The following is a 56859-nucleotide window of genomic DNA, read 5'->3' on the forward strand; positions in this document are numbered from 1 at the left end:
TCGGTGACGATCCGGGTCTGGATTGCGCTCATTTCGCTGGGTTTGATCACGATGGTGCAGCCGGCGGCGATAGCCATCGCCATCTTGCCGCAGATGAAGGAGGCATTGCTGTTCCAGGGCGTGATGGCGGCGACGACGCCCAAGGGCATCATGCGCACGTCCGCACGGCCGATGGTCTGGTTGAAATCATAAGCCTCAAGCGTTTCCGCCGCCTCCAGAAAGGCAGTGGCCGCCATGTTCACCATCCAACCGGCGCGGCTCTTCGGCGCGCCGTATTCCTCGACGATGGCGTCGAGCTGATCGTCGAACCGGGCGGCGACCGCATCATGGAAACGCCGCAACAGGGCGATCCGCTCCTCCTTGCTGGTCTGCGACCACGCCGGCAGCGCGCGTTTCGCAGCAGCAATTGCGGCGCGGGCATCCTCGACGTCGCCCAGGCGCACCGCGCCGATCGCTTGTTCGGTAGTCGGGTTGAAAAGCTGGAACCGCTCAGTCCCGTGCGGCGTGACGAAGGCGCCATCGATGTAGATTTCGTTGATATCGCGCATAGTCGTTCTCCTGTTGAAACCAGGATGTAGCGCCTTCCGATTGCGTGTATAAGACCGTGAAAGAGACGCAAACTGTCCCGGAAACCAGCGCAATGAATCGCAGCGGCCTGATTGAACTGGAAGCCGTGGTGGCGGTGGCCCGACGCGGTGGATTTCGCGCCGCCGCCCGCGACCTTGGCATGTCCTCCTCAGCCCTCAGTCACGCGGTCGCGGGTCTCGAGGCGCGGCTTGGCGTACGCCTGTTCGATCGCACCACCCGCAGCGTTTCGCTGTCGGCGGCGGGCGAGCAGTTCATCGCGGAGGTCGCTCCGGCCCTTTCGCAAATCCACGCCGCCATCGAGAATGTCGATCAGCACCGCGAGCGCCCTTCCGGCACGCTGCGGCTGAACACCTCGCTCGGCGCAGCGCGGATGATCCTGTCGCCGCTGATCCTCGAATATCTCCGGCGCTATCCGGAGATGAAGGTCGAGCTGGTGACCGACAATCGGCTGATCGATCTTGTGGAGGAAGGATTTGATGCCGGCTTCCGCCTTCAGGAGAGCCTACCGGCGGACATGATCGCCGTGCCGTTCAGCCGGACGATCCGTTCCATCGTCGTCGGGTCGCCCGCCTATTTTGCGGGCCGCGAACAGCCGCGCGTGCCCGCCGACCTGCTGCGCCATGTCTGCATCCGCATGCGCATGGCCTCCGGTTCGATCTATCGCTGGGAATTCGAGAAGCGCGGCGAGGCGGTGGAGATTGACGTTCCCGGCGTCCTGACGCTCGACGAAACCGCATTGATGCACGAGGCGGTTCTCGCCGGCGTCGGCCTGTTGCTGATCACGGAAGACCTGGTCGCCGAGGATCTGGCGGCGAGACGGCTGATCCAGGTGCTGGATGACTGGACCCCGGCCTATCCCGGCCTCAGCCTCTACTACCCCGGGCGCCGGCACGCGCCCGCCAAACTACGCGCCTTCATCGATCTCGTGAAGGAACGATCTCGATAAGCGATAACGTCTCCTTGGCCCCTTGACAGTATCTGTAAAAACATTGCATCGTTAATTGAAGCGTAGGCCTGTGCCTCGCAAGAATTGCCCCGTTCAACCCACGTTGATGACGATCCGGAGTTCGCACCTCCTGGAACAGGGTCCTAGCGAAACTGGCCAATTGCCAGTTCAACTATGGAGCTGGTGGGGGCATGGAAACCGAACTTCCCTTTGGTAATATTTTTTGCTTTGAGCATGATTGGAAGACCTCACCCGATGGTCGGTTAGTCTATGGCTTTCATTGCGTTATTTGCCGCAATACGCGCCAGTCTGACGCCCGTCGCAAGTCCCCTGCCAAGAGCGACGTGGTCGCATCAGAGCTGGTCGACGTCCACTCGAAGCGTTTCACAGTCATTGCTCGGTCCCAGGGTATCCATAAAATTATCGGCAGCCTCGATTTCGTTCGCGGAACCAGGATCCGTTCGATCGAGGGTGGCGAAACTGCCTTGCCGCTCGGTCTCTTCGATGATCCGGTTCACCTCTTAGAGCGCGCAGCGCCGCTGGGCACTGCTCCTGAAAACCGGTTCGGACACCCCGCCCCTGTCGCACGACGACAAGTCTCTCGTGCGCGTTCCAGCAACGTCGACGGTAAGCGGCAACGATCTCTCATTCAGGCATGAGCCCATGCTCGGCATAGGCCAGCGCCCCGATGGCTATGCCCGACATGCCTGACCGAAATGGGGTTCAACTCAAAACGCAACGCAGCAAAGGTATGGAGGAGTTTACCTTGGCAATTATAAAAGAGGGAAGTGCATCAAGCAGGCGCCCGGAAGACGAAAAACTCAGCATCGGCGCCAATATCGCATATGGATTACAGCACGTTCTGACGATGTACGGCGGCATAGTCGCCGTACCCCTTATTGTCGGACAGGCGGCGGGGCTTAGCCCAAGTGACATCGGCCTCCTGGTGACGGCGTCGCTTTTTGCCGGCGGTCTGGCCACCATCCTGCAAACATTGGGATTGCCATTCTTCGGGAGCCGTCTGCCGCTTGTGCAGGGCGTTTCGTTCTCGGGGGTTGCAACAATGGTGGCGATTTCCGGCAATGGGGGAATACCGTCTATTCTCGGCGCCGTCATCGCTGCGTCGTTGATCGGGCTATTGATCACGCCCGTATTCTCACGGATTACCCGTTTCTTCCCACCCCTAGTCACCGGTATCGTCATCACCACCATTGGACTGACGCTGATGCCGGTCGCCGCGTTCTGGGCTATGGGCGGCAACAACAGTTCACCCGATTTCGGAAGCCCGGCAAATATCCAGCTGGCCGCCACAACGCTCGCCATCGTTCTCCTGCTCAGCAAACTTGGAAGCGCATCGGTTTCAAGGCTCTCCATCCTGCTTGCGCTCGTGATCGGAACGGGCATCGCCTATGCCGTTGGCATGACCGACTTTTCGCAAGTCGGAAATGGCCCCCTCTTCGCCCTGCCGACAATATTCCATTTCGGCTATCCCACCTTCGAGATCGCCGCCATCGTCTCGATGCTGATCGTCATCATCGTGACGCTCGTGGAGACATCAGCCGACATTCTCGCCGTTGGCGAGATCGTCGAAACGAAGGTTGATTCTCACCGCCTAGGCGATGGGCTTCGGGCCGACATGCTGTCGAGCATTCTCGCGCCGATCTTCGGTTCGTTCACACAGAGTGCCTTTGCCCAGAACGTCGGGCTTGTCGCCGTAACCGGCGTGAAGAGCCGCTATGTGGTAGCGACCGGCGGTCTTTTTCTCGTCGCCCTCGGCCTTCTGCCGGTCATGGGACGCGTTGTTGCAGCGGTGCCAAGTTCCGTTCTCGGTGGGGCCGGCATCGTCCTTTTCGGTACGGTCGCGGCAAGTGGCATACGCACGCTCTCCAAGGTCGACTACCACAACAACATGAACTTGATCATCGTCGCGACGTCGATCGGTTTCGGCATGATCCCCATCGCGTCACCGGGATTCTACGAGCACTTCCCGGCCTGGGTTGCGACGATCTTTCATTCCGGCATCAGTTCCGCTGCTTTGATGGCGATCGTCCTCAACCTGCTGTTCAACCATTTCAAAGCAGGAAATGCGGATCAGCAGTCAGTGTTCGTGGCGGGGACAGAACGGACGATCCGCTACAAGGACATCGTCCGGCTTCGCGACGGCGACTACTTCCTCAACGGCAAGCTCTATGACGAAAAAGGCATCGAAATACCGATGATCCCTGAGGGCGCTCACTGAGTATTGCTTTGAAAGCACGTTCCGGATCGAAGTCTAAACCTTGATCCGGACCGACCTTTTCCCGACATTTCAAGGAGATAAAGAATGTCAGAAAAAATCGAAACGACGCGTCTGCTCGACGCCCTGCTGACAGCCATGGAGGCTGGCATCATCCCCGCCACGGAGGCCGGCGTCGCGGCCGGCAACAAGATCTTCGGAGCGGCGCTGCTGCGGAAATCGGACCTTTCCACTGTGCTCGTCGAAACCAACAACGAAACCGAGAACCCGTTGTGGCACGGGGAGGTTCACACCCTGAAGCGCTTCTATGAGATGACCGGATCCGAGCGGCCGGATACGACGGACCTCATCTTCCTGTCGACCCATGAGCCGTGCTCGATGTGCCTTTCGGCGATCACCTGGGCAGGCTTCGACAACTTCTTTTACTTCTTCAGCCACGAGGATTCCCGGGATGCGTTTTCCATTCCGCACGATTTGAAGATCCTGAAGGAAGTCTTCACGCTGGAGCCAGGGGGCTACAATCGGACGAATTCATTCTGGAAAGGACAGTCGATCATGGGGCTGATCGACGGAGTTCCGGAACCGCAGCATTCGCTTTTGAAGGAAAGAGCAACTGCAATCGGCCGCAAATACGACGACCTCTCTTCTGTCTATCAAGCCAGCAAGGGGGATAATGCAATTCCCCTCAACTAACGCGCCGATCCGTCCCTTCACGTCGGCCTCGATAGAAACCGTCGCCTACTGCATGTTTCCTTAAATCCTGTTCGATTTAAGGATAAAAAGATGCAGCAATTCAAAGGGCTACAGCGACCTTTGCGCGTCAGATAAGACGCGCGGTGCTGTAGCCTGATTGAAGAGTACGCACCGGGTGTAGTCCTTGCTGGGGCTACACCCGGCACCCTAACCCACTTCAGTAGCCAGCCGCCGATCACCCGGCAAACCCACTTGACGGCCGGGAACGGACGCCTTGATGCCAGTTTTAATCTAGTGAGATTCATGGAAAGCAAAATTTAACCATACTTGTTCATTCTTTGTCGATCCGTCGTCAAAAAGGGGACAATCCGGGAAATTGCGCAGCGGTGGTCGCTCGTCGGCCCGAAAGCGTTTGCGAGATTTACTGGCTTGAGATGCGTTTGAGTAAGGTCGTTCGTTCACAGTCTTTGCGCCGTCTGTTGCGTCCACTGCTGATCACCTGTTGCGGCATCGCCCTTGCCGGCGCGGCCGCGGGATCCCTCGTGGGTGCAGTCGCGATGGGCAGCTATTTCGGTCACGGTTCGGGCAACCTCCTGCCCAAACCACAACTCTATGCGGCGCAGCACAAAAAAGAGCGCCCGTGGGTCAAGCAGGCAAGGGTCGAACAGACGCCGAGGCTGGTCGCCGTGGCCGAGCCCGTCGTGCTCGCAAGCCTCAGCGGCGCCGAAGGGAAACTCCCCCGCAGGGCCGATATCTTTGGAGATGCCGAGACGAGTGGCAAGGCTGCACGCTTCAGTTCCGGTGCGAAGCAGGCGGCATTGACATCCGAGCAGCTCGCCAGCCACTTCAGGGCCTCTCATTCCGTCACGCCAGGCCGCGCGATCGCCAGTCTTGACGCGCCTGCGCCGGAACGGTTCGGGCCGCCGCGCGCCGTAGCAACCGACAAGCCCTTGGTCTCGTTGGCCTATGCGGCCCCCTCTCAGAGCGCAACGGACAGCGCTGTGTTTTCGGCGTTGCTGACGGTACCAATGGAGGACGACCTCGCGGCCTCGCCGGACCCGAACGCCGAAGATGAGGCCGTTGCCCTGCCAGACTACGAGGACACGCCGTCTTCGGGACCGAAGCCGCAGTTCCGTCCCGGCGGAGATCAAGCCCAAAAGCCTACCGCTGAAACAGAGAAACCCGAGACCCGGCGAGCCAAGGACGACGCAGCGCCGAAGGCCGAAGAACGCGAAACGCCAAAGCAGCAACAGCTTGCCTTTGTGCGGCCGGACAATCCGGCGGACAAAAGATCGGGCGGTGGCCTCGGCGCACTGCGCAACCTATTCGGCGGTGGTGCCCGCGCAGGAAATGGCGTCGCGGTCTACGACATCACCGCCGCGAAGGTCTATATGCCCGACGGCAGCGTGCTCGAAGCCCATTCCGGCATCGGCAAGATGGCCGACAATCCGCGTTACGTAAACGTCAAGATGACCGGACCGACCCCACCGCACACCTACAATCTCAAGATGCGCGAAACGCGCTTCCATGGGGTCGAGGCGGTCCGCATGCTGCCTGTCGACGGAAAGAACAAGCACGGCCGAGACGGTTTCCTGACCCACAGCTACCTGCTGCGCAGCGGCCGGGCGGAATCGCACGGCTGCGTCGCCTTCAAGGACTACAAGCGTTTCCTCACAGCGTTCAAAGAAGGCAAGGTCAGGCAGATCGTCGTGGTTCCGAGCGGCGGACGCGCGGCCGGCATACAGATGGCATCGAACGGAAAGAAGGGCTGACGGACAACATCCCGGCAGTCGCGGTAGTGATGGCGGCCAAGGCGTTCCGCCAACGCGACTGAGAAGGACGCGGGTTGGAGTATTCCAGCTACATCATCTCCGCGCGAAGGCCATAAAGGTCAAAGACATTCCAAATTCGCAGCCATTAGGTTGAGACGTACGCGTTCATGCCGGCGAGAAATTGCGGACGCGTTCCCGTATCGCTTCCACCTGGTCGGCAGGCCGTATATGGCCGGATCGGCATTACAACCTCAACAGCCAGGCCTCTACTTTGCCCTTGCCCTTGACTTCGATAGGGCCGCGCGGCTCGAAGACGAAGTGGTCTTTGAGCTTTTCGTAGACGGGGCGCGTCACCTGAACCGCGTCGGGCACGCCGCCTGATTCCATCCTGCTGGCAAGGTTCACCGTATCACCCCACAGGTCGTAGATGTACTTGCTCTTGCCGATGATGCCGGCCACGACCGGCCCGGTATTGACGCCAACCCTGAGCTTCATCGAGACGTTGTTCTCCATCGCGTGCTCTCTGGTAATGTGAACCATGCGGATGGCCATGCGCACCATCCGCTCGGAGTGGTTGGCCACCGGCTCGGGCAAGCCACAAACCGCCATATAGGCGTCACCAAGCGTCTTGATCTTCTCGATTCCGAGTTCATTGGCAGCGACATCGAAGCGCGTGAATAGCCCATTGAGAAACGTGACGACCTCGTGTGGCGGCATCTCCGATGACAGAGCCGTGAAGCCAACCAGATCCGCGAAGGCGACGGTCACCTCGGCGAAGCCGTCGGCGATCCCAGCTTCGCCACCGCGCAGCCGATTGGCGATCGGAGCCGGCAGCACGTTGAGGAGCAGTTCCTCGTTCTCGCGATTCTTGTTCTCGATCACGACATTCTTTTGGTGCAGAGTCTCGACCATGCCGTTGAAGGCCAAGCAGAGTTGGCCAACCTCATCGCGCGTGCGAACCGGCACGCTGGCTTCATAGTCGCCGGCCGCGAAGCTTTTCACTCCGGCAGTGAGTTCACGCAGCGGTCCGAGCAATGTGCGCGAAAGCCATGCGGCGGTCACAGCCACCGCCAAGAGCGCCAATCCCCCGACGATCAGCAGCTCCTGGCGGAGCCGGGCGATCGGCGCGAACGCCTCGGCGCTATCAATTTTAGCAACGAGAGCCCACCTGACGCCGGGAATCTCGAGCGGGCCCCACGAAGCGAGTGTCGGCACACCTCGGTATCCGATGATCTCGCCGGTGTTCTCGACACCGGCAAGTGCTGCCCGAGTTGCTTCGGTGTCGATGCGCTGATGCATCACCGGCGTGCCGTAACGCTGGATGGCGGCGATCTCCTCGTCCGAGGCGCCGACAGACTTGAGTTCTGCGAAGTACGCCTCCCGGTTCTCGTAGAAGGTCCGCGGGCCAGAGCGCACCAGAAGGTCAGGCCCAACGAAATAGGCCTCACCCGTGTCGCCGAACCCTTCCTGTCGCCACCGACGACCACCAGTGACAACGTTGTCGATTTCCTCGTTTGACAGTTGCGCCACCAACACCCCGATGACGACACCCTTATCAATCACCGGGGCTCCCATGAAGGCAATTGGTGCTCCACCGGTCGGTGCATAAGGAGCGAAATCCTCGAGACAGATGGCCGATTGCGCGGCGGGCTCTGCGCAGCGAGCAACAGCGGCTGCGACGTTGGAGCGGCGGTAGGGGCCGAATTGCAGGGACGTGGTGAAATCGAGTTCTTTCTGGACTGTGTAGATCAGGCGACCCGACTTGGGATCAGCAATCATGAAATCGAAGAAACCGACCATCGAGGCGGCTGCGCGCATCAATGGATGATAGGTGGCATGCAGCCTGGTGTATTCGCTGCCATCACCGGCATCATCGAGAAGCTTGCGTCGCTCCGCCGGGTTCGGATTTTCCACGATGTAGTGATACTGCAGATAGTACGGAGCGCCACCAACCGGCAGATAGTCGGACAGCTCCGGTTGCCTTCCCAGGATACTCGTCATCTGCGGGATGAAGTTCGCAGCGTACCAATCTTGGACCTTCTGCCGAAGGTCAGGCTGTACGCCTGCGCGATCGAGCTGGTCGACTGCAATCCGGAATTCGCGCGTCGCATCAACCACCATCTTGGAGGCGGCGAGCAGGCGCAGTTCCGCTGCGATGGTGCGAAAATAGGTTTCGACTTGACGCGTCTTGTTCTGACGGGCGGCCGTGAGTTGGTCGAAAACCGCTTTTTCGATGGCGTCACGGGCACGGAAGTAACCGAGTACACCGGTCACCAGGATCGCGGCGGCGCCAAGCAGGACGAGCGTCGTAAACAGCTTTGCGGCCAACCCCCAGCGCGGGGGTCGGGATATTCCGGTCATATCTGGCGAACGCATGAATCAACTCCCACCAATAACGCGAAGTGCCGGGCAAATACCGTCAATGGTGATGATCCGAACGTCGCACCTCTGCTACACCAGACTGTTCAAGGTGGAACCGTCATCTGCTGCCTGTTGGGCAGTGCCAACCTCGGCGTATAGCAGATGCCATCTTAAGCTAGAAACCACTCGACGGCCAACGTCGTATTCGATTTAAGGATAAAAACATGCAGCAATTCAAAGTGCTACAGCGACCTTTGCGCGTCTAATAAGACGCGCGGCGTTGTAGCGAGAAGGTGTCGTCGCAGCTGTAAGTGACGTTCGTCGAAAGATTGTACTCCTCGAACTTCTCGGAGCGCTCCGTGTAAGACAGGTTCTGTCGCGAGAACGAGATGATTTTCTCACCCTCCAGATCCTCGATGCCGATCTCGCGTCACGCTCGACATAGCGACTGTCCTAACGATCGAAGTGCCATCACCGCGCGAGCCATCCTCCATCCACCGGAATGATAGCTCCAGTCACATAGGATGCATGCGGACTTGCCAGAAACAGGACCGCGGTCGCCAGATCTTCAGGAACGCCCCATCGCCCGACGGGAATACGTTCGAGGATTTGCCTCTGTCGCTCCGGATCCGCTCGCAGGGCCGCGGTGTTGTCAGTTTCCATATAGCCGGGTGCGATCGCATTGACGGTGACACCGGATGCACCCAGTTCGTTCGCCATCAGCTTCGTCAGCCCCGCCACCGCATGCTTGGAGGCGGTATAGGCCGGAACCCGGATGCCCCCCTGGAAGGAGAGCAGCGATGCGATGTTGATGATGCGGCCGAAGCGACGCGAAACCATGCCGCGCGCAACGGCCTGGCTGAGGAAGAACAGGCTCTTCTCGTTGACGTTCGTCACCACGTCCCAATCAGCCTCGGAGTAGTCGAGCAGATCGGCACGCCTGATCGTTCCGGCATTGTTGACCAGGATATCGATTGGCCCGGCTTGCTCTTCGATCTCGCCGACGAGAGAGCGAAAATCGTTGGGTTGCGAAAGATCCGCCTGGATGCCGACGAATCGGCGTCCGGCAGCTTCGATCAACTCTCTGGTTTCCGGCATCGGCGTCGACCCGAGGCCCACGATGTCGGCCCCTGCCTTCGCGAGCGCCAAAGCCATCGCCTGTCCCAGCCCTCCGCGGGCGCCTGTGACCAGCGCCCACTTGCCGGAAAGGCCGAACAGATCCGCAATCTCGGTCATCGCAGGTTCTCCATTGCCACAAAATCCATGTCGGCGAAGGACTGGTTATCGCCTGCCATTGCCCACACGAAGGCATAGGATCCCGTGCCGCTGCCGCTGTGGATCGACCACGGGGGCGAGATGACCGCCTGCTCGTTGCGAACGATCAGGTGGCGCGTCGCCTCGGGCCGCCCCATGAGATGGACGACCATACGATCTTCCGGCATGTCGAAATAGAGATAGGCTTCCATCCGCCGATCGTGAAGGTGCGCAGGCATGGTGTTCCAGACGCTCCCGGGCTCGAAGCGCGTGATGCCGAGCATGAGCTGACAGGTCGGCAACAGGCCATCATGGACATATTTGTAGATGGTGCGCTTGTTGGCGGCCTCGGTCGTTCCAAGCGCCTGTGGCGAAGCTTCTTCCTGGGTGATCTTGCGGCTGGGGTGGCTGGCATGCGCGGGCGCCGAAACACCGTAGAGCCTTGGAGGCGATGCCTCGTCCACTGCGGCAAACGATACGCCCTTCGCCCCCTTGCCAATGTAGAGCGCCTCGAAAGGCGCAATGACATGGTCGTCTTCTGCATCGGCAGATATTCTGGCTGCGCCACCGCCAAGGTTCACGACTGCCAGTTCCCGACGCTCGAGAAAATCGGCAACGCCAGCGGATTTTGCAAGCTCGGCGCTGAAGGCAAGCGGCGTGGCCTCCGGCCGGATGCCGAGCAGAACCAGGCGGTCATAGTGGCTGTAGGCGGCGCGTATTTCGCCGGCTGCGAAGAGATCCTCGACGAGGAAATGGCGGCGCAGCCCCTCGGTGTCGAGCGTCTCGGCCTGTTCGAAATGTATAGCTTGGCGAATATCCATCAGTTCTTTTCCTCGACTTGCAAAATTGGCCGGCATCAACCGCCGGTCAGGCACTCGTATTTCTGCTCATAAGGGTGACCGGCCGGCCGTTTGCCTTGATCAGGGCTTCAAGCGCTGGCAGGTCGGGGGCCGGCGGCAAGCGCGTCAGCGTGCTGCGCCCGGCGGCCGGATCGGCGCTCGCCAGGACGGCTGCAAAAAGTGTGCTCGTTCCCCGGGGAATCTCTGCCGTCAACTGCGGCACCAGCGTCCTTCCGGCAATCAGGTTGGTGTTCGGCTGGGCGATATGCGCTTTGCCGGCACGGATGACCGACGAGCCGAGATCGACGATCGCCGACAGGTCGTGCGGAGTTGCAACAACAGCGTTGCCAGCTTCACCTTCCAGTGCATCGGCAAGCCGATCGCTTCGGGCGATCGCAAAGCCGCCTTCCTTGGTTAGGACCGCTCGCTCGGCCCAGACGCGATGGGTGCGGACATGGAAATCGCCATGACAGTAGAGCCAGGTTTCGACCAGGATGTCGCCATTGGGCCGCCAGCGCGCGTAGAGGACGTCATCGGCGATCAGCACTTGCTCGTTGGCCTGGCGGACATGGAACTGGAGACCGTCGCTGCTGAATCCGATCATGCCGTCCAGGACAGCGTCGGCGAAACGGTTGGGGTCACTTTCCACGCTGAAACCGTAGCGGGCGGAATAGACGAACTTGCTGTATTTCTCGGCACCGAACCGTGCCCAGGTGTTTTGCGGACCCGTTTGCTGGCCACCGCAAAGCGCGATGGCATCACCAGGAGGGTTCCTGATGATCATGCCCGTGTGCACGTGCACGGCGACGTCGGCGCGCGGTGGGCAATCCGCCTCTTCAGCGCTCCAGAAGGGGTGTTGCTCCGGTAAGGCCAGCGGCAGAAACGCCTTCAAGGCCCAATAGGGCGACTGCGGTGAGTTGTAGGTCTCGCACATCAGAAGGTTCGGGTAAGCGTAACCAACCGGCAGGATGCCGTCTCTCGACGCCATCGGCTGCTTGGCCCACCAGCGCAGATTGCGCAGATAGAAGCCCTTCAGTTGCCCCCACGGCAGCGCCTCCTCGCCGGCGAATGCCAGAGCGCCGAAGAAACCGGCGATGGCAAAGCGATAGGTCATCGACCGGCCAAACGCCAATGCGGCGCCATCATCGGCAAACCAACGCGTCATATCGCCGGCGGCGAGACGCGCACGCTCGCGATAGGGCTGCGTGTAGGCGCGGCCGTCGAGCACGGCAAGAATGAGCCCGTAGAAATGAAAGGCGAAGGGAATGTAGTGGTCGGCGCGGCGCGCGTCACCGTCGCTGTACCAGCCATCACCGAAATAGAAGGTCTCGATTTCGTCGATATAGGCCTGGTCCAAACCCTGATCGTGATCGGCGCCGACCGCATCCAGCCCCAGGCTGATGAGCAGCCGGAAGAACTTCCAGTTGTTCTCAGAAAACCGGCAGGCATGCCCTGACTTGAGATAGGCGACGACGTTCTCGCGCTCATCTGGCTCAAGAGGAGCCCAGAGTTTGTCCGGCACGAGACGCAACGCAAAGCCGATTGCCGCGAGCTCGACGAGGCGCTGGTTGCGATCCGTCGGCTGCCCCCAATATTCCGGATGGTGCGGATCCGTGCCACACGCAAGACCGCGTGCGATCGGCTTCCAGTCGATCCAGTCGGCACCGCCGACCTGCGCCGGCACCAGCCCCCACAACAACCGCGAGAAGCCCTCGAGATCGGCTGCCGCCTGATCGAAATGCGCAGCGGTCGCGTCGAACCGCAACCGCGCGCCACCGGCCGACCGGTAGGATTCGGCCGGGTCGCAGAGCGATTTCAGCGCGCGCTCGACATCGGCCCGCGTGCGCAGTTCATTGCCCCACCACGGATGGAACAGGCTGTCGGGGTATATGCCATCTGTCATTGGCCATTCCTGTCTTGGGAGGCTTATGGTGCAGGGCCCAGGGCGAGCCGTTGGAAACGTCAGCTCCTGAGGATGCGGTTTGCCTGCGCGACCAGCTCCTCGCCGGCTGCAGCGACCGTCAGCTGGCCGAAGGCAACCTGGTCGGCGATCGGTCGGAACACGCGTTCCTCCAGCTCGGAGGCCCCGATCGGAACCTGGGGCGGAAAGGCGCCCACCCGTCCCGCTATCGAGGAAATGTAGTCCACCGATCGTTTCGAGACATCGTCGACAAGAGGCGTCACCGCCTCCCTGACATCAAGGTTGATCGGCACGCCGCGTTCCACGCCGAGAATTTTGCCGGCCGCGAGGTCGTTGATGAAGAAATCGAGGAACCGGGCTGCAAGCTCCGGCTGCCTCGAGGTGCTGGCAATCCCGAAATGCAGGCTCGCCTTGTAGAACAGGCCGGAAGGTCCCGCCGCGTCGGCGATCGGTAGCGAGGTGATCCCCAGCCTGTTCTTAGCGAGCGCCTGATAGCCGAGCAACTGGTTGGAAAAGGCGATCGCCATCACCGCGTGACCGGTTGAAAGCGGATTGGAATCGATCTGAAGCTTGTCCATTGCCTGGACCTCGGCCGACACGCAGCCGCCGTTCTTCGCCAGACTTTCCCAATAGCCGTACCAGTCGCTGGCATCGGTGGCATCGAAGCCGATCCGGCCATCTTCGCCGTACAGTCGCTTGCCGCGCTGAACGAGAAACGCTTCGAAGGCATAGCTGTAGCGCGCGCCGTTGCCGACCGCCCAGACATTCTTCCGGCCGATCGCCTTGGTGATGTCGATGCAGAGCCTGGCAAAATCGTCCCAGGTCGTCGTCGGTCCGGGCGGCGCAATGGCGGCCTCGTCGAAGGCGACACTGTCGTAAAGCAGAGCAAACGCATTCAACGACAGGGGCATGCCGACGACCTTGCCGTCGACCGCCCCGAGATCGAGGACGCCGGGCATCAACTTGTCGGTACGGATTACGCTTCCCAGGTAATCGCCGAGCGGAAGCAGGGTGTTGCGGCGGGCGTAGTCGGCAAAGCGGCTTGGCGCGAGCTGGAAAATATCGGGCGCATTGCCACCGGCCAGCATCGTCGCCAGCTTCGACCAATAGTCGTTGCCGCCAACCTCGCCATTGATCTTCACGCCGGGATTTGCGGCCTCGAACAACCTGGCAACACCAAGCGTGCGCTCGGCGCGTGCGGGAGAACCGAACCAGAAGAGGCGCATCGTTGCGCTATCCGCCAGTGCCGAGCGCAACGGCGATTGCAAAAACGTTGCCGCGCCCCCGAACAACAACCCCAATTGCAAAAATTCGCGTCTGCCAAGCATGGTCCTCTCCCGAAAGCTTCGATTTCTGTGCGCCGCCGACCTCCTTCGGCGGCGCACTTGGGCGCATAGGCGATTTCGACAAGCGAAGCGGCCACTATCGTCGCGAGACGATCAGCCCTTGAGAATTCGGCCGCCTTCCGCAACCAACTGATCAGCCGCTTCTGCGGGCGTCACTTGGCCAAAGGCCACCTTGTCTGCCAGCGGCCGGAAGGCGCGTGTGTCGAATTCGGAGGCGCCGACCGGCACTGGCGGAGGATAGGCGCCGACCCGGCCGGCAATCGACGAGATGTAGTCGACCGTCCGTTTCGACACGTCGTCGATCAGCGGAACGACCGCGCCCTTGACGTCGGTGTTGACGGGAACGCCGCGCTCGACGCCGAGAACCTTGCCGGCAGCCATATCGTTGACGAAGAAGTCAATGAACCGGGCAGCAAGTTCCGGATTTTCGCAGGTGCTTGCAATGCCGAAATGCAGACCCGGCCGGTAGAACAGGCCGGACGGTCCTGATGGATCCGTCACCGGCAAGGTGGTGATCCCTAGCGGGTTCTTCATCGCCGACTGGTAGCCGAGAAGCTGGTTCGAAAACGCGATGGCCATAGCGGCCTTGCCGGTTGCCAGCGGGTTTGAATCGACCTGGATCTGGTCCATCGACTGAACTTCGGCCGACACGCAGCCGCCGTTCTTGGCGAGGCTCTCCCAGTAGCCATACCAGTCTTTGGCATCGTTGACATCGAAACCGATCTTGCCGTCCTCGCCGTACAATCGCTTGCCGCGCTGGTTCAAGAATGCATCAAAGGCATAGGTGTAACGTGATGCGTTGCCGACCGCCCAAACGTTCTTGCGGTCGATCGCCTTGGTCAGTTCGACACAAAGTTTGGCGAACTCGTCCCACGTGGTCGCGGCCCCCGGCGGATTGAGCCCGGCCTGCTTGAAGGCTTCCGTGTCATAGAACAATGCGAACGCGTTGAGCGACAGCGGCATGCCCGCCACCTTGCCGTCAACGGTTCCAAGCTCCAGCACACCCGGCGCGAGCTTGTCGGTGCGAATGGACTTGCCGAGGAAATCGTTGAGCGGAAGCGTGGTGTTACGGCGCGCATAGTCGGCAAATCGGCCAGGCTCGAGCTGGAAAATATCAGGGGCATTGCCGCCAACAAGCATCGTCGTCAGTTTCGACCAATAGTCGTTGCCGCCGACTTCGCCGTTGATCTTGACATCCGGATTGGCGGCTTCAAACAGCCGGGCGACGCCAAGGGTGCGCTCGGCGCGCGCAGGCGTGCCCCACCAGTAGAGCCGCATCGTGGCGCTGTCGGCAAATGCGGTCCGCAGCGGAAGCTGCGAAAATGCAGCCGCTCCGCCGAGCAGCAGGCCGTTGCGTAGAAGTTCGCGTCGATTGATCATGAATTCCTCCCTTTGGTTCCGTTTTTGCCTGAGCCTAGTCGGCAAGCCTGCGCCCTTCGGCGTCGAAGAGATGGCAATGTTCCGGCGCGATGCTGACGCTCAGCGTTTCGCCCGTGCCAAGCAGTGTCTGGCCTTCCATGGCGACGATGAGCGCCTGCTTGTCGGGCAGACGCCCATAGACGATGGTCTGGCCGCCGAGATGCTCGATATGGGTGATCGTCAATGTCCCCAGATGGATGCCGCCCGCGCTGTTGGCCCTGATATGCTCCGGGCGAACGCCAAGACTGAGGGTCGCCCCGATCTCGGCTCTCTCGACCAGCGGCACCGCGACATCGGCACCGGCAAGACCGATGACAACACCGTCGTCGCGGCGCCCCACCACGGAAACATCCAGGAAATTCATCTTGGGCGAACCGATGAAGCCGGCGACAAAGCGGTTGACCGGCCTGTTGTAGATTTCGAGCGGCGTTCCCTGCTGCTCGATCCGGCCGGCGCGCAGCACGACGATCCGGTCAGCCAGTGTCATGGCTTCGACCTGGTCATGGGTGACGTAGATCATCGTGGCGCCGATATCGGCGTGGAGCTTTGCAATCTCGACACGGGTCTGCACGCGAAGCTCGGCATCCAAGTTGGACAAGGGTTCGTCGAACAGGAAGATTTTCGGATCACGCACGATGGCGCGGCCGATGGCCACGCGTTGACGCTGGCCGCCCGACAGCTGCTTTGGCTTGCGTTCGAGCAGCTGCGTGATCTGCAGGATTTCGGCGGCCTTGCGCACCCGCTGATCGATCTCGGGCTTTGGCATGCGCATGGTTTCAAGGCCGAACGACATGTTCTTGTAGACACTCATATGCGGATAGAGGGCATAGGACTGAAAGACCATGGCGATGCCGCGCTCGGAGGCTGTCTTCTCATTCATCCTGGCGCCGCCAATCGCCAGCTCGCCGCCGGAGATGGGCTCCAGCCCGGCAATCATGCGCAAGAGCGTGGACTTGCCGCACCCCGACGGGCCGACGAAAACGACGAACTCGCCGCTGCCGATCTGGAGGTCGACGCCGCGGATGACCTCGACGGCACCGTAGCGCTTCTGGACTTGCTTCAAAGCGAGCGTCGTCATGGGGCTCCCCTTTCCTATTGCTTGTTCTGTGGTTTTTGTTCGCGGCACTACCGCTTCATGCCCGTCGTCGCGATGCCTTCGATCAGCAGCCGCTGGAACAGGAGGAAGAGGATGAAGATCGGCAATACGGTCAAAGTCGACATCGCAAGCAGAGCGCCCCAATCCGATTGCGCCGTGGCATCGACGAAGGTTCGAAGGCCAAGCTGGGCCGTGTATTTCTCGATGTCGTTCAGATAGATCAGCGGCGCGAAGAAATCGTCCCAGGTCCAGATGAAGGAGAAGACTGCGGCGGTCGCCAGGACAGGCGTCGAAAGCGGCAGGATCACCTTGAGGAAGATGCGCAACGGCCCGGCGCCGTCCATGATGGCCGCCTCGTCGAGTTCGCGCGGGATGCCGCGGAAGAACTGAACCATCAGGAAGATGAAGAAGGCATCGATGGCGAAGAACTTCGGCACGACAAGCGGCATGATCGTGTTGACCCAGCCGAACTTGAGAAACATCAGATATTGCGGGATCAGCACCGCATGCTGCGGCATCATCAGGGTTCCGAGCATGAGCGCGAACCAGAACCCGCGTCCCTTGAACTGCAGCCGCGTGAAGGCATAGGCGGCCATCGAGCACGATATCAGGTTGCCGATGACGACCAGGACCGAGATCAGCAGCGAGTTGAGGAACAGGTGGCCGAAGCTGACGCTCAGGCCATTCCAACCGCGTCGGTAGGCATCGAGCGTAAACTCCTGCGGTATTAGCGATGTCGTCGCGAAGATCTCGTTTTCTGGCTTGAAGGAGCTCGAGACCATCCACAGCAACGGATAGAGCATGATGAAGCTCACGGCGGTCAGGAGCGCGTAGACCAACGCCCGCTTCAGCGGCGAGGATTTGGCTCCGTCGGGCATGGCAGCTGCCTCGACGACGTTCGACGCGTAGACGGTATCAGTCATCGTAGTGCACCCAATATTTGGCCGACATGAAGGACAGCGTCGTGAAAATGGCGATGATGACCACCAGCACCCAGGCAAGGGCTGATGCGTATCCGAAACGGAAGTTGGTGAAGGCTTCCTGGTAGAGGTAGAGCGTGTAGAACAGCGTCGTGTCGATCGGACCACCGCTGCCGTCGCTGACGACGAAAGCCGAGGTGAAAGCCTTGAACGCGTCGATCGTCAGGATCACCGCATTGAAAAAGATCACCGGCGTCAAAAGCGGCAGCGTGATCTTGAAGAACTGGCGGGAGCGGCTTGCCCCGTCGATGCTGGCAGCCTCATACATATCCTGCGGGATCTGGCGCAGACCGGCGAGAAAGATGATCATCGACGAGCCGAACTGCCAGGCCGCGAGCAGAACCAGGGTGTAGAGCGACGTGGACGGGTTCGAGATCCAGCTCGGGCCTTCGTAGCCGAAAAGCGCCGCCAGAACCTGGTTCAGCACCCCGTCGCCGGCAAACACCTGCCGCCAGAGCACCGCGATCGCAACGCTGCCGCCGACCAGCGACGGAAGATAGAAGATCGCCCGAAAGACCGTCAGGCCGCGCAGCCCCTTGTTCAGCGCCACGGCGATCGCCAACGCGAACATCAGCTTGAGCGGAACCGACAGGAGAACGAATGTGAAAGTCACCCGCATCGCCGTCCAGAAACGGGGGTCGTCGCTGGCAATCCGCACATAGTTCTCGGCGCCGACCCAGTTGGCCGGCCCCATCAGGCCGAAGTCGGTGAGCGAGAGATAGAACGACGAAACGGCCGGTCCCAAGGTCAGCACGACAAACCCCAGCAGCCAGGGCATCAGGAAGCCGTAGCCGCCCAACTGGCTGCGCAGTCGCACGCTCAGAGGCGGCCCTGCATTCGATGCGTCCGTAATGGACATTCCCTCACCCTCCCTTATCGGCGCCGTGGACGTCACGAAGGACGCCCAGACTAGACATAAGAATGAAACCGAAAACATTCTTCGTCAAGCGAAAGTTTCGCTATTGACGAAAATTGCGTAATGAGCAAAAAGATTTCCACACTCAGGAGCACTCACATGAAAATCGAAACCAGTAGCTACTTTGCAGCCTCCGTGCCGGCAGCCGCCACCTCTCATGTTGATCGCCACCAGGCAGCGCTCGTACGCAGCATCGAAAAATTGCGCACGACCATGCCGATCATCGGCATTCGCAACCCGAAGATCGGCTTGAGCGACAATAGCTGGGCCTATTGCAGCCCCTACGACTGGGTCGTGAGCTTTCATGCCGGCCAATTATGGCTTGCCTCGCAGCTAACAGGAGATCCGACATTCCTGAACGCAGCGCGCGCCCGCCGCTCGATCTTTCGGGGCATTCTGGCGCATCGCCGCGCTCAGGACCATGATCTTGGCTTCCAGTTCTCGCTCAGCTGCGTCGCCGAATGGCTGATGACCGGCGAGAAGGAGCCGCGCGCGCTCGCTCTTGAAGCCGCCAATCTGCTGCTCGGCCGGTACCGACCGGAGGGGCGCTATCTTCAGGCGTGGAACGCGCAACCGGCGCATGGCTCCATGCGCGCAGATTTCGCCAACGGGCGGATCATCGCCGATACGATGCAGAACCTCGCCCTCCTCTACTGGGCCTACGGCGAAACCGGACGCGCCGACTTTCGCGAGGCCGCCGACGGCCATGCCGACACCACATTGAAACATCTGGTGCGCGACGACGATACCAGCTTCCACACCTTCCTGTTCGACCCGAGCACCGGCGAGGCACTGCGCGGAGAAACCCACCAGGGCCATGCCGACGGATCATGCTGGTCACGCGGCCAGGCCTGGCTGATCCACGGTTTTGCGCAATGCGCGCGCGTCACCGGCAACAGGACCTATCTGGATGCGGCCCGCAGGCTCGCCGCCAAGGCCGAGCAGCTGATGGGCAGCGACCTCGTGCCCGTGTGGGACTATGACGTCCCCAACCCGAAGAACGCGCCGCGCGACAGTTCGGCCGGCGCCATCATGGCAGCCGGCATCTACATGCTCGCCGACCAGTGCGACGTCGACGAGGCTCAAGCCTGGCGCGGGTTTGCCGACCGCCTGATCGCTGGCTTGCTCGACACCTGCGACCTAACCGAAGATCCAACGGCACTCGGCCTTCTCGCCCATGGCGCGGCCCATGTCGGATCAGGCTATTCCGACACCATGCTTCCCTATGGAGACTACTATTTCATGGAGGCCTTGATGCGGTCGCTCGGGCATACACAATTCTTCTGGTAAGCAGACAAAATGCCAGTCGCTGCGACTCCCAAAAAGCGCAGGAATCTGATGGAGTGGGTTTCCAATGACCGATGATCAACTCGCCACACTGACACTGCGCGACATCGCCGATGCAGCCGGCGTTTCGGTCGCATCCGTGTCGAAGGTGCTGAACAATCGCGGCGGCGTCAGCGGTGAGAGCCGCAAGAAGATTTTGGCTCTTGCCGAAGAACTCGGCTACCTCGGGCGCAACGCCCGATCGCTTCACAAGGCTGGCATCGGAAGCACCGCGTTGATCGTGCCGGCCGAGTACTACTCCGGGTCGCAGTTCTACGAGGATGTGATACGCGGCGCACTGGACGAGGCAGCGGCGCATTCGCTGAAAGTCGACGTGCAGCTGCTGACGCTCGACACCAAACAGAACACCGCGGAGATCGACGAATACCTGCGTGGCGCGGAGCCGAGCACAGTCATCGCGGTCGGCCTCGACGACCGGGCCGCGATCGACCGGCTCGCCGCAAGTGGTGTGCCGACCGTTCTGATAAACGGCATGGATCGTTCGATGCGCATGGACAGTGTTCTGCCCGACAACTGGTCGGCGGGCTGGCTAGCGACGCGCCGCCTGCTGGAGGCCGGGCACCGAGACATCATGCATGTGACGCTGCCACGGCGACTGTCCATGCAGCGTCGCCTTGAAGGATTTCGCCTGGCGCTGGAGGAAGCTGGAATTGTCTTCGATCCGGACAAGCACCTCATTGATCTCGGCAAGATGGGTTTCCTGGAAACCCAGGCGCAATTGGCCACGCGCCAAGCGCTCGAGAGCGGCAGGCTGGACAAGGCAACGGCGCTTTTCTGCAGCATGGACGTGGTGGCGCTCGGCGTCATGCAGGCGCTTCAGAGCCAGGGGCTTTCGGTGCCCGACGACTATTCGATCATCGGGCTCGACGACGTAGCGATTGCCATGCACAGCCGGCCGCCGCTGACGACGATCAGCATCGATCGCATCGAGCTCGGCCGGATCGGCGTTCAACTCCTGATGAAGCGAATAGCCAACGCCGAAGAAAGCATCACGCGCGTCAACATGGGCGTCAAACTGATCGAAAGGGCGACCGTCGGTCCGCCCAGGGAACGTCCCGCCCGCTGACGACGACGAAACCTACAGGCCTTCACCGACGCCTGCTCACCCCTTGCAGACGGCATGCCACCGCCGATGTCTGACTGACCGGGCTGCCACGGCGAACGCATTGCGCTGCCTTTTTTCCTTGGCTTAGCGAGGATAATCCATGAAGAAACCGAACGTCGTCGTCATCATGGCCGACCAGCTTCGCTACGATTTCATCGGCACATCCTACATGCCGCATCTGCAGGCGCTTCTGGCCGACAGTTGCCTTTTCCCGAACGCCTATTGCGCTTCCCCGCTCTGTGTTCCCTCGCGCGGCGCGTTTTTCACCGGGCGATATCCCAATTCGACCGGTTGTCTGATCAACCCCTGGGTCGAGGTGGACAAACAGCATGGCTTCATAGGTGACGACTTCGCCAACCTGTACGGACTGCTGTCTGCCGATTGGGACGGATGGCACGCGGGAAAGCAGCATCTGATGTACCAGCCACCGCTCGAGATGCGCGAAGGCACGGCGGTCAGGTGGCATGCACTTGAAGAGAATTACGGCGCGTTTCTCGATGCGAGGGGGCACCGTCCACCTGGAGGCCAACGCTTCCGCGGCATCGTTCCGGAACTGACTTCAGGCACCGTTACCTCGGTCGGAGACTATTCGACGCCGGCGACCGGCTGCTATGAGCCGGGGTTCGACAGCTTCTTCGACGGCTATATCCTGCAATCGTCGCTCGGCGCCATCGAGAACCGCGACAGATCGCGGCCACTTTTCCTGAGCGCCATGTTCCTGGCGCCGCATCCCCCCTTCGATGTGCCCGAGCCGTGGTATTCGTTGGCGCGAGAGGTCGAGCCGCCTGACAATGTCGGCCAATGGTTCTCCGGCCAAAGTCCGCTGCAGCTCTACAATCTACCCGGCTTCCTCGGCACCCGTTACAGCCGCGACGATTGGAAAGAGATTTGGCGCGTCTATGCCGGGCTGGTGGCTCTTCTCGACCATTGCATCGGAGCGATCGTTTCCAAGCTGAAGGCTGAAGGCATTTACGACGAAACACTGATCGTGTTTACGAGCGATCATGGCGAGATGCTCGGCTCGCATCGCCTCTGGCAGAAGATGTGCATGTACGAGGAGGCGATCCGCACACCTCTCCTGTTCAAGATGCCGGCGCCCATGGCCGGCATCGGGGTCTGCGACCAAGCGGTCAGTCACATCGACGTCTTGCCAACGATTTGCGACATCGTGAACGTCGAGAAACCCAAAGACCTTCCCGGCCGCTCCCTGATGCCGTCGATCAACGACGGGACGCCTTGCGAGCATAAGGATATCTTTGTTCAGTTCGACGGCAATGGCGCCCTGGGCAACTTCTCGCGGTGTATCATCCACCAATCGCACAAGCTCATCGTCGACATCTTCAAGGACGAGGTCTTCTTTGAGCTTTACGCGCTGGCAAGCGACCCGCAGGAAACGACCAACCTGGTCGTGGAGCGCGAAGATCTGGCCGCATACTTGTTTTCCAAACTGACCGAGCACATGCGGCTAACAGGAGACCACATCGCGCTTGGCCCTGATGCGCTCCAGCAGTTCATACTGCGCAGGAAAGCCTTGGCCTTCCCTTAAGTTCCGGTCATTACCCGCCCTACGGACTACCGGTGGACAGCTTCGAGGCCGCCACAGCGAACAAGTCGTCGCTCTGAGGTTTACCGACCTGTTCGCCGATCAAGCGCACCCGATCTCATCTTGGAGATCATGCCGGCGCTGTCCGCCTGGCTGAAGGTCGACCTTCGAATACGAGCATTTCGAAGGATGATCCGGCAGCTCGCCCGTGCGACCTAGTCGCGTTTCTGCTTTAGACGGAGGCGCAGAAACGCTCTATCTCTTTATTTCCAAGCCTAACGTTGGTGTGCCGCTCACTGCCCGAGTTATACTTTGCCCGCTCTGATCATGGAAAAATAGTCGTCGCCGCCAACCTGCCCGCCCTTCAGCGCGATCTCCAAGCCATCCACCGCACCGCCATGAGCGATGCAAAGCGGCGAGCCCGGCGTCTGCGGCAGGGGCATCTTCAGCGTTAGTGCCAAAATGCCCATCTGACCGAGCGCGTGGCTTGACGTATCGCCGCCGGCCACCACGGCGCGCGAGATTTCGGCGCGCTGGACAAGCGCCGACTGAATTTGGCCGAGCGCGCGGCCGAGGCGGTGGCGAGCGCCTGTCGATGAATCGAGTTCGCCGCCCCGATCGGCAGATGGACCAAGCGCCGTGTAAAGCACGACACTGTCGCCACCTTCCAGCACCTTGAGGCCGGCTTCGATCGCCGCGGCAATTGCAGATCCGGCCCCGTCGCCGGAAAGTCCAAGAGGATCAAGCGTGACGCCCTCAAACCCGTTTGCGAGCGCATGGCGAATTTGCCGTTCAGTGGTGGGAGAAACGCTGCCGGACACGACCGCGATGCGATCCACCGGACCGGCCTCGGCAAAGACAGGTTTGTCGCCGATCAGACCCTCGTTCCGCCATGCGGGGATCAAGGCATATTCGACACCGGAGGATCCGCAAATGAAGCCGCTTCTGGGATGCAGCGCGTTCCAGACCAAGGCACCGGCGGCGGCCTGGGTCAACGCGTCGAGCACGTCGATGAGCAGGATGTCGGCGTCTTCCAGCGCCGACCGGCCCAGCAGCGCGACATTATCGATGAGTGCCGAAGAGAGCTTTGTCTGGCGCGCGACATGCATCAGCAGATTGGACTCGTCCATCGGCGTGACCGGATGGCGCGACATGACCGGATGACGATCGATGCGGTAGTTGCGGCCTTGATAGGCGGCGAAGAGCTCTCCGAAGGCCGTATATCGGCGGATCTGGGGCGCGCCGACGATGAGTGGCACGGTCGTTTCGCCGAAGACCGTGCGGCCGATCTCGATCGCCCGGCCGATATTGCCGACATGCGGCGCGGAATCGAAGGTCGAGCAGACCTTATAGTGGCAGAGTTCGGCGTCGAGCGTCTTCAGCCAGCCGAAGGCTTCGCGAAGGTGCACGTCCATCCACTCCGGCGTTTCGCTGCGGCTCGTGCCGGCAAGGCCGAAGGCGCGTGCGCCGGCGAAGCGCGACAACAGGTCCGCGTCCGGCACTTTCAGGAAAAGCACCGTTTCGACACCGTTCGAGGCGAGCGCCTCCATGACGTCGGTCGAGCCAGTGAAGTCGTCGCCATAATAGCTGATCAGCGGTCGTGTCATGGCTCAGGCCGCCTTGCCATCGGCAAATTTCTCGATGGATTGCGCGAGTTCCGGATGATCCTTCGCGTAAGCGTCCAGCGGCACGCCCGCGGCCGCCGCCTCCCATGCCTGCTTGACCGCCTTCACGCCCGCTCCCGGCCCGCCCGGATGGCTGACGATGCCGCCGCCGCAGAGGTAGAGAAGCGCTGTCGATCCGCCGGTCGCCGCGATCGTATCGGGCGCCTGCCCGCCCCACTGGCCCGAGCAGACCACCGGCAGCGCCCTGTCGTCTTCCGAAAACAACGGCGTGCTGATGGACTTGTAGGATTGTACGAAACTTTCGTCCGGCTCCCAGTATTTCACGCGGATACCATTGATCTGGAACTGGTCGATGCCGAGCAGGCGCCAGAACTGCTGCCAGACGGAAAACTCGAAGCCGAGGCCGGCATGGCGCGTGAGGATATCCCAACCGTTGCGGTGGGCATGCAGCACGAGGCCGGAGCGCTTGCGCAGGAAGGCGAGGCCGCCAAAACCGATCGAATTGATATTGACCACGGCGCAATTGCCGCCGGCTTCGAGAACCATATCGTGGTTGCGCATCATCTCGTCGGGGTCGGCGTGACTGATACCGAAGGCGTACATGACCTTCTTGCCGGTCTTCTGCTCGTGGGCGAGGATTTTCGGCATGATCGCCGCGACACGATCCTTCAGCGGCGAATAGGCCGGGCTCATCAGCTTCTCGTCGTCCTTGATGAAATCGACGCCCGCCTCGATCAACTCGCCGACCATATCAGCTGTTTCATGCGGCCTGAGGCCGAGCGCCGGCTTGACGATGGTGCCGATGATCGGGCGATCCGTCACGCCGGTCAACGCGAAGCTTCCCGCCACGCCGAACTGCGGCCCGAGATGGGCCGCCGCAAATTCCTGCGGCAGCTTCATATCGACGATGCGGATACCGGTGAGCCCTTTGATGGAAAACACGCCGCCGATGGCGATGGTCATCAGCGCAGAGAGATCCGTGCCCACAGCGTCCATCGGGAACTCGATATCGACATCGGCGCGGTTGAACTGCGTGGCGCCGCCTCTTTCGTCCGGGAACGACGCCTGGTGTGTGGGCGGCAGCGGACGGACGGCGACGACGCGCGCCGCCACGCGCGCCTTCAGCTCTTCTGTCTCCCCCGGCAACGCCACGAAGGTGCCTGTCGACTGGTCGCTGGCGATCTTCGACGCCATCGCTTCTACAGATCCGGGCGTCTCTATCCGATAGGTCAGACGGATCACGTTCTCTCCTCCCGCACCTCGGTGCGGCAATGCTTGTTAACGGCTACAAACTGGTATAATGAGTATTTATGTTATTGCAAGCCGGCTGCGGCGAAACCTGTTGCAGCACAGGAACTTGATGCATAATCAAACCTGTCGAATCCAGGTGACTCATGAACGTTGTTTCCGAACCGATCGTCCGCAAGAAACTCTCCGATGAAGTGTTTTCGCGACTGAAGCTCATGATCGAAACCGGCGAGCTGAAGGCCGGCGACGACATGCCGTCCGAACGCGAACTGATGGAACGCTACGGCGTCGGGCGCCCGGCCATCCGCGAAGCGATGCAGGCGCTTGCCGGCAAGGGCCTCGTCGAGATTTCCCAAGGCGAGCGCGCCAAAGTTTTGCGCATAACCGCGGAATCCATCTTCCGGCAGGTCGATCTGCCGGCAAAGCTGATGCTTTCCGGCTCTTCGGACTCGCTGGAACACCTCAAGAGCGCCCGCATCTTCTTCGAGCGCGGCATGGTCCGCGAGGCGGCAGCCAAGGTAAGCCCGGCACAGATCGCCGAACTGCGCGCGCTGCTCGAAAAGCAGAAACAGAGTCTCGGCGATGCGGATGCCTTCATCGATGCCGACATGGAATTCCACCACGCGATCGCCCGGATTTCGGGCAACCCGATCTTTGCGGCCGTCAGCGGCGCGATGCTCGGGTGGCTGAAGTCCTACCATACGGAAATGCTCATCTGGACGGGCCGCGAGGACTTTACGCTTGCAGAACACGCGGAAATCATCCGCGCGATCGAAAGGGGTGACGCCGATATTGCCGAACAGGCGATGGTAAAACACCTGGAGCGCTCCCGCGCACTCTATGCCCTCAAGAGCCAGAAGTAGTATCAACGTAGGTTGGTATAACGCTCAGATAAAGATCTCGACGCAGCCATAGGCTGGTAGAGTGACGTGTTGTCCTGACGCCAGGACTTTCTCACCGCTCGCAATTTCCACGACCTTTCGCGGCGTAGCAGTGAGCATCACTGTCTGCGGCGCAGGCGTTATGTTTGCCAGAAGCAACCGCTCCCGGGACGCCAGCCCCAGCACCGCATCCGGCCGTGAGGTCTCGACCGCGACAACCTCTTCGCCTGCGAGTGCCCCGAGACGCGCCAGCACATGTGCAAGCGGCCGCAACTCGCCTTTCGCGGTCGTCTCCCCCTCACCGGCGACAAGCCCGAAAGGGCCTGCAAGCGTCGAAAGCGTCAGGACTTCCAGTCCTGCAGAGGCCACCGTTGCGGCATAGGCCAGCGCCCAGGCGGCGCCGAAACGTCCATTGTGCCGAGGGTCGACACTGGCCATCGGGATGCGGCCGCCGGCCGGATTGTCCTTCGTGGCATTGCCATAGGGATTCTGGCGCATGGCGATGGTGGAAGGGCCGATGCGATAGGGCTTGTCGCCATAGATTGCCCGCGTGGAACGCACGACATCGCAAAGGGCCTCGAAGGTCTGCATGACGGAAAGGTCATCAGCCGCATGCACGATCGGGTTGGTGCAATGGCTGACATAGTCTATCCGATCACCGGGCACGTGCTTGCGATTGAGCTCGGTGAAATAGCTCATCATGCCGCCGCCGAGCCGAACGCCGGGAAAGGCTGCCCGCGCCGCGGAATAGACATCCGCGAGCGGCGGGCACTGCGGCCACTGACTGCCGGGCGGCGTTGACTGACGGTCCACTGACGGGCAAACGAACAGCGTATCGAGTGCCAGACCAGCCTTTTCGATGAACGTGGCGAGTTCGGCCATTTCCTCGTCAAGCGGGCGCTTGCATGGCAGGGCAAGTTCCAGTGTCACCTTGAGGCCGGACCGCTCAGCGATATCCGCGTATCCTTCCAGCGCCGCGATCCCATGTCCGGCGTCAGGATCGAAATGGGCGATCAGATGGCGCGCGTCGATCGTTTTGAGGACGGCAAGCGAGGCGAGTTCGTCGGCGAAGCATTCCGGCCGCAAGCCGACGCCGAGCTCCGGAAAGCGAAGTGCCGTCGGCGCCAGCACAAGTGTGACCGTATCCGACGCCACCGCGAATGCCGCGCCCTCTTCCGCCCGGATGTCTACGGTAATCCGCTGGCCGAACGCTTCGCCCTTCGGCACGCGGTAGGGCCAGGGTAGCGCCAGTGGCCGCACATAGGTCTTATAGGATCCGTCGGTCCAGTTGCGCTGGTCCTCCATCTCGAAGACGTCGCCACCGAACTGCGTTGTTGCCTCGATGCCCGGCGCAACGCGATGCGTGATCGCCGCGATATCCTTGAAAGGTTGCCAGGGCTCGATCTGCTCCGGCCAATTCCCCTGCTCGATACTGCCATCGCCATGCCGGACTTCCACTGGCTGGCCCGCGACGCCGACGACCGGGTGCAGCACGGCGAAGCCGGCACGGGCCGTCTCGAAGTCAGCGTCGCTGATGCAGTCTGCGGAAAAGCTCACCGTCCGCTCGGATCCGGAAATCGCGACCGCGCAATCGAGATTGGCGCCCGAAGGCGCGGTGAAGCGGGCGCTGTAAGTGACGGAGAAACCCTGTTCTTTCTCTTCGACGGCAAGGGCACTGATCATGGCATTGCAGGTGCCCCAATCCCCGTCGCGCACCAGGAAGGCGATCGCGCGCAACACCTCATAGCCGCGGAACCGAAGGCTGCGAAGATTACCGTCCTGAAGCGCCACGCTCAAATCGCCGGCGATGAGCGTGCGGCCTTCGGGCTCACGCTCCCGGGTCCCGTAGAGCAGCAGCGCGTCTTTGTTCATCCCAGCAGATCCACAAGCGAAACGGTCTCGCCGCGCCTGGCGCTAAGATAGGCGGCTTCGACAAGGGCGAAGGTTTGCAGATTGTCGCGGCCGGAGGTGTCCGGTTCCTGCCGCGCGGCCAGCCGCTCGACCCAGTGCTTCTGGATCAGCGCCACGCTCTCCTGAATGTTGTGCCATGGCCGCGAGGCCCAGGGGAGCAGCTTCGGCGCGACGAGGCTTTCCGTCGTGCCCTCTGGCCCATGGACGGTGAGCTTGTAGTCCTTGCCGAGACGGAGCGTGCCCGTGCTGCCGTCGATCTCGACGAAGGTCTGCGGGAACGGTTCTTCCGGTAGCTTGCTCGCATAGCTGACATCGACGATCGAGGTGATGCCGTTGTCGTGGCCGAGCAGCATGGTCGCCACATCCTCACCGGCAATGTCAGGATTGATGCGCGCCGTGCGGGCAGTCATTCGGTGCGCATCACCGAAGAGGAAACGGGCGATGTCGAGCGAATGGATGCCGAGGTCCTCGATGATGAAGCGCTTGCCCTTGGCGAGATAGGGTTGGCCTGAAAAGACATCGAAGCCGGATCGGAAGGAGACGCGCCCCCAGAAGGGCGTGCCGATCGTGCCACGGTCCAAAACCGCCTTCACTGCGAGGATCGGCGTTTGCCAGCGGAAGTTCTCATGGATCATCAGCGGAATGCCAGCCCCGTCCGCAGCAGCCACCATGGCCTTGGCATCCTCAAGGGTCGGCGCGAACGGCTTCTGGCAGATCGCTGGCACCTTATGGCTGGCGGCAAGCTCCACCAGTGCCCGATGGCTGCCGACCGTCGTGGCGATATCGACGAAATCGAAGCCGCCATCGGCAAACGTCGCCTCTGCCGACTGGTAGCGCCGCGCGACGCCGAACTGGTCGCCGACGATACGCAACCGCTCCGGATCGCGGTCGCAGATCGCAACGATCTCCACATTGGCAATATCCTGCCAGCCATGCATCTGGTTGACGGCGAAGAAACCGCAGCCGATCAGCGCGCCCTTGATCTTGGCCATGCTCAGCCTGCCTTTGCCATCTGCATCAGGGCCACGCGCTGCTGCAGGCGGCGCTGTGCCTGGTCCACCACCACGGCGACGATGATCACGAGGCCCTTGATCACCATCTGCCAGAACGAACTCACGCCCATCATCACCAACCCGTCGGACAGAATGCCGATCACGAAGGCGCCGATGATCGTTCCGCCGATCGTGCCGCGCCCACCGGACATGGATGTACCACCGAGAACTGCCGCTGCAATAGCGTTGAGCTCGAGATTGGTGCCGGTCGCGGGATGCGAGGCCATCAGTTCCGAGGAGATGACGAGGCCGACGATCGCCGCGCAGAAACCGGAGAACATGTAGACGAACATCTTGACGCGGTTGACACGGATGCCCGACATGCGGGAGGCGCGCTCATTGCCGCCGACGGCGAAGATGTGCCGGCCGAGCGGCACGAAGCGGGCGAAGTAGGCCGCACCCAACGCCACGACGATGAGGATCCAGACGGAGACCGGAAGACCGAGGATCGAGCCGGAGCCGAGATAGCTGAAGCCCTGGTTGCCGAGGTCTTCCCGCCCGTTGAGATTGGGCAGGGTCTGGCCATCGGAATAGAGCAGCGCCATGCCGCGTGCGACATAGAGTGTGCCGAGCGTCGCAATGAAGGGCGCAACGTTCAGCCGTGTGATCAGCAGACCGTTGACCGCACCGATGAGGATGCCGACTGCCATCACGATGATCGCGACCTCGACGATATTGAAATAGACCGTGTAGCCGAGCGGCAGCGCCACGCCGTACATGATCAGCCCGCCCGCGATCATGCCGCAGAGCCCGACGATCGAGCCGACGGACAGGTCGATGCCACCGGTGATGATGACAAAGGTCATGCCGATGGCGAGAAAGGCGTTCTGCGTCGCGTGTTTTGACATCAGGATCATGTTCGCGGTCGACAGAAAATTCGGCGCGAAGATCGAGAAGAAGATGATCACCGCGAAGAGCGCGATGAACGTCCTCAGCTTCATGAGCGTGAGCAGGGCCGCCCCAGTGGAGAGGCTGTTGCCAGCGGCGGCAGTTTGCGTTGCTGTCGTCATCACGCATGCATCCTTTTGGTTTTATGTCCCTCTGCGGAGGCCGAGATGACCATCTCCTCGGTGGCATCCTTGCGGTCGACCACCGTCACGAGGCGGCCATTGCTCATCACCGCGATGCGATCGGAAAGGGCCATGACCTCTTCCAGGTCGGAGGTGGAGAACAGGATGGCGAGCCCCTCGCCCGCCAGGCGCCGCATGGTGCGGAAAACGTCCGCCTTGGCGCCGACATCGATGCCGCGGCTCGGCTCGTCCATCAGCAGCACTTTCGGCCCGGTCATCAGCGCCTTGCCGATGACGACCTTCTGCTGATTGCCGCCCGACATCGAGGTGACGTCGAAGTCCGGGTTCTTCGCCTTGATCGAAAGATTGCGGATCGCGTCCAGGATCGCCTTCTTCTCAAGCTTGAGATCGATGTGGAAGCCACCCTTCAGGAACTGGCCGAGGCTTGCCATGGAAAGGTTGTCAGCAATCGACATGGACTGCACGAGGCCCTCGCGTTGGCGGTCTTCCGGGATCAGCGCCAGGCCCTCGCGGATGCGGCGGGTCGTGTCACGCCCCTTCAGCTCCTCGCCCTCGACGAAGATTTTCCCCGTATAGTGCTCGTGGCGGCCCATGATGCATTCGAAAAGCTCGGAGCGCCCAGCGCCCATGAGACCGTAGATCCCCAGGATCTCGCCCTTGCGAACGCCGATCGACACATGGTCAACGGCATAGCCGCCCTGCGCGCGCGGCAGGCAGATGTTTTCGGTGCGAAAGACCTCTTCGCCCGGCTCGTGCTCGACCTGCTTGGCAAAATCCTTGGCATCCGATCCGATCATCGAGCGCACGATCCAGCGCGTATCGATGTCCTTGACCATGGCATGGCCAGTGATCTCGCCGTCCTTCAGCACCGTGATGTAGTCGCCGATGCGCATCAGCTCTTCCAGCCGGTGCGAGATGTAGACGATCGCAACACCGCGCGCTTTCAGGTCCGCAATCACGCGGAAGAGTACGTCGACTTCGGCGGCGCTGAGCGCCGAGGTGGGCTCGTCCATGATAAGGATGCGGGTGTCGAGCGATACGGCGCGAGCGATCTCGACGAGCTGTTGCTGGCCGATCGGCAGGTCTTCTGCAAGCGTTTCGGCGGAGATGCCTGCTTCCAGGCGATTGAGGAATTCGTTGGCTTTTTCCACCTGCGCCTTGTGGTCGATGCCGCGGAGGCCACGTGTGATCTCGCGGGTGGCAAAGATGTTCTCCGCAACCGAGAGATTGCCGAACAGGTTCAGTTCCTGGAAGACGATACCGATGCCGTGGCGCACCGCGTCGGCGGGACTGTTCAGGTGGATGCGTTCGCCATCCATCCAGATCTCGCCGAGCGTCGGGCGCTCCACGCCGGCGATGATGCGCATCATCGTCGACTTGCCGGCACCATTTTCGCCGACGAGCACATTCACGGCACCGCGGCGAAGCTTCAGGTCCGCCTTCTTCAGCGCCACGATACCGGAATAGGCCTTGGTGATGTCCTTCAGTTCGAGAATGACGTCGCCGTCGTCGAGATTGGCCATCGTCAACCTCCCACGGTGATGGTGGCAGGTACGAATTGTGGCAACTGACCCTTGGCCGGCAGCGGATAGGCGCCGGTTGCTTTGAGCGTCTTGCCGGTGAGCCCCTCGCGCGAAAGCTTTTCAAGCAAGGCGCGGTTCACGTGGGTATTGAAGGCCTTTCCGTACTGTGCCCATTCGATCTGGTTCTTGAACTCGTTGAAGTTCACGAATTTCAGACTGTCGCGCAAGGCCGTGCCGCGGATGGCCGGGCCGATCGAGACGCGCACGTCCGCCTTCTTGTCGCCGTCCACGTCCACATCAACGTAGGCCGCGCGTGATTTCGTCTCCTCGGCGACGATCACGCCGTCGACCTTGGCCGCAAAGGTCCATGGCGCGTTGCCCTGCTTTTCCTTGTGGCCGTATTTTTCCGCCGCCGCGTCCAGATTGTTTGCGGCAAGAGCGGTGACATCCTTGAACGCGCCTGCACGCTCGTCGAGATAGGGTACGACCTTCGCGTCCCAAATGTCGGCGACCAGCCTGTCGGGATTGAAGGCGCCTGCCGCCGCTTGCTTCTGTTCGTCCTCGGTCTTGACGAATTTGCAGCCGCTAAGCGCAAGCGCGCCGGCAAGCATGAGTGTACAGGCAGCCTGAAACCTCAGCATTCCCATTCTCCGTCATAAACAGCAAACGCGAGGCAGGGTTTTCCCCTGCCTCGCGCCATTGCGAGAGGATTATTCGGAGAGCGCGAAGGTTTCGAGCTTGCCGGCGTTGTCCGCTGTGATCAGCACGCAGTCCATCAGCTGCTTTTCTTCGGCCGGCGCCTTGCCGGTCGTGATGTACTCATGCGCCTGGGTGACGGCGAGCTGTGCCTGGGCATAGGCTGGCTGCATGACGGTTGCCTTGATGCCACCCGCCTTGATCGAGTCGCGCACGTCGTTCGAGCCGTCGAAGCCGACGACGATAACGTCCTTGCGACCGGCAGCCTGCAGAGCCGCGATCGCGCCCATTGCCATCGTGTCGTTGCCGGCGATCACTCCCTGGATGTCCGGATTGGCCTGAAGGATGGTCTCCATCTTGGAGTAGCCTTCGGTCTGGCTCCAGTTGGCCGACTGCTGGGCGACCATCTTCATGTCCGTATATTCGTCCATGACGTCGTGATAGCCCTTGGAGCGGATGCCGGCATTGAGGTCGGCTTCGCGGCCGAGCAGCTCGACATAGTTACCCTTCTCGCCCATCAGCTTGACGAACTCTTCGGCACCAAGCTGCGCGCCCTGGTAGTTGTTCGAGACGATCTGGGAAACAGCGACGCCCGTGGCGTTGATTTCACGGTCGATCAGGAAGGAGGGGATGCCCGCATCCTTGGCCTTCTTTACGGCAGCGATCGAGGCTTCCGAGCCGGCATTGTCGAGGATGATCGCCTTGGCGCCGCGGCCGATTGCCGTATCGATGAGTTGCGACTGCTTGTTGGCGTCGTCGTCATGAACGAGAACCAGTGTCTCGTAGCCGAGCTCCTTGGCCTTGGCTTCCGCGCCTACGGCTTCCGCCTTGAAGAACGGGTTGTCGTGGCTCGGCGTGATGATCGCGATGAGATCGGCAGCAAACGACGGCATGGCAACGCCAGCCGCCATGACGGCAGCAAAACCGATAGTGATCAGTCTACGGGTAATGTTCATGTTTCTCCTCCCAGTTAGCCCCGGTCTCCTTCGGCCATCCCCCCATTGAAAATGGCCTCCCCGGTGCGATTTTTTGCCGGCGCGTGGCGCCGTCAGCGCGGACCAAGCCCGCCGTAAATCAGGTGATGCGCTGGATGCTCGCGGCGATTTCCGCGGGCTCGAACACGCGCTTCCAGTCGTCCTTCATGAGCACGGGCTTTCCGAACTCGATCGCCTTGTTGCAGGCATCGGAGAAGACGCCCGGTGTCTCCTCGAAGATCACGGCGCCGAGCACGTTCATGTGGCCGAGCAGGAAGTCGCGGGCAGCCTCCTTGGCAACGCCGCGGCGCACGCATTCGTCCATTGCTTCGCGCATAACGACGAGCAGCGAAGCGCAGACCGTTTCGGACAGGCCCGGCTCCAGCAGCGCCATCTGCTCGACGGTGACGCGGTGCGAGCGCATGACCGGCGCCCAGATGACCTTGGCGATCTCTTCGCCGAGCGCATAGGCGCTTTCCGGACCCTGCATCAGAGCGGAAACGATGTGCTGCTTGGCCGCGATGCCGCCAAAGAAATCGCGCTTGGCCGCCGGATCCGTCTCGTCATTGAAGATCGGCGGATGGCAGGGATGCGTGACGAAATAGGTAAGGTCCGCGCGCTCGGGCAAATGGCCGGCAAATGGGGCCGCGGCATCGAGCGCCACGACCATCATGCCCGGCTTCAGCCTGTCGGCAATGCCGGCCGCGACCTTGCCGATCGCAGTATCCGGAACCGCAAGAATGACGACATCGGCACCATCAAGGCCCTCATCGGCGGAAACGCAGGCGATGCCGAGATCCTTCGAAAGGCGCGCCTTGCCGGCGTCGCTCACTTCGACATGCCGGACATCGAAGCGCGAACCCTTCAGATTCTTGGCGAGCCGATAGCCCATTTTGCCACCGGCACCGAACAGCGCGATCGATGTCATCGAAGACCTCCCTAAATGCAAGTGACCGGAGCCAATCTCGTCCAGCCGAAACGTTCCTCCGCCGATCCCGGCGTAGGTCTATATTTCTCAACTGGTATAACATGTCAACAGGTATCATAAGATACATGTTATCGAGATCTGCGAAACCGCGCCGGCAATAGGACGGCTCGATTGCAAGCCGGATAGAGGCATCTGCCTGCACAAGGCCTGCCCACAAGAGGAGCCGCATCACAGACGTTCGACTACCAAAGCACTGAAACCCTCTGGGCTGATCCGCAACTGCTCACCGAAGAACGCAGGCGTACTCGGCGGCCGTCGCCTGGCGGAGCGTGGCTTGACCTGAAACAGCTGGGACAAGTCGTCGTGAGGACGGACGCAACCAACGTGGCATCGGCCTTCGGCGACGCGGAGGTTATAGCAAAGGGGCTGGCGTTGGTGACATTGACAGGCTGGGCGCAAAAGGCGTCACCTTTTCGCTCTGTAACCGGCCAGGGGTATGATGGTATGGCCTCGTTCAGATTTCCGGTCGGCCTGTACCCGGCAATTCGCGGGCCGAGGAACGTCGTCTCTATGGACCGGTCCAGCGAGGGAGACGACGGAAGGGGCCGCGCTGTCGCGCAGCCCCTCTTCTTCTTACTGACCACCCCATGCTGCCGGATAGTCGGGCAGCTTTTCGCAGCCGCACATGGCATGATGTAGCGGCGGCATCTTGTCGTTGACGTACTGGTCGAGCGTCTCGGCTGTGATCGCCGGCTGCGGCATCACCCATTCCGGACCCGGGACCGGTTCACCCTTCAGCACGTTCACGGCCGCAATGATGGGCGTGCGCCACTGATAGGTCGGGTAGGTCGGCGCAATCGCCTTGAAGCCTTCGGCCTTCCATTTCATCAGAAAGTCCTGCTGGTCCTCCCCGGTGATAACAGGCAGGGGCAGACCGGAGTCTTCGAAAGCCTCCAGCGCTGCAACGGCGGTGGCGCCGGCATCCATCCAGACCGCGTCGATCGTGCCGCGCTGCAGATAGTCCTCGACGATCGACTTGGTCTTGGCGTTGTCGCCCTCGGTGAACTCCTCGCCGATGACGTTCAGCCCCTTTTCCTTGAAGATGTGCTTGGCGGCGGACGCACGGGTCTCCAGTACGTCGACGCCGGGCACGATGCGCAGCATCAGCACGTTGGCGCCGGCCGGCGCATTGGCCGCCACGAATTCGCCGGCCTGGATGCCGAAGCCATAACCGCCGACCGGGTGGATGAAAGTGACCGGGCATTTTGTGTTGACGCCGCGATCGAAGACGATGACGGGCAGCTTGGCACAGGCCTTCTCGACGGCCGGGGTCAGCGCCGCGGTCGTGTTCGGCGAGACGATCAGAGCCGAGCATTTGCCGCCATTGATCAGATCGTCGATGTCGGAGATCTGCTTGTCGTCGGAGCCTTCGGCATCGACATGGATGAGCTCCTTGATTTCCGGATGGAGCTTCACTTCAGCCTGCATGTTCGTCCAGCCGGTCACGCGCCAGGCATTGTTGACCCCGGCGTTCGAGAAGCAGATCGTGTAGGGACCATCCTTCTTGAACTTTGCGGTGTCGGCCATTTGGTCACCGTAATATTGCGCCCACGGCTCCCCGTCCGGGCCATTGGCCTTGGCTGTCAGTAACTCGCGCTGCCTGGCGAATTCGGCAGGGTCATCGAAGTTCAGTTGTTGGGCCTGCGCGGTGCTGGCGATGAGGGCAGCCGAAAGGGCGGCGGTCAGCAGTCTTTTCATGTCTCACTCCCATTTGATCATGACTTTTCAGTTCCTCCCGACGGCCCTTCGGCCGACGAAACTCAGGTCCCGCCGGCGCGGTTGCGCCGATAGGTGGCAAGCACGACGGCGACGATCAGGATCACGCCCTGCACGACATCGCGCACCGGTTTCGGCAAGCCAATGAAATTGAGCAGCGTGAAGATTGCAGTCAGCGTCAACGCGCCGGCGATCGACGCGGGCACCGAGCCACGCCCGCCCAGAAGCTGCGCACCACCGATGACGCAAGCCGTGATCGCCTGCAGCTCGTAGCCGACGCCGACATCTGTCGAGACGCCCGCAAAACCGCCGAGCAGAATGCCGGCCGTCACGGCGCTCAGAGACGACACGACGAAGGCGGTGATGCGAACCCGCTCGAGCGGGACGCCCGACATCTGCGCCGCCCGCGGATTGTCGCCGATCGCATGCAGCATGCGGCCGAGATTGGTGCGATGCATGAGCCAGAACAGGCATATGCCGACCGCAAGCAGCACCAGCAGCGCAACCGGCAGGAACTGAATGAGCGGAATGCCCTGGATATTGACGCGCCCGAAGAATCGGAAAGTCTCTGGCAGGTAGCCGCGCGGCGATCCGCTCGACCACATGAAGGCTGCACCGTTCAGAGTAATCATCATGCCGAGTGTGGCAATCAGCGAGGGGACCCTCAGAAAGCTGACGACGAGACCGTTGATCACGCCGACAGCAAGCCCAACGGCGTACATGACCGGGATCACCCACCATGTCGCATCGGCACTGTTGTTGAGCAGCATCGATGAACCGACCACCGTCAGCGTGATCAGCGAGCCAACGGATAGATCGAATCCACCAGAGACGATGACGTAGATCTGGCCGGCGGCGAGGATCGCCAGCGGCGCGGCACGCTTCAGGAAATTCATGTATCCGGGGGGCTCTACGAAGTTCGGGTTCGACAGCGTGATGGCGACGATCAGCGCTGCAAGCACGAAGAAGACGGGATTGATCTTCGGGAAGCGGCCGCTTCTCGAGGTGCCGGGCGTCTCTGCAGAGCCGATGGTTTGCTGAATCATGCCACTATCCTCTTCGAACGCACGGCGTAGAAGGCGACGGCTGCGACAATGATGATGCCGCGCATCACCTGCTTGGCGAAGGCGTCGACGCCGGTGAGATTAAAGATGGAGTCGATCAGCGAGAAGATGATGACGCCCGCGACGGTGCCCCAGATCCCGCCCTTGCCGCCGGAGAGGATCGTCCCGCCGATGACCACGACGGCGATCGATTCCAGGTCGTATGCACCCTCCGTGCCGATCCAGGGCGAACCGGACTTCAGGCGACTTGCGAGATAGAGGCCCGCCAGTGACGCACACAGGCTGCAGATGATATGGCTCGCCATCACCACGCGGCCCGTCTTGATGCCTGCTGCACGCGCGGTGTCGCGATTGCCGCCGACTGAGTAGATGTTGGACCCGAAGCGAGTGAGCCGCAGCAGGACCCAGGCAGCAAGAACGACCATCGCCAGCACGATGAGGCTGAATGGCAATCCCAGCACAGTGCCATAGGCGAAGAACTGGAACGCATCCGGGACCGAACCTGCGAACTTGCCGTGGAAGGATGCAAGGCAACCCTGAATGATGAGCGCCATGCCCAGCGTCGCGATGAGCGGATTGACCTCCAGCCTGATAATCAGCAGCCCGTTCAACGTGCCGACCAGAACACCCATCAGCAGCACCGCGAGGACGGCAGGCACCATCATCGCCGGATCACCGTTCATGATCGCCGACGAGACCACCGCCGACGCGGAAATGAGATGCGCCACCGACAGGTCTATCGAGCCGACGAGAATGGCGAAGGTCTGGCCGACAGCGGTCATGCCGAGCGCGATGGAGCGGTTGAGGATGGAGATCGCCGCTTCCGGTGTCAGGAACCGCGTCAAACCAAGGCTGAGCGCGATAGCGATGTAGATCAGAAGCGCGGCAGCTAGCAGCAGGGCCGGCGAATAGCGCTCAATGCGCGAAGTGGGGCGTTTGGTGAAGATCGCCGTGTTCATGCCGCCACCGCCTCTTCGCCGGTTGCAGCGAGCATGACCTCGGCCTCCGACACGCCGCGCTGGAACGCTGCCACCAATTCGCCGGCGCGCATGACGAGGATGCGGTCGGCAGCACCGAGCACCTCCGGCAGGTCGGACGAAATCATCATGATCGCCGTACCCTTGCGGGCGAGATCGCGCATGAGGTGGTAGATGCCGGCCTTGGCGTTGACGTCGATGCCGCGGGTCGGTTCGATGAAGATCAGCAAGCGTGGCGCCAGTGCCAGCCAGCGCGCAACAATTGCCTTCTGCTGGTTTCCGCCGGAGAGCGCCTTGATTTCCTGGGAAAAGCTGCCGGCGCGCACGTCGAGGTCCTGCAGCAGCCTATCCATCTCCTCAGTGGAGGCGAACACGGTCGCATCAGCCTTGCCAGCGAGCGCCGACAGCGCCCTTGCCGTCAGCATGCCATTGTCCGTGACCGACTGCATGAGCACCAGCCCTTCGGCCTTGCGATCTCCCGGCAAAAGGCCGATGCCTGCGCGGATGGCGTCGCGCGGGTTGGTGAACCGCGCCGGCTTGTCGTCAAGCATCACCTCGCCCCTGATGAAGGGCGAAAAGCCGAAAATCGCCTGGGCGAGCGCAACGCGCCCTGCCCCTTGCAATCCGGCAAAACCGACGATCTCGCCGGCGCGAAGTTCGAAGGAAATGTTCTTCAGCCGCTCGTTGCCGGCATTGCGCACGGAGAGCACGGCATCACCAATCTCCTGCGACGTCGCCGGCGCCGCATAGAAATCGCCGATATCGCGGCCGACCATGGCGCGTACGATCACATCGGGCTCCGGCACTTCGTCGAAGCTCGCGGCCGTTTCGCCGTCCTTCAGCACAGTCACCCGATCGGCAAGCCGCGTGATCTCGCGCATGCGGTGCGTGATATAGACGATCGCCACACCCCTCATCTTCAGCGTGTCAACGAGGCCGAACAGCACCTCGCATTCCGCCTCGTTCAGGGCGGCAGTCGGCTCGTCCATCACGATCACCCGTGCATCGAGCGACACCGCCTTGGCGATCTCGACCAGTTGCTGGCTTGCGACATCGAGGTCGGCGACAACCGTGTCGGGTTCGATCCGATGCGACGAGCCGAACAGCGAGAGCACGCGTCGCGCCTCCTGGTTCATCGCCCCGTGGTCGACGAGGCCGAACCGCGTCGGCTCGCGGCCGAGAAAGATGTTCTGCGCCACGGTGCGCTCGGGCAGTAGCGAGAATTCCTGGTAGATCACCGCGATGCCGGCGCGGATCGCATCGAGCGGATGAGTGAAATGTCGCTCCTCTCCGCCCACGACGACGGCGCCGCCATCCAGTCGGTAGACGCCGGAGAGGATCTTCATCAGCGTAGACTTGCCGGCGCCGTTCTCGCCGGCCAGTGCGTGGACCTCACCCGGATAGGCAACGAAGCTCACACCTTTAAGCGCCTTCACGCCAGGGAAGTTCTTGGTGATGCCGCGCATCTCGATTGCGGGAGACGGATTGCTCATGCTTGTGCCCATGTCTTGCGAATGAACGTCGCGCTTTCGGAAAAGAGCGTCTCGAAGTCGGGAAACAGCGGCCGCCAGACGCGGGTTGCCGTCGCAATTGCCGGAAGTCCGGCGCCGAATGCTTCAAGGGTCAGCCAGCCGTCATAACCGATCTCCTTCAAGATCTTGAACATTGCGGCGAAGTCTATGTGTCCCCGTCCCGGGATGCCACGATCGTTCTCAGAGACGTGAAAGACGCCGATGTCGCTGCCGATCAGGCGAATGGCCGCCTCCGGCCGACGCTCTTCGACGTTGGCATGAAAGGTGTCGTACATGATCTTGAAGGCTGGATGCCCAACCCGGTCCACATAGGAGCGGGCCTGCTCCATGGTGTTCAGGTAATAGGTCTCGAAGCGATTGAGGGGCTCGAGGCTCAGATGCATACCGTTTGCCGCAGCCCGCTCCGCCAGTGCCCGATGTGCGTCGGCGCCGTATTTGAGCTCGTCCTCGCTCGCCCCGGCCCCGGTGAAGAACCCGATCGGTGCATGGAAGGGCCCACCCATACTTTCGGCCCCAAGGGCGATGGCGCAATCCAGGGCCCAGTCGAGATGGGCAAGGCCGCGCGCTCGTACGTCCGCGTCACAACTGACCGGGTTGGCGTCCGGCGTCGGAACGATCGACGTGGTCGATCGGCCGATGCCGAGCGTGTCGAGCTCCTTGCCCAGGCGCTCATAGTGGCTGACGGCACCTTTAAGGACCGGGACCTCGACCCCGTCATAACCGAGGTCGCGCAGCCGTCCGATGCTGGCCAGGTGCCTGTCCTCGACGAAGTCAGTCAGACAGAGAAGGTTGATGCCCAAGTTCATGGCGCGCTCAGTGCAGCTTGATGCCGAGGTCGCGGCAGGTCGCGCGAATCCAAGACAGGGATTTCTCGATCATCGGGCCGGCGGCTCCCTCGCATTCCAGGCTGAGCACGCCGTCGTAGCCGTGATCGCGCAGTATCGCGAGGCAGGCCTTGATGTTGTCGGCATTGACACCATCGCCGAGCGCGCAATGGCTGACCGCGATGCCGGTCTGCCCGCCACGAACCGCAGCGGCGAGCGATTGCGAAACATCCTTGACGTGAACGTGGCTGACCTTGTCGACGAAGCGCGGCAGAAACTCCGTCGGCTCCTGACCGGCGATGAAGGTGTTGCCGGTGTCCATGTTCATGCGCAGCCATCGGGAATCGACGAAGGCAAGCATGCGCTCCATGAATTCGGGGCGCGTGGTGAAATGCCCGTGCGGCTCGATATTGACGATGATTTCGTGCGCTTCCGCGACCTCGATGATCTTCTCGTAGCTGCGCTTCATGAGCGCCATCGATTCTTCTTCGCTCAGCCCCGGCGGCATATGGAGCCCGTCGGTCGTATCGACGCAAGGGCTGCCGGCCTGCGCGGCCCAGGCAATCGATTTCAGCACGTAAGGCACGCCGCGCAACGGGCCATCTTCGCCGGAAAGCGGATAGGCGGCATCGACCTGGGAGAAGCGCACGCCGTAGCGATCCATCTTCCGACGCAGTAGTGCGGGATCCTCGTAAAGCGCGACATGCGGCTGGTAGCCGAGACCATGAATCCAGCTGACCCCGTCTATCAGGCCACACTCGATGAAGTGCACATCGTTGTCGCTCGCCCATTGCAAGCATTTTTCGAACGACCAATAGGCCGAGTTGAACGCGTCCGTGTGGAAACCTATCCGCACCGGCAAATCCTCCCTGATTCTCCTCCATGCCGTTGAGTTTCAACGACAAATCACGAAGCGCCTCCGTTTGCCGCTTGATGATGACGCAGCATTGCGCAATAAAGGAGCGTCCGCGTTCGAAATAGAGGACTGGTAAATTTTGAACATCGGCGGGGGAGAGCGATGAGCAAAGTCAACAATGAGCGAGCCGTCGGCCGGCCGGCGGTTTTCCGTGAGCCGGGTGCCCTGCTCTATGCCGGGAACTGCCAGGACCTGATGAAGGCGTCTCTTGCCGGACAGGTCTCGCTCAACGCATGGACGCGACGCGGCTATCCGGGCATCGACCTCGGCCACGCCTTGCCACAGGTCTGTTCCGTTGGCGGTTGGGATGCGACGAACCCGCAGGACTGGGGTCTGCGCGAACATTGCAACGAAGGCGTCAAGATCGCCTATCTCGCACGCGGCTCTCTCACCATTACGATGGACGGCCGCAAGACCACGCTCAGCGAAGGCCAGATGTTCGTCGTCCGGCCGTGGCAATTGCATGCGCTCGGCGACCCCAATATCGGCGCAAGCCATATCGTCTGGGTGCTGATGGACATGGGCGTGCGCCGCCCGCATGAAACCTGGCTCTGGCCCGATTGGATCGGCTGGCCGGAACGGGATCGCAAGCGGCTGAGCGAGCTTCTGTCCAAGAACGAGCAGATTTCCTATCTCGCCTCGCGCGAAGTCGCGCGCACCTTCATGGATATTCACGAGGTGGTGGCGAGCCGTGACATCCATGGCGGTGAAGCGCGCCTGCGCCTGCTGATCTCGATGATGCTGCTCCAGTTCCGCCAAATGCTGGAAAGCCAGGCGCCGGTGCTGGATCTGGCACTCGCAAGTTCCAAGCGCACGGTCGAGATTTTCCTCAAGCGCTTGAGGCATGCCCTCGACGAAGACTGGACCCTGGAGAACATGGCTGTCGAATGCAATCTCTCGCGCACCCAGTTCACCCAGCATTGCCAGGTGCTGACCAACATGACGCCTGTGCGCTACTTGCAGATGTTGCGCCTGAACGCGGCGCGCCAACTGCTCGAAAGTGGCCAGCAGTCCGTCACCAACGTTGCTTATGACTGCGGCTTCTCCTCGAGCCAATATTTTGCCACCTGCTACAAGAAGCGCTTCGGCTTCTCGCCCATTGAGACGCCGCGACAGCAGACGATGATGACCAGCTGAGCTTCCGTCAGGAGGCATCCCCCTACCGAACGAAGATCTGGTTGGCACAGGGGCGCCGGCGCTATGCGCAAAGAGAGCTTTGGAAGGACCGGCGTCTCGAGCGTTACGCGGACATGGCCAGGAATGACCATCAGCGACGAATCAAACCGGTTGCGGGACGTTTTTTCCTATCCGGTTGGTCCTCGTCTTCGGCTGCAATCACACCTGGCCCTGGATCCACGCCAGGAATTTGCGAACAGCCTTCCCGTTGCCGCGCCGATCCAGATGCACGAGTTTGGTCAGGTCGTAGCTTTGACTGCCTGCGAGCTGGCGACAACGTCAAATTCCGCCTCAACTGCCTTGCGACGACGGCGGCCTATCGAAGCAATCGAGTGTCTGCACTACCTAGATCCTTATCAGGCCAGGATACTTCGGGTTGCCCGCTGGTCTGCCAGGGAAACAAGGTCAGCCGTGCAAGAGCCTGGGCCCTGCGGTAGTCGAACTCAAATCGAAGGAGGAGACGTTGGAAGACGCTGAAATTGAAAGACGTGCCAGACAGCTATGGGTTAGAGAGAACCCTAATCGACCATGGCTCCCGCTATCTCAAAGGGCCGAACTCGGACAGGACATGTCGGCTAGTGCGACCGAGGAAGACAGGAAGCGCTATATTGAACGGGTTCGAAGTGGCGAGTAGGCTCAAGCCACTAAGCTTGGGAGGTCAAAACATGGGTCGTCGTCATCATCCTTGCAATTGTCTTCCTGCTTCCGGGAAAGACGACGACTGAAACAGCGACGCCGCCAGCGACCACCACCGAACCGACGAGTGCGCAGCCCTCGACAACGGCGCCATCGACGACTGAGCCGTCAACCACTCAGCCATCCACGACCCAACCTTCGACAACGGCGCCCGCTCAATAGAGGCGCATGCGTCGGAGTAAATATAAGCATCGGGCCCAACAAAAAAGGCCGGGGCGCGCTGGCTCCGACCTTCTTTCTTTGTCGCTTCCAAGACTAGTGCCAGTACATCCGTGGTCAAGAGTCGAAAGCAGTGCGCGATTGCCAGCATGGAGTTATCTCATGCTCGACAGATGCGCGTATACCAGTTTTATAGGACGACGGGTTTTCCGAAACAAGCTGTCCGTTTGGGCTATGACCTACGCCATATGCAGCCAAATAGGGATCAGATACTCATCCTCGACCATCAAAATGAGTGGCAGCAGACAACGAGGAAAAGCCCCATCCGCGACCCGGTGAACCCTGGAAAACAGCCAGGCTCTCAGGACGATTACCTTCCCTCGGCCGCAGGCCAATCGTTTGAAGGTTCATCAATAGTGGTCTTCGCTGTGTCGTCGTCTGCGGGGTCTGGATCGCGGATCCAGGCGCTGCGCAGACCATCGACATCCTCAAGGATGGCGGCGAAAACATCTTCCTGCTGAATGCCCGCCACGACGAACAGGTCTACCAACCCCTCAAGTCGCAGTCGAAGATCCTCGCGCCATGCCTGCGGATCTTCCTCAATCGCAATCGTCATTTTCGACCTTTCTTGCGGCTCGTCGGCCATTGAGAAAAAGCGCATTCTCTAATCGGTCGGGTATGCGGCCCTTGGCAATGTGACGCCGCCGGCCTCTAGCTCTGTTTCTTCTTCCACCGCGGCAAGTCGGGCACTGGTTGCGTCCAAAATAGCCGTCAGAAATTCTACACGGCCCCATCCGACCAAGTGGGCTTCTTCGACAAGGAGCTGCACTACGTAGTCAACCGTCTGGTCGAGCTCGACCTTCCGCTCGGATGTGCCTGGGGGCTGATTTGGAGGATCAATCATTGCATTCCTCAAACCGAAGATGGTGACGTCACAGAACGCCTGAAATATGAACCCCGTGATCGCAAAATCGTTCCAAAACTTCTCAATCGAAAATCCGGCTTTTCGGGTGCTGATAAGGGCCGGTCGGCCATTTGTGGAACCTCCCCACCCCATTGTCAGTTCCTCCTTCACACCAACAAGGAGAAACTCCATGGCAAAGAATGACCTTACAGCCGGCTTCACTGGCACACCCACCGAACCACCTACTGGCGTTCGCAAAGTAGCAAAGACAGCGGGAGATGTGGTGAAGCGCGAAACCAGTGCTGTGGCTGCTGCGGCCGCGGACCACCCACATACCGCAACGGGTTTGGTGCTTACGATCGGCGCCCTTGCCTTCGCGATCGGCTACATTATGGGGCGATCGTCGATCGAGGACACTAGGCAGGGCTATTGGCGGTAGGAGGCGCGCTGGCGCTTGGAACGCTTTAGTGGATAGCAGCGTCTGTTTGCCGCTGTCCGCCCGTCTCGGCGGGTTAAGCGCGGCACGCCATCGCACTCAGACGCCGAGTACCAATCGCGCTCGAATGGAACACTTTCCTTCCAATTAGGTTTCACCAGTTCATTTCAAAGGAGAAACGAAGATGGATCACACTAATCACGTCCGCCTCGCAGCCACAGAACTCACGCCCGCAGTCCTGGAAGGTGCGACAGTTTACGGAGCGGATGACCATAAGGTTGGCAAAGTTGATCATGTGCATGGAGCGGGCGCCGGCAGCAGCGTTATCATTGACGTCGGCGGCTTCCTCGGCATAGGCGCCAAGCCGGTCGCGGTTCCCCTTACCGATCTCGATTTCATGCGGGATGAGGACGGCGACGTCCACGCTATCACGACATGGACCAAGGATCAGCTTAAGGAGATGCCCGAGCATCGCCATTAGCCACTGTAGCCCGGCCTATGTGCCGGGCTTCCTCCGACTGTGGTCAAAAGCACCGCAGACGGCGAATATCTCCGATCTGATCACATTCGTTCAACGTGCGCACATTGGCGGACTCCCTCACGGAGCTACGGTAAGTCCGCTACGAAGATAGCCGGATGCAACGTATGTCGCCGACCGCCACAAAACTCACGCCTTGAGCGGCGATGAACCAGAGGTCTCGACAGCCAGCATGGTCGGCAGCTCCCAAATCGATGCGCGGCAGGCTCCGTTGCATGTTGCATTGCGAAATAAATGAGGTCATAAAAAAATCACTCACCACGGACCCGGTGAAACTCCGGGTGGCTCTTCTGGCCGCCGATCCGCCAGACCACGCAAAACCTGCATGCCAACTTCAGAACCGCTCGATCGAGCGCGTTCGCCATGCTTTGCGAGAACACATCAGATGCAATTTTCCTCCATCCGCCGGGATTGGTCCGCCGCCCCTATGCGCGAAATGCTCGCCGGGGCCGTCGCGACGTTCGCCTTGATCCCCGAGGTCATCGCCTTTTCTTTCGTCGCCGGCGTCGATCCTCAGGTCGGCCTATTCGCCTCCTTCATCATCGGCATTGTCATCGCTTTCACCGGCGGGCGTCCTGCCATGATTTCCGCTGCTGCAGGATCGGTCGCGCTCGTCGCAGCACCCCTCGTCCACGCGCATGGGCTGCCCTATCTCTTTGCCGCCGGATTGCTCGCGGGCATCTTCCAGATACTGTTTGGGCTCCTTCGGCTCGGCGTTCTCATGCGTTTCGTTTCGAAATCTGTCCGCACAGGCTTCGTGAACGCGCTTGCGATCCTGATCTTTGGAGCCCAGCTACCGCACATCATTGGCGGCGACTGGCTTGCCTACAGCATGCTGGCGGCAGGACTTGCGGTCATCTACCTTGCCCCAAGGGTCACCACGGCGATCCCATCGCCGTTGATCTGTATTTTGGTTCTGACCCTGGTATCGATCTCGTTACAACTCCCGGTGATGACCATTGCCGATCTCGGCAAGTTGCCTGACTCTCTTCCGATCTTTGGCTGGCCCACCGTTCCCCTGACACTGGAAACGCTGAGGATTATCGCAGGGCCGGCGCTCGCCATCGCCATGGTCGGCCTGCTTGAATCTATGATGACGGCCAGTGTGGTGGATGATCTGACGGGAACACCGAGTTCGAAGAACAGGGAGTGCACGGGCCTCGGCATTGCAAATGCCGCGGCAAGCCTGTTCGGCGGGATCGCAGGCTGCGGCATGATCGGCCAGACCATCAGCAACGTGAAGTACGGCGGACGCGGCCGACTATCCACGCTGTTTGCGGGGGCCTTCCTGCTGGTGCTGATGGTGTTGCTGAAGCCATGGGTGTCTCAGGTTCCGGTCGCAGCACTGGTGGCCATCATGGTAATGGTGTCGATCGACACGTTCGATTGGTCTTCATTGCGCAGTGTGATCGTTCACCCCAAGGTGTCGAGCGCGGTCATGATCGCGACCGTCCTCGTCACGGTGTTTACCTCGAACCTGGCACTCGGCGTGGCAGTGGGCGTCCTTCTAAGTGGCGTTTTCTTCACATTCAAAGTCGCCCGCCTCTTGCGGGTTGAAACCGCGGTCGACGCTGCTGCCGGACGTTTGACATATCGCGTGTCGGGCCAGGTGTTCTTCGCGTCGGCCGACATCTTCGTCGAGGCATTCGATATAGAAGAGGCAAGTGGCATGGCTGTTCTGATCGACGTATCACAGGCACACTTCTGGGACATCACCGCCGTCGATGCTCTGGATAAGGTGGTGGGACGTTACAAGGCGCATGGTATCGCCGTGGATATATTGGGCCTGAACGAGGCGAGTGCCACGTTGATCGGGAGCCTGAATGGAGCGATGAAGCTTAAAGAGGTCTGATCCAGATTATTTGATCCTCAACAAGAGCTGGCCATGAACGCCAAGGACCATGGCCCTCTTTGTTAAGGTTCTGTCGGCCAACAGCGGCCATCACAATCGTCACGCTTTTGTGGCCGAAGCCGACCTGGGCGGCCGGTACCAAAAGCAGTATCCCGACCTCACTGGGGGGCACCCAAGCGGTCGAGCCAGTCTGTCACCCTTTCAATCGTCTGTCGTTCCTGCGGCGCCTGCATGGAGAAGCCCTCGACCAGGTTCACGGTCGGCGCGTGCGTTGCGAGGACCGACAGGCTATCGCCAAGCCCGTAACCGCCATGGGTGATGAGTGGCACAATGGTTTTGCCCGATAGGTCATGCGCGGAAAGAAACGACCGTATCACCGGAGGCGCCGTCATGCCCCAGATCGGAAAACCGAGGAAGATCGTGGCATAGCTGGCGACGTTGTCCACCGTCGCCCTCAAGGGCGGCTTATAGCCTTGGTCGCGTTCCGATTGCGCCTGCGCGACCGTCTCGAAATAGTCGTCGGGATACGGTTGTTCCGGCTCGATCTCGAATAGATCTGCGCCCAGGGCACGGCGGACCTGCCGGGCGACAACCCGCGTGTTTCCGCTGCGTGAAAACACCGCCACGAGCGGCTTCTTGCCCTGTTGGGCCACGGTGGCGGACGCGCTGCCCGCCGCAAGGGTGAGGAACAGCGGCGCCGTGAGAAGGCCCCTCCGGGTCGGATTGCCGAAATCAGTCACGACGGTTCACCTGCCTTTGATTAGAGCCCGGTCATCTTGAGCGATGCTTCGGGAAGACGCTCGCCACGGACCTCGATTTTGGAGACCTCTGCATCGATCTCGGCAAGATCATTAGGCGCCAGCTCCAGATCGGCACTTTCAAGGTTTTCTTCCAACCGATGGAGCTTGGTGGTGCCGGGAATCGGGACGATCCAGGGCTTTTTCGCCAACAGCCAGGCGAGCGCGATCTGCGCGGGCGTAGCACCTTTGCGATCGGCCACTGCCTTGACCACGCCCACCAGCGCCATGTTCGCCTTGCGCGCTTCGGGTGTGAACCGCGGCACGTGGTTGCGGAAATCCGTCGGATCAAAAGCCGTGTTCTCGTCTATCTTGCCGGTGAGGAAACCGGCACCGAGCGGGCTGAAGGGAACAAAGCCGATGCCAAGTTGCTCGAGCGCCGGCAGAAGTTCGGCCTCCGGTGCGCGCCAGAACAGCGAGAATTCGCTCTGCACCGCGGTCACGGGCTGGACTGCATGGGCGCGGCGGATGGTCTGGACGCCGGCCTCCGAGAGACCGAAGTGCTTGACCTTGCCTTCGGCGATAAGCTCCTTGACGGTGCCGGCCACGTCTTCGATCGGCACGGCCGGATCGACACGGTGCTGATAGAAGAGGTCGATGCGATCCGTTCTCAGCCGCTTCAACGCGGCCTCCGCCACCGCCTTGACATGTTCGGGGCGGCTGTTGGTGCCGCCGTTGCGCGCGCCGGTCTCAAGGTCGATGTCGAAGCCAAACTTCGTGGCAATGACGACCTTGTCGCGGATTGGTCGAAGGGCTTCCCCCAGCAATTCCTCGTTGGCGAAAGGTCCATAGGCTTCTGCCGTGTCGAAAAGCGTCACGCCCAGGTCGTGCGCGTCGTGGATGAGCTGGATCATCTCACTCCTATCCCCAACGGAGCCGTAGACGCCCGTCATACCCATGCAGCCAAGGCCGAGGGCCGACACTTCAAGATTTCCGAGATATCTGTGCTTCATTGTTTATGCCTTACTTCTTCTCAGGCGCCTCGACGGCCGAGTAGGCCAGAACGGCATCGGGCAAGCGCTGGCCGCGCACCTTTATGGCAGAGACTGCGGCATTGAGTTCTGTGGTCTCTTCGGCGCTGAAGCTGATCGAAGTGGCGCCGATATTCTCAAGCAGGTGCGGCATCTGTGTCGTCCCGGGAATCGGAACAACCCACGGCCTTTGCGCCATCAGCCACGCTAGCGCGATCTGAGCCGGGGTCGCCTGCTTCCGTTCGGCCCAGTCATTCAACAATGTCACAAGCGCCAGGTTCGCCGGCAGGTTTTCCGGCGAGAAACGCGATTCGATCCCGCGGATGTCGCCCTGGGCAAAACGCGTCCGCGCGTCGATTGCACCCGTCAAGAAACCGACACCAAGCGGGCTCCATGGAACGAAACCGATGCCGAGTTCCTCGCAGACCGAAAGCACTTGATCTTCAGGCCCACGCCACAGCATCGAATACTCGCTCTGGACGGCCGACACGGGAAGTGCGGCGTGAGCGCGGCGCAATGTGTTAATCCCCATTTCGGAAAGGCCCCAATGCAGGACCTTGCCCTGGTCCATGAGGTCCTTGACTACATCAGCGACATCCTCGATCGGAACGTTCGGATCGACGCGGTGCTGGTAGAGAAGGTCGATGCGGTCCGTGCGCAGACGCTTGAGCATGCCGTCAACCACAAGCTTGATGTGATCCGGACGACTGTTGAGGCCGGGACGGCGCTCGCCGGTTTGGAGGTCGATGTTCCATCCGAATTTCGAGGTGATCACGACGTTATCTCGGAACGGTTCGATGGCTTCGCCAAGAATCCGCTCGCACTCATGCGGGCCATAGGCCTCGGCGGTATCAAAAAAGGTGACGCCGCGCTCATGGGCCGCACGGATGATGTTGATCATCGCCGGCCGGGACGGGATCGTCGTCTGATAGGTCCGGCCCATGTTCTGAACACCAAGGCCGACGCTTGAGACTTCCAGCGTTCCAAGCTTTCGCCGATCGCTCGACTGGACTGAGGCAGAACTGTCCGCGGTCCCTGCCTGTGCAAAGGCCGGCGAACTCGCACTGGCGAGCAGGGGAGCCAGCGCAAGACTTCCCGCCGCGCCGAGGAAGCCTCGACGGCCGATTGTCGTTGTGTCCTCATTCGTCATGTCTTTCGTCCTTCCCTGTGATCGGTTTGCAGACCGTTACCCATCGACCGTCGTGTTTCGGGGCCGAGTGCGTTGCGAACGCAGCCGGAAGAAGCTGGAAGAGATCCGAGTGTCCGGCTGCCCGCACCATTGAGTTCCAAGGTAGCGCGTGACGCCGATGGCGATTAGATGCCATAATCCGCATGAACCTTTTAGATGAGCTAACAAATCCAGATGGAAAACTTCAACGATCTCGCCGCCTTTGCGGTTATCGCCAGGGAGAAAAGCTTCACGCGGGCTGCTGCAAAACTTGGCGTCTCACCGTCGGCACTCAGCCAGACCATGCGCAATCTCGAGGAGCGACTGGGTCTGCGGCTTTTGACCCGCACGACGCGCAGCGTCTCGTCGACGGAAGCCGGCGAGCGCCTGCTGCGAACGGTTGCGCCGCGCTTCGAAGAGATCGAAGCCGAATTGGTCGCTTTGGGTGAGCTTCGGGACAAGCCGGCCGGGACGGTTCGCCTCACGGCCGGTGAACATCCCGCGATCTCGATCCTTCAGCCCGCGCTCAAACGATTTCTCCCTGATTATCCCGACATCGCGGTGGAAATCATCGTCGACTACGGCCTCACCGATATCGTCGCCGAAGGCTATGATGCCGGGGTGCGCATGGGCGAGCAGGTCGCCAAGGATATGATTGCAGTGCGCATCGGCCCCAATATGCGCATGGTGGTCGTGGCGTCGCCAGCCTATTTCGAGCGGCATCCGCTTCCACAAACCCCGCAGGACCTGACCGCCCACACCTGCATCAACATCCGTCTCCCGACCTATGGCGGGCTATTCCCTTGGGGTCTGGAAAAGGACGGACGCGAGGTGAAAGTGCGTGGAGATGGGCAACTCGTGTTCAATAGCCTGAGCATGCGATTGTCCTCGGCCTTGGACGGACTTGGCGTCGCCTATATGCCCGAAGACCAGGTACTCGCTCATGTTGCCGAGGGACGGCTGGTGCGCGTTTTGGAGGATTGGTGCCCCTCCTTCCCCGGCTATCATCTGTATTATCCGAGCCGTCGGCAGCAATCGCCTGCTCTCGCATTGCTGGTGGACGTTCTGCGGTATCGCGGCAGCTGAACGGACTGCGCTTGATGCCTTGAGCCCACGTCACAATGTAGTGCGTCAGGCACATGCAGGGCCCGGCAATGGCGAGGCAGTGAACGAAGAAGCCCGCGACAGAGTAGCAAAGGTAAGTGGCCCGGTGCGGCGCACCAAGGCCTTTCCGGTGCACGATCCACCGTCGCTCGGCACTCAGCCGGCAAGGATTTGGTTGCCATCAAGGGCGATATCTCGCTGCCAAGGCGGCGCAATGACCGCCTCGGCATGGATCTGGGCGAGCGCAACCTGCAACGCAGATGCGCTCGAGCATCACGCCGCCAGGTGTTCGAACAGCCGGGCGACGGCCTCCGCGCCCGGATCGACATGGCCCTCCAGTTGTCGCGCGTTGATATAGGCTGCGCGACCGGCATTGGCCTTGAGGAGCGTCGCCGTCAGGTTGGCCCCTTCCCGAGCCGCCAGAGCGGCCGAACGGACACCGTCGCTGAGTGCGTCGAGAGCCGGGGAAAGCGCGTCAACCATGGTGCGGTCACCGAGACGCGCGCCGCCGATTTCCTGCATCCGGGCAAGTCCTGCCTTCAGCGCATCGCGCATGGGAAGGCCGCTCGATGCAGCGTCGCCAGCCGCGGCGAAGAAAATCGCCAGCAGCACGCCCGACGATCCGCCCATCGTCTGGCTGAGTTCCTGGCCGATCGCGCGGTAGAGTTGGGTATGATCGGAGAGTGGCAGCCGGTCGATCGCATTGATCAGGGCGCGTGCGGCGCCAGCCAGTGTCGAGCCGGTATCGCCATCGCCCGACTTGGCATCCAGCGCATTCAGATCTTCCTCGGCTGCAACCAGGATCCGGCAGCATTTGACAATGAACTCGCGTGTCTCCCTGTGTTCGGACGACAGCGGCGCAATTGGCGTCAACCCATCGGGCAGCATGTTGACGATGACCGGTTTGACCGCCGACACGCCGGGCCATGCCGCCATGGAAACCGGTGCGCTCAGCGCCGCTATTTCCGCTTCGTCAGCTGGATAGACGGACACCGAAAAACCATGCATGTCGAGAGAGGTCATCATCGACGCGGGACCGACGATGTGCGAAATCCGCGCTCCGATCGAGGACGTGATCAGTTCGTGCGCTAGTACCGACATTTCCAGCGTTGAGGTGCCGCCGAGATTGTTGATGAGCGCCACATAGGATCTATCCTCCATGGCAGCTGCAAGTTTGCTTACGGCTGCTTCCATGGCCAGTCGAGCGTCGATGAAGTCAACTTGTTCGACACCGGCCTCCCCATGGATGCCAAGTCCAAGTTCGGCCATGTGGGCCGGAATGCGGTCTTCCTTTGGGGATCCAGGAACCGTACATGTATCAAGGGACATCCCTATGCTTTTCGATCCGGCGGCCACACGCCGGGCGGCCGCCGTCACCGTTTCAAGATCCGCACCGGCCTCGGCCAAGGCACCTGCAATCTTGTGAACGAAGAGAGTGCCTGCAACACCACGTGCTTGCGGCAACTCGGGCAATGCCACGTCATCGCCAATGATGACCATGCTGACATTGAGGCCGAAGGCACGGGCGCGTTCGGCGGCGAGACCGAAGTTCAGTCGGTCGCCGGTATAATTCTTGACGATCAGAAGGCAACCGGCCGGACCGGTGACCGCGAGAATGCCGGCAAGAACGGCGTCGACACTGGGCGAGGCAAAGACGTCGCCACAGACGGCAGCGGTCAACATGCCCGCCCCGACGAAGCCCGCATGCGCAGGCTCGTGCCCTGCCCCGCCGCCGGAAACCAGCGCCACCTTGGACTTGTCCCAATCGTTGCGCAGAACCACGCGAATATGCGGGTAGCCGTCGAGTCGTGCCAGCGAGCCGCCGCTTATCGCCAGCAGGCCGTCGATCGCCTCGGTGACGACGTCTTCCCTCTTGTTGATGAATTGTGCCATGTGATCCTTCCTCTAAGCTAAGCGGATGCCGGCCGCGTCGAAATAGAGCGGCTTGTCCGGCTGAATTTTCACGGTGTCGCCACTTTTCAGCCTGGTGTGGGCGTCGGTGACAGTGATGAGGTCGTTTTTCTTGAAGGACAGATGAAGGCGGGTCTGGTCACCAAGATGCTCGACCCGCCGGACCAATGCCTCCTGGCCGCTGCCCTGTGTGATGTGCTCGGGCCGCAAGCCGATGTGCACCGCTCTGGATGGTGCGCCAGGAAAAGTGTCGGCGGGAATAATGTTGATGCGGGGCTGGCCGAGCTTTGTTGCCGCATAGATGCTCACCGGATGCTCGTAGACTTCACGCGGGGCGCCGAACTGCACCAGCCGGCCTTCGTGAAGCACGCCGATATGTGTTGCCATTGTCATTGCCTCGATCTGATCGTGGGTGACATAAAGCAGCGTGGCGCCGGATTTGGCCTGGATGTTCTTCAGCTCGATGCGCAGGTCGGCCCTGAGCTTGGCGTCGAGCGAGCTCAAAGGCTCGTCCATGAGATAGATCTGCGGCGTGCGAACGAGCGCGCGACCAATCGAGACACGCTGCATTTCGCCGCCCGAGAGCGCCGTCGCCTTGTTGTCGAGTTTGTGGGAGATCTGCAGCACCTCGGCGATCGCATTGACCTTGCGGTCAATCGCCTCGCGTGGCGTCTTCAATAGCGGTGATTTCAACGGGAATTCAAGGTTCTGCCGCACCGTCAGATGCGGATAGAGCGAATACTGCTGAAACACCATCGCGACGTTGCGCTGCGCCGGTGAATGTCCCTCGACTGAGTGGCCGCCGAAATAGATATTGCCGCTATCGGGGCGATCGAGGCCGGACACCATGCGCAGTGTCGTGGTTTTTCCGGCGCCCGTCGGCCCGAGGAGAACCACAAAGGAACCGTTCGGTATCGTCAGCGACACGTTGTCCAGCGCTGTATGATTGCCAAACTTCTTCGTCACGTTTTCAAGAACGACGTCAGCCATGGCGCAACACTCCCTCATTGGCTTCGGACAGAAGCGCCTGCCCTCTCACGCCCTCAAATATCGTCACGGTGGCGGGATCGAACTCAAGACCGATGATTTCCCCGGATCTGACAGCCTGCCTCGAGGAGGCACGCGCCTTGACCTCGCCGTTCGGCGTCGCCAGCGTAATGATCTGCGTAGTGCCGAGATATTCCGTGGCAAGCACTCTGCCGCGATACTCAGAGGAATCGGAAAAACGGATGTGCTCGGGCCTCACTCCCATTGTCAGCTTGCCCCTGGCCCCTTGCCGCGATGACGGAACATCGACCTTCTTTCCCGAAAGCTCGACGACAGTGCCGCCGGCATCGATCATGCCGTCAAAATCGAAGAAGTTCATGGCCGGAGAACCGATGAATTTTGCCACGAATTTGGTTGCCGGCCAGTCATAGATTTCCTGCGGTTTGCCGAACTGCTCAACGACGCCGTGGTTCATCACCACGATCTTGTCGCCCATCTGCATGGCTTCCAGCTGGTCGTGGGTGACGTAGACAGTGGTCGCACCGATCCGGTCGTGAAGTGCACGCAGTTCCTCGGCCATATGCTCGCGGAACTCCGCATCGAGCGCGCCAAGAGGCTCGTCCATGAAAAATGCCTTTGGGCGGCGCACGATAGCACGGCCGAGGGCGACACGCTGGCGGTCGCCGCCCGACAATCCGCCGACCGGGCGATCAAGGATCGTCTCGATCTTGAGGATGCGCGCCACATCTTCCACGCGTGCCTTGACCTCGGCCCGCGGCATGCCCTGGCTCAGCAGAGGGTAGGAAATGTTCTTGCGCACATTCATATGCGGATAGAGGGCGAACATCTGGAAGACGAAGGCGATGTCGCGCTGGCTTGCCGGCTTCATGCCGACTTCTTCGCCATCGATGAAGATTTCACCGCTGGTCGGCAGTTCCAGACCGGCCATCATTCGCAACGTTGTCGTCTTGCCGCAACCCGATGGTCCCAGCAGCATGAAGAATTCGCCGTCCTCCACTGTGAACGAGGAGGACTCGACGGCAGTGAATGCTCCGAACTCCTTGCGCACATTCTGAATTCTGATCTGTGCCATGGGTTACTCCGGAAAATGGCTGACGATGATGAACATGACAGTGCCCACCAGGGTCACGATGAACGAGTAGGAAAACATCGACAGTGCGAACGGCTGCATCAGCATGAACACCCCGAGCGCGATGAGGATCGAAGCGACCATCTCCCATGCGCCGCGCCGGAACCCGCGCAACCCCTTGATAAATTCGGTCATTTGCGAACAGCTCCGAATGTGATGCCACGCAACAGGTGTTTGCGAAGGACAATCGTGAAAATCATGACGGGAACGAGAAACAACGTTGCACCCGCAGCCACGGCCGGCCAGTCCTGGCCGCCGACGCCGATGATCGTGGGAATGAAGGGTGGTGCCGTCTGGGCTGTGCCGGAGGTCAAAAGAACGGCGAAGGCATATTCGTTCCACGCGAAGATCAGGCAGAAGATCGCTGTCGAGGCAATGCCGGTCATGGCTTGCGGAAGGACGACCTTGTAAAAGGCCTGAAAGCGGGTGTAGCCATCGATCAGCGCCGCTTCCTCGTATTCGATCGGGATTTCGTCGATAAAGCCCTTGAGCAGCCAGACCGCCAGCGACAGGTTGACCGCCGTGTAGAGCAGGATCATGCCGAGATGGGTGTCGTTGAGGCCAAGCGAGCGGAACATCAGGAAGATCGGGATCGCCACGGCAATCGGTGGCATCATGCGCGTCGACAGGATGAAGAACAGCAGGTCATCCTTGAGCGGTACCTTGAAACGGGAGAAGGCGTAGGCGGCGGCCGTTCCCAAGACGATGCACAGCACCGTCGAACCGAAGCCGATGATGATCGAATTCCAGAACCGTTCCATGAAGCGCGACGGGCCGGCGATGATAAAGCCATCCTTGCGCACGATGCGGTCGTACCAGGTCGTCGGTTCCCCAAGGGCTTTCACGTCCTCCTCCGTTGCCCGCGTGCGGGTGGTGAAGAGGTTCACATATCCTTCGAGGGTTGGCGAAAAGAACGTTTTGGGCGGATAGGCGATGGCATCGGAGGGCGACTTGAAGCTTGTTCCGATGATCCACAGGAGCGGCAGGATCGTGATCAGTGCGTAAAGGACCACAAGCGTTCCCGCGAACAATTTCTGGCGACCCGAAGGTTCTGTTACGGAATAGCTGCTCATCTCTGTTTCACCTTGTTCAGGGCTTTGACGTAGATCGATGCGAGACCGAAGACCGTCACGAAGAGGATGACCGCGTAGGCGGAGGCATACCCCGTGCGCCATTTTTCGAAGGCTTCGCGTTTCAGGTTGATGGACGTCAGCTCAGTGGTCGACCCGGGACCGCCGCCGGTCAGCTGCACCACAAGGTCGAACATCTTGAAGTTTTCAATGCCGCGGAAGAGGATCGCCAGCATCAGAAACGGAAGGACCAGAGGAATTGTGATCGTCCAGAACTGCCGCCATTTGCTGGCCCGGTCGCATTCCGCCGCTTCATAGATGCTGCCAGGGATGGACCGTAGCCCCGCCAGGCAAATCAGCATGACGAAAGGCGTCCACATCCAGGTATCGACGATTACGATGGCCCATGGTGCCAGCGGCACGTCGCCGATCATCGAAAAGGCGGACGGGTCGGCTCCGGTGAGGAACCCCACGGCGTAATTGAACAGGCCGATCTGCGGCTGGTAGAGAAATGTCCAGAAGTTGCCGACAACCGCCGGGCTCAACATCATCGGCAGCACGATGATCGTCGTCCACATGTCGTTGCCGCGAAATTTCTTGTTGATCAGATAGGCCAGCGC

At 61.0% G+C, this 56859-nt stretch carries 51 protein-coding genes, 1 pseudogene and 1 other annotated feature (2 of these 53 running past the window's edge); of the genes and pseudogenes, 14 read left to right on the top strand and 38 right to left on the bottom strand.

Features of this window, described 5'->3' with window-relative positions; translation table 11 throughout:
- On the bottom strand, positions 1–548 hold the 5' end (the start) of the coding sequence (locus tag ASD52_RS26175; RefSeq protein ID WP_057225886.1) for an aldehyde dehydrogenase family protein. The gene continues 868 nt to the left of window position 1, outside the view; 548 of the gene's 1416 nt are visible here — the first part of the coding sequence; the start codon lies at positions 546–548; the stop codon falls past the left edge of the window.
- Between the two features lie 92 nt (positions 549–640).
- On the opposite strand from ASD52_RS26175, the gene ASD52_RS26180 reads away from it, so the two are divergent.
- The 5 genes from ASD52_RS26180 (at position 641) to ASD52_RS26195 (ending at position 6235) form a co-directional block, all read left to right on the top strand.
- Positions 641–1534 carry a LysR family transcriptional regulator gene (locus tag ASD52_RS26180; RefSeq protein ID WP_057225887.1) on the top strand — a complete coding sequence of 298 codons (894 nt, stop codon included), beginning with the start codon at positions 641–643 and terminating at the stop codon, positions 1532–1534.
- Between the two features lie 191 nt (positions 1535–1725).
- Positions 1726–2193, top strand: a complete 468-nt coding sequence (locus ASD52_RS38835; RefSeq protein WP_156613039.1) for a hypothetical protein — start codon at positions 1726–1728, stop codon at positions 2191–2193.
- Positions 2194–2285: 92 nt separating this feature from the next.
- Positions 2286–3773, top strand: a complete 1488-nt coding sequence (locus ASD52_RS26185; protein ID WP_107026964.1) for a nucleobase:cation symporter-2 family protein — start codon at positions 2286–2288, stop codon at positions 3771–3773.
- Between the two features lie 84 nt (positions 3774–3857).
- On the top strand, positions 3858–4463 hold the full coding sequence (locus ASD52_RS26190; RefSeq protein WP_057225889.1) for a nucleoside deaminase: 606 nt from the start codon (positions 3858–3860) through the stop codon (positions 4461–4463).
- 440 nt (positions 4464–4903) lie between these two features.
- Entirely contained in the window at positions 4904–6235 is a 1332-nt protein-coding gene (locus ASD52_RS26195; RefSeq protein WP_244497519.1) for a DUF2778 domain-containing protein, read from the top strand.
- Positions 6236–6478: 243 nt separating this feature from the next.
- Here ASD52_RS26195 and ASD52_RS26200 read toward each other — a convergent pair whose 3' ends face one another.
- The 10 genes and pseudogenes from ASD52_RS26200 to ASD52_RS26240 all read right to left on the bottom strand — a co-directional run bounded on the left by ASD52_RS26200 (position 6479) and on the right by ASD52_RS26240 (position 18229).
- The gene (locus tag ASD52_RS26200; RefSeq protein ID WP_244497520.1) at positions 6479–8611 is read right to left on the bottom strand and encodes an adenylate/guanylate cyclase domain-containing protein; all 2133 of its coding nucleotides are present in this window, start codon (positions 8609–8611) and stop codon (positions 6479–6481) included.
- Between the two features lie 268 nt (positions 8612–8879).
- A pseudogene (locus ASD52_RS40350) lies at positions 8880–9035 on the bottom strand (transcriptional regulator); the annotation flags it as partial.
- Positions 9036–9067: 32 nt separating this feature from the next.
- Positions 9068–9832: a 2-dehydro-3-deoxy-D-gluconate 5-dehydrogenase KduD gene (gene kduD, locus ASD52_RS26205; RefSeq protein ID WP_057225892.1), complete on the bottom strand. Its 765-nt coding sequence runs from the start codon at positions 9830–9832 to the stop codon at positions 9068–9070.
- Complete coding sequence (gene kduI / locus ASD52_RS26210; protein ID WP_057225893.1) at positions 9829–10671, bottom strand: 5-dehydro-4-deoxy-D-glucuronate isomerase; 843 nt, start codon at positions 10669–10671, stop codon at positions 9829–9831. The genes kduD and kduI overlap by 4 nt, the downstream gene beginning before the upstream one ends.
- A 46-nt stretch (positions 10672–10717) precedes the next feature.
- Complete coding sequence (locus tag ASD52_RS26215) at positions 10718–12592, bottom strand: DUF2264 domain-containing protein (RefSeq protein ID WP_057225894.1); 1875 nt, start codon at positions 12590–12592, stop codon at positions 10718–10720.
- Positions 12593–12651: 59 nt separating this feature from the next.
- Entirely contained in the window at positions 12652–13938 is a 1287-nt protein-coding gene (locus tag ASD52_RS26220; RefSeq protein ID WP_063978356.1) for an ABC transporter substrate-binding protein, read from the bottom strand.
- A gap of 111 nt (positions 13939–14049) precedes the next feature.
- Entirely contained in the window at positions 14050–15336 is a 1287-nt protein-coding gene (locus ASD52_RS26225; RefSeq protein ID WP_057207190.1) for a sugar ABC transporter substrate-binding protein, read from the bottom strand.
- Between the two features lie 34 nt (positions 15337–15370).
- Positions 15371–16453, bottom strand: coding sequence for a sn-glycerol-3-phosphate ABC transporter ATP-binding protein UgpC (gene ugpC / locus ASD52_RS26230; RefSeq protein ID WP_057225896.1), 1083 nt, complete (start codon positions 16451–16453; stop codon positions 15371–15373).
- A gap of 47 nt (positions 16454–16500) precedes the next feature.
- On the bottom strand, positions 16501–17349 hold the full coding sequence (locus tag ASD52_RS26235; protein WP_057207328.1) for a carbohydrate ABC transporter permease: 849 nt from the start codon (positions 17347–17349) through the stop codon (positions 16501–16503).
- A 37-nt stretch (positions 17350–17386) separates the two neighbouring features.
- A complete protein-coding gene (locus ASD52_RS26240) occupies positions 17387–18229 on the bottom strand; it encodes a sugar ABC transporter permease (RefSeq protein ID WP_225906239.1) in 843 nt (280 codons plus the stop codon).
- 237 nt (positions 18230–18466) lie between these two features.
- Here ASD52_RS26240 and ASD52_RS26245 point away from each other — a divergent pair, with 237 nt between their 5' ends.
- The 3 genes from ASD52_RS26245 to ASD52_RS26255 all read left to right on the top strand — a co-directional run bounded on the left by ASD52_RS26245 (position 18467) and on the right by ASD52_RS26255 (position 22365).
- Positions 18467–19657 carry a glycoside hydrolase family 88 protein gene (locus ASD52_RS26245; RefSeq protein WP_057207188.1) on the top strand — a complete coding sequence of 397 codons (1191 nt, stop codon included), beginning with the start codon at positions 18467–18469 and terminating at the stop codon, positions 19655–19657.
- Positions 19658–19721: 64 nt separating this feature from the next.
- A complete protein-coding gene (locus ASD52_RS26250) occupies positions 19722–20780 on the top strand; it encodes a LacI family DNA-binding transcriptional regulator (RefSeq protein WP_057220055.1) in 1059 nt (352 codons plus the stop codon).
- Between the two features lie 139 nt (positions 20781–20919).
- On the top strand, positions 20920–22365 hold the full coding sequence (locus tag ASD52_RS26255; RefSeq protein ID WP_057225897.1) for a sulfatase-like hydrolase/transferase: 1446 nt from the start codon (positions 20920–20922) through the stop codon (positions 22363–22365).
- Positions 22366–22667: 302 nt separating this feature from the next.
- Here ASD52_RS26255 and ASD52_RS26260 read toward each other — a convergent pair whose 3' ends face one another.
- The gene (locus ASD52_RS26260; protein ID WP_057225899.1) at positions 22668–23969 is read right to left on the bottom strand and encodes a four-carbon acid sugar kinase family protein; all 1302 of its coding nucleotides are present in this window, start codon (positions 23967–23969) and stop codon (positions 22668–22670) included.
- 3 nt (positions 23970–23972) lie between these two features.
- Entirely contained in the window at positions 23973–25229 is a 1257-nt protein-coding gene (oiaX, locus tag ASD52_RS26265; RefSeq protein ID WP_057225901.1) for a 3-oxo-isoapionate-4-phosphate decarboxylase OiaX, read from the bottom strand.
- A gap of 152 nt (positions 25230–25381) precedes the next feature.
- Between oiaX and ASD52_RS26270 the strand changes: the two genes are divergently transcribed.
- On the top strand, positions 25382–26098 hold the full coding sequence (locus ASD52_RS26270) for a transcriptional regulator NanR (RefSeq protein ID WP_057225903.1): 717 nt from the start codon (positions 25382–25384) through the stop codon (positions 26096–26098).
- A 24-nt stretch (positions 26099–26122) separates the two neighbouring features.
- Here ASD52_RS26270 and ASD52_RS26275 read toward each other — a convergent pair whose 3' ends face one another.
- The 13 genes from ASD52_RS26275 to ASD52_RS26335 form a co-directional block, all read right to left on the bottom strand.
- Positions 26123–27988, bottom strand: coding sequence for a hypothetical protein (locus ASD52_RS26275; protein WP_063991865.1), 1866 nt, complete (start codon positions 27986–27988; stop codon positions 26123–26125).
- Entirely contained in the window at positions 27985–29019 is a 1035-nt protein-coding gene (locus tag ASD52_RS26280) for a Gfo/Idh/MocA family oxidoreductase (RefSeq protein ID WP_057225905.1), read from the bottom strand. The genes ASD52_RS26275 and ASD52_RS26280 overlap by 4 nt, the downstream gene beginning before the upstream one ends.
- Positions 29020–29021: 2 nt before the next feature.
- Entirely contained in the window at positions 29022–30089 is a 1068-nt protein-coding gene (locus ASD52_RS26285; RefSeq protein ID WP_025430261.1) for an ABC transporter permease, read from the bottom strand.
- Complete coding sequence (locus ASD52_RS26290; protein ID WP_057207182.1) at positions 30089–31633, bottom strand: sugar ABC transporter ATP-binding protein; 1545 nt, start codon at positions 31631–31633, stop codon at positions 30089–30091. Before ASD52_RS26290 ends, ASD52_RS26285 begins: the two co-directional genes overlap by 1 nt.
- Positions 31634–31635: 2 nt before the next feature.
- Positions 31636–32274 (bottom strand): DUF2291 family protein, encoded by a 639-nt coding sequence (locus ASD52_RS26295; RefSeq protein ID WP_057225907.1) that lies wholly within the window; start codon positions 32272–32274, stop codon positions 31636–31638.
- Between the two features lie 69 nt (positions 32275–32343).
- On the bottom strand, positions 32344–33285 hold the full coding sequence (locus ASD52_RS26300) for a D-ribose ABC transporter substrate-binding protein (protein WP_025430264.1): 942 nt from the start codon (positions 33283–33285) through the stop codon (positions 32344–32346).
- A 118-nt stretch (positions 33286–33403) separates the two neighbouring features.
- A complete protein-coding gene (locus ASD52_RS26305; RefSeq protein WP_057225909.1) occupies positions 33404–34231 on the bottom strand; it encodes a phosphogluconate dehydrogenase C-terminal domain-containing protein in 828 nt (275 codons plus the stop codon).
- Between the two features lie 633 nt (positions 34232–34864).
- Complete coding sequence (locus ASD52_RS26310) at positions 34865–35989, bottom strand: ABC transporter substrate-binding protein (RefSeq protein WP_057225911.1); 1125 nt, start codon at positions 35987–35989, stop codon at positions 34865–34867.
- A gap of 62 nt (positions 35990–36051) precedes the next feature.
- Positions 36052–37053 (bottom strand): ABC transporter permease, encoded by a 1002-nt coding sequence (locus ASD52_RS26315; RefSeq protein WP_057225914.1) that lies wholly within the window; start codon positions 37051–37053, stop codon positions 36052–36054.
- Positions 37050–38030: an ABC transporter permease gene (locus tag ASD52_RS26320; RefSeq protein ID WP_057225916.1), complete on the bottom strand. Its 981-nt coding sequence runs from the start codon at positions 38028–38030 to the stop codon at positions 37050–37052. Before ASD52_RS26320 ends, ASD52_RS26315 begins: the two co-directional genes overlap by 4 nt.
- The gene (locus tag ASD52_RS26325) at positions 38027–39541 is read right to left on the bottom strand and encodes a sugar ABC transporter ATP-binding protein (protein ID WP_057226322.1); all 1515 of its coding nucleotides are present in this window, start codon (positions 39539–39541) and stop codon (positions 38027–38029) included. The genes ASD52_RS26320 and ASD52_RS26325 overlap by 4 nt, the downstream gene beginning before the upstream one ends.
- Positions 39538–40386, bottom strand: a complete 849-nt coding sequence (locus ASD52_RS26330; RefSeq protein ID WP_057207175.1) for a sugar phosphate isomerase/epimerase family protein — start codon at positions 40384–40386, stop codon at positions 39538–39540. The genes ASD52_RS26325 and ASD52_RS26330 overlap by 4 nt, the downstream gene beginning before the upstream one ends.
- 7 nt (positions 40387–40393) lie before the next feature.
- Entirely contained in the window at positions 40394–41260 is an 867-nt protein-coding gene (locus ASD52_RS26335; RefSeq protein WP_158071660.1) for a sugar phosphate isomerase/epimerase, read from the bottom strand.
- 162 nt (positions 41261–41422) lie between these two features.
- On the opposite strand from ASD52_RS26335, the gene ASD52_RS26340 reads away from it, so the two are divergent.
- The gene (locus tag ASD52_RS26340; protein WP_057225917.1) at positions 41423–42457 is read left to right on the top strand and encodes an AraC family transcriptional regulator; all 1035 of its coding nucleotides are present in this window, start codon (positions 41423–41425) and stop codon (positions 42455–42457) included.
- A gap of 683 nt (positions 42458–43140) precedes the next feature.
- On the opposite strand, the gene ASD52_RS38840 is transcribed toward ASD52_RS26340, so the two are convergent.
- From ASD52_RS38840 to ASD52_RS26355, 3 genes are all read right to left on the bottom strand, one after another.
- On the bottom strand, positions 43141–43308 hold the full coding sequence (locus ASD52_RS38840) for a hypothetical protein (protein WP_156613040.1): 168 nt from the start codon (positions 43306–43308) through the stop codon (positions 43141–43143).
- A gap of 413 nt (positions 43309–43721) precedes the next feature.
- Positions 43722–43967 (bottom strand): hypothetical protein, encoded by a 246-nt coding sequence (locus ASD52_RS26350; protein WP_057207325.1) that lies wholly within the window; start codon positions 43965–43967, stop codon positions 43722–43724.
- 48 nt (positions 43968–44015) lie between these two features.
- Positions 44016–44447, bottom strand: coding sequence for a hypothetical protein (locus ASD52_RS26355; protein ID WP_057225921.1), 432 nt, complete (start codon positions 44445–44447; stop codon positions 44016–44018).
- On the opposite strand from ASD52_RS26355, the gene ASD52_RS26360 reads away from it, so the two are divergent.
- The 3 genes from ASD52_RS26360 to ASD52_RS26370 all read left to right on the top strand — a co-directional run bounded on the left by ASD52_RS26360 (position 44446) and on the right by ASD52_RS26370 (position 47081).
- Positions 44446–44694 carry a hypothetical protein gene (locus ASD52_RS26360; RefSeq protein WP_057207172.1) on the top strand — a complete coding sequence of 83 codons (249 nt, stop codon included), beginning with the start codon at positions 44446–44448 and terminating at the stop codon, positions 44692–44694. The genes ASD52_RS26355 and ASD52_RS26360 overlap by 2 nt on opposite strands.
- A 181-nt stretch (positions 44695–44875) precedes the next feature.
- Positions 44876–45172, top strand: a complete 297-nt coding sequence (locus tag ASD52_RS37825; RefSeq protein WP_082523550.1) for a PRC-barrel domain-containing protein — start codon at positions 44876–44878, stop codon at positions 45170–45172.
- A 316-nt stretch (positions 45173–45488) separates the two neighbouring features.
- Positions 45489–45544 (top strand) — a sequence feature (sul1 is cis-regulatory element that is thought to sense ions involved in sulfur or methionine metabolism; They are found in Alphaproteobacteria).
- Between the two features lie 70 nt (positions 45545–45614).
- Positions 45615–47081: a SulP family inorganic anion transporter gene (locus ASD52_RS26370; RefSeq protein WP_057225923.1), complete on the top strand. Its 1467-nt coding sequence runs from the start codon at positions 45615–45617 to the stop codon at positions 47079–47081.
- Positions 47082–47239: 158 nt separating this feature from the next.
- On the opposite strand, the gene ASD52_RS26375 is transcribed toward ASD52_RS26370, so the two are convergent.
- The 3 genes from ASD52_RS26375 to ASD52_RS26385 are packed head-to-tail and all read right to left on the bottom strand — an operon-like array spanning position 47240 to position 49999.
- Entirely contained in the window at positions 47240–47821 is a 582-nt protein-coding gene (locus ASD52_RS26375; protein WP_057225925.1) for a flavodoxin, read from the bottom strand.
- 20 nt (positions 47822–47841) lie between these two features.
- Positions 47842–48831 carry an aldo/keto reductase gene (locus ASD52_RS26380; RefSeq protein WP_057225927.1) on the bottom strand — a complete coding sequence of 330 codons (990 nt, stop codon included), beginning with the start codon at positions 48829–48831 and terminating at the stop codon, positions 47842–47844.
- Between the two features lie 10 nt (positions 48832–48841).
- Positions 48842–49999: an aldo/keto reductase gene (locus ASD52_RS26385; RefSeq protein ID WP_057225929.1), complete on the bottom strand. Its 1158-nt coding sequence runs from the start codon at positions 49997–49999 to the stop codon at positions 48842–48844.
- Between the two features lie 213 nt (positions 50000–50212).
- Between ASD52_RS26385 and ASD52_RS26390 the strand changes: the two genes are divergently transcribed.
- Positions 50213–51103: a LysR family transcriptional regulator gene (locus tag ASD52_RS26390; RefSeq protein ID WP_057225931.1), complete on the top strand. Its 891-nt coding sequence runs from the start codon at positions 50213–50215 to the stop codon at positions 51101–51103.
- A gap of 291 nt (positions 51104–51394) precedes the next feature.
- On the opposite strand, the gene ASD52_RS26395 is transcribed toward ASD52_RS26390, so the two are convergent.
- The 6 genes in view from ASD52_RS26395 to ASD52_RS26420 are tightly spaced (at most 12 nt apart) and all read right to left on the bottom strand, a layout consistent with a single transcriptional unit that may run on beyond the window.
- Complete coding sequence (locus tag ASD52_RS26395; RefSeq protein WP_057225932.1) at positions 51395–53014, bottom strand: dihydroxyacetone kinase subunit DhaK; 1620 nt, start codon at positions 53012–53014, stop codon at positions 51395–51397.
- Positions 53015–53026: 12 nt separating this feature from the next.
- Positions 53027–54022 carry an ABC transporter ATP-binding protein gene (locus ASD52_RS26400; protein WP_057225934.1) on the bottom strand — a complete coding sequence of 332 codons (996 nt, stop codon included), beginning with the start codon at positions 54020–54022 and terminating at the stop codon, positions 53027–53029.
- Positions 54015–55112: an ABC transporter ATP-binding protein gene (locus ASD52_RS26405; protein ID WP_025430284.1), complete on the bottom strand. Its 1098-nt coding sequence runs from the start codon at positions 55110–55112 to the stop codon at positions 54015–54017. The genes ASD52_RS26400 and ASD52_RS26405 overlap by 8 nt, the downstream gene beginning before the upstream one ends.
- 3 nt (positions 55113–55115) lie before the next feature.
- Positions 55116–55304 (bottom strand): hypothetical protein, encoded by a 189-nt coding sequence (locus tag ASD52_RS26410; RefSeq protein WP_025430285.1) that lies wholly within the window; start codon positions 55302–55304, stop codon positions 55116–55118.
- Complete coding sequence (locus ASD52_RS26415) at positions 55301–56242, bottom strand: carbohydrate ABC transporter permease (protein WP_025430286.1); 942 nt, start codon at positions 56240–56242, stop codon at positions 55301–55303. The genes ASD52_RS26410 and ASD52_RS26415 overlap by 4 nt, the downstream gene beginning before the upstream one ends.
- Positions 56239–56859: the 3' portion of a sugar ABC transporter permease gene (locus tag ASD52_RS26420; RefSeq protein WP_025430287.1), read on the bottom strand. 327 nt of this gene lie beyond the right edge of the window; only the last 621 of its 948 coding nucleotides appear in the window; the start codon falls outside the window, past its right edge; its stop codon occupies positions 56239–56241. Before ASD52_RS26420 ends, ASD52_RS26415 begins: the two co-directional genes overlap by 4 nt.

This window comes from Ensifer sp. Root142 (genome assembly GCF_001426785.1).
Classification (GTDB): domain Bacteria; phylum Pseudomonadota; class Alphaproteobacteria; order Rhizobiales; family Rhizobiaceae; genus Ensifer; species Ensifer canadensis.

What these genes read in the sequence shown, in the direction of transcription:
- ASD52_RS26380 (WP_057225927.1), bottom strand. Translation starts at nt 48,831, where the DNA reads ATGAAGCACAGATATCTCGGAAATCTTGAAGTGTCGGCCCTCGGCCTT.
- ASD52_RS26310 (WP_057225911.1), bottom strand. Translation starts at nt 35,989, where the DNA reads ATGAAAAGACTGCTGACCGCCGCCCTTTCGGCTGCCCTCATCGCCAGC.
- ASD52_RS26370 (WP_057225923.1), top strand. Translation starts at nt 45,615, where the DNA reads ATGCAATTTTCCTCCATCCGCCGGGATTGGTCCGCCGCCCCTATGCGC.
- ASD52_RS38835 (WP_156613039.1), top strand. Translation starts at nt 1,726, where the DNA reads ATGGAAACCGAACTTCCCTTTGGTAATATTTTTTGCTTTGAGCATGAT.
- kduD (WP_057225892.1), bottom strand. Translation starts at nt 9,832, where the DNA reads ATGACCGAGATTGCGGATCTGTTCGGCCTTTCCGGCAAGTGGGCGCTG.
- ASD52_RS26275 (WP_063991865.1), bottom strand. Translation starts at nt 27,988, where the DNA reads ATGAACAAAGACGCGCTGCTGCTCTACGGGACCCGGGAGCGTGAGCCC.
- ASD52_RS26190 (WP_057225889.1), top strand. Translation starts at nt 3,858, where the DNA reads ATGTCAGAAAAAATCGAAACGACGCGTCTGCTCGACGCCCTGCTGACA.
- ASD52_RS26290 (WP_057207182.1), bottom strand. Translation starts at nt 31,633, where the DNA reads ATGGCCAATCTCGACGACGGCGACGTCATTCTCGAACTGAAGGACATC.
- ASD52_RS26360 (WP_057207172.1), top strand. Translation starts at nt 44,446, where the DNA reads ATGGCAAAGAATGACCTTACAGCCGGCTTCACTGGCACACCCACCGAA.
- ASD52_RS26185 (WP_107026964.1), top strand. Translation starts at nt 2,286, where the DNA reads ATGGAGGAGTTTACCTTGGCAATTATAAAAGAGGGAAGTGCATCAAGC.
- ASD52_RS26410 (WP_025430285.1), bottom strand. Translation starts at nt 55,304, where the DNA reads ATGACCGAATTTATCAAGGGGTTGCGCGGGTTCCGGCGCGGCGCATGG.
- ASD52_RS26320 (WP_057225916.1), bottom strand. Translation starts at nt 38,030, where the DNA reads ATGAACACGGCGATCTTCACCAAACGCCCCACTTCGCGCATTGAGCGC.
- ASD52_RS26235 (WP_057207328.1), bottom strand. Translation starts at nt 17,349, where the DNA reads ATGCCCGACGGAGCCAAATCCTCGCCGCTGAAGCGGGCGTTGGTCTAC.
- ASD52_RS26220 (WP_063978356.1), bottom strand. Translation starts at nt 13,938, where the DNA reads ATGCTTGGCAGACGCGAATTTTTGCAATTGGGGTTGTTGTTCGGGGGC.
- ASD52_RS26385 (WP_057225929.1), bottom strand. Translation starts at nt 49,999, where the DNA reads ATGACGAATGAGGACACAACGACAATCGGCCGTCGAGGCTTCCTCGGC.
- ASD52_RS26415 (WP_025430286.1), bottom strand. Translation starts at nt 56,242, where the DNA reads ATGAGCAGCTATTCCGTAACAGAACCTTCGGGTCGCCAGAAATTGTTC.
- ASD52_RS26400 (WP_057225934.1), bottom strand. Translation starts at nt 54,022, where the DNA reads ATGGCTGACGTCGTTCTTGAAAACGTGACGAAGAAGTTTGGCAATCAT.
- ASD52_RS26215 (WP_057225894.1), bottom strand. Translation starts at nt 12,592, where the DNA reads ATGACAGATGGCATATACCCCGACAGCCTGTTCCATCCGTGGTGGGGC.
- ASD52_RS26330 (WP_057207175.1), bottom strand. Translation starts at nt 40,386, where the DNA reads ATGAACTTGGGCATCAACCTTCTCTGTCTGACTGACTTCGTCGAGGAC.
- ASD52_RS26300 (WP_025430264.1), bottom strand. Translation starts at nt 33,285, where the DNA reads ATGAACATTACCCGTAGACTGATCACTATCGGTTTTGCTGCCGTCATG.
- ugpC (WP_057225896.1), bottom strand. Translation starts at nt 16,453, where the DNA reads ATGACGACGCTCGCTTTGAAGCAAGTCCAGAAGCGCTACGGTGCCGTC.
- ASD52_RS26200 (WP_244497520.1), bottom strand. Translation starts at nt 8,611, where the DNA reads ATGCGTTCGCCAGATATGACCGGAATATCCCGACCCCCGCGCTGGGGG.
- ASD52_RS26390 (WP_057225931.1), top strand. Translation starts at nt 50,213, where the DNA reads ATGGAAAACTTCAACGATCTCGCCGCCTTTGCGGTTATCGCCAGGGAG.
- ASD52_RS26225 (WP_057207190.1), bottom strand. Translation starts at nt 15,336, where the DNA reads ATGATCAATCGACGCGAACTTCTACGCAACGGCCTGCTGCTCGGCGGA.
- ASD52_RS26395 (WP_057225932.1), bottom strand. Translation starts at nt 53,014, where the DNA reads ATGGCACAATTCATCAACAAGAGGGAAGACGTCGTCACCGAGGCGATC.
- ASD52_RS37825 (WP_082523550.1), top strand. Translation starts at nt 44,876, where the DNA reads ATGGATCACACTAATCACGTCCGCCTCGCAGCCACAGAACTCACGCCC.
- ASD52_RS26250 (WP_057220055.1), top strand. Translation starts at nt 19,722, where the DNA reads ATGACCGATGATCAACTCGCCACACTGACACTGCGCGACATCGCCGAT.
- ASD52_RS26270 (WP_057225903.1), top strand. Translation starts at nt 25,382, where the DNA reads ATGAACGTTGTTTCCGAACCGATCGTCCGCAAGAAACTCTCCGATGAA.
- ASD52_RS26305 (WP_057225909.1), bottom strand. Translation starts at nt 34,231, where the DNA reads ATGACATCGATCGCGCTGTTCGGTGCCGGTGGCAAAATGGGCTATCGG.
- ASD52_RS26405 (WP_025430284.1), bottom strand. Translation starts at nt 55,112, where the DNA reads ATGGCACAGATCAGAATTCAGAATGTGCGCAAGGAGTTCGGAGCATTC.
- ASD52_RS26180 (WP_057225887.1), top strand. Translation starts at nt 641, where the DNA reads ATGAATCGCAGCGGCCTGATTGAACTGGAAGCCGTGGTGGCGGTGGCC.
- ASD52_RS26260 (WP_057225899.1), bottom strand. Translation starts at nt 23,969, where the DNA reads ATGACACGACCGCTGATCAGCTATTATGGCGACGACTTCACTGGCTCG.
- ASD52_RS26295 (WP_057225907.1), bottom strand. Translation starts at nt 32,274, where the DNA reads ATGCTGAGGTTTCAGGCTGCCTGTACACTCATGCTTGCCGGCGCGCTT.
- ASD52_RS26350 (WP_057207325.1), bottom strand. Translation starts at nt 43,967, where the DNA reads ATGACGATTGCGATTGAGGAAGATCCGCAGGCATGGCGCGAGGATCTT.
- ASD52_RS26315 (WP_057225914.1), bottom strand. Translation starts at nt 37,053, where the DNA reads ATGATTCAGCAAACCATCGGCTCTGCAGAGACGCCCGGCACCTCGAGA.
- ASD52_RS26255 (WP_057225897.1), top strand. Translation starts at nt 20,920, where the DNA reads ATGAAGAAACCGAACGTCGTCGTCATCATGGCCGACCAGCTTCGCTAC.
- ASD52_RS26280 (WP_057225905.1), bottom strand. Translation starts at nt 29,019, where the DNA reads ATGGCCAAGATCAAGGGCGCGCTGATCGGCTGCGGTTTCTTCGCCGTC.
- ASD52_RS26340 (WP_057225917.1), top strand. Translation starts at nt 41,423, where the DNA reads ATGAGCAAAGTCAACAATGAGCGAGCCGTCGGCCGGCCGGCGGTTTTC.
- ASD52_RS26285 (WP_025430261.1), bottom strand. Translation starts at nt 30,089, where the DNA reads ATGACGACAGCAACGCAAACTGCCGCCGCTGGCAACAGCCTCTCCACT.
- kduI (WP_057225893.1), bottom strand. Translation starts at nt 10,671, where the DNA reads ATGGATATTCGCCAAGCTATACATTTCGAACAGGCCGAGACGCTCGAC.
- ASD52_RS26245 (WP_057207188.1), top strand. Translation starts at nt 18,467, where the DNA reads ATGAAAATCGAAACCAGTAGCTACTTTGCAGCCTCCGTGCCGGCAGCC.
- ASD52_RS26240 (WP_225906239.1), bottom strand. Translation starts at nt 18,229, where the DNA reads ATGCCCTGGCTGCTGGGGTTTGTCGTGCTGACCTTGGGACCGGCCGTT.
- ASD52_RS26355 (WP_057225921.1), bottom strand. Translation starts at nt 44,447, where the DNA reads ATGGAGTTTCTCCTTGTTGGTGTGAAGGAGGAACTGACAATGGGGTGG.
- ASD52_RS26325 (WP_057226322.1), bottom strand. Translation starts at nt 39,541, where the DNA reads ATGAGCAATCCGTCTCCCGCAATCGAGATGCGCGGCATCACCAAGAAC.